Here is a 57671-nt window from a genome sequence, read left to right on the forward strand (position 1 = left end):
CTATTTTAAGCAAAGGCATCGGTAACACTTTACGTATTTCCTTAAGTGCTGATCCAGTTGAGGAAGTAAAAGTCGCTAGAGAACTGTTAAAGTCATTTGGACTTTCCTCTAATGCTGCAACATTAATTTCATGCCCAACATGCGGCCGTATTGAAATTGATCTTATCAGTATTGCAAACGAAGTAGAGGATTATATCTCTACTATAAAGGCACCTATTAAAGTAGCTGTGCTAGGCTGTGCAGTAAATGGACCAGGAGAAGCAAGAGAAGCCGATATCGGCATTGCTGGAGCTCGTGGAGAAGGCCTACTTTTCCGTAAAGGCAAAATAGTCCGCAAGGTTCCAGAAGATACGATGGTCGAAGAATTAAAGAAAGAAATCGATGCAATTGCAGCGGAATACTTTGCAAAAAAAGCTGCAGAAGAAAAAGAGATGGATACTATCAGTGTCCAGCCATAAATTTAAGAAAATCTAACCTCAAATAAGAGGTTAGATTTTTTAATTGCCTTTTCTTGTTAAAAGAATGGAGCAATAAAAATTCCAATGATAATGGAGATAGCACCTAATGCAATAGCCCATGTTCCTAGTGAACTTGCTCCTTTGCTTCTTGCGACGAATCCTAATACTATCCCAACAATCCCTAAAATGATAGGCATTACAAATAAAGAGAGGATAGAAATAACTATCGCCGTAATACCAATCCCTTTACCGCCTACTACTCCCCTGTCTCCCTCCGCATCAGAAGTGACTGGGCGTGTACCAGTAGAAGTCATCGGAGGTGTAGCATTATAAGTCATTGGAGGTGTTATTTCTGCTGATGTTTCTTCCAAATAATCAACAGGTGATTCAGTTCGCTCTCTATCCTGAAAATCGTGACCATATCCTTCATTGCTATTTTGATCTGCCATGATAATCCCTCGCTTTCTTTCATAGGAGCATTTATTATCATCACCAAGTTTTTGATTCGTATGTCTGTTAAAGTTTTACATGATTTCTTCCTTCCTTCTTTCCCTTATCCCTATAATTTGGTAAGCTAGAAAAGAACAACGTGGAAAAGGAGCACAAAATGAAGAAATTGCGTTTTGGAATCGATATTGATGGAACAGTAACCAGCCCAGCTGCATTTATTCCTTTTTTAAATGAGAGCTTTCAATTAAATATTACGCTAGAGGATGTTGTACAGTACGAATTTTACCCTCTTGTAAATGTATCTAATGAGGAATTCGACAAATGGTTTATCGAGAACGAGGCAAGAATTTATACAGCCTCTCCTCTTGCAGAGGGTGCAAATGTTGTTCTCCAAGAATGGGCTGAACAACATGAACTTATCTTTATTAGTGCTAGAGACGAAGGAATGCTTGAATTGACAAAAGAATGGTTTCTTAATCAAGGTATCAGTTTTAACCATATCGAGTTAATTGGTTCCCATCATAAAATAGCGGCCGCCAAAAAAAATAAGGTCGATATTTTCTTTGAAGATAAGCATGATAATGCAGTGATGCTTCATGAAGAATTAGGGATACCGGTTATTCTTTTTGACACACCTTACAATAGAAAACCAATTCCTAACGGCGTTAAACGCGTAACCTCCTGGAGTGAAGCAAAAAAATGGGTAGATGAATGGGCTAATTCTTCTGTGAAATAACCCCTTCATTTCGTTGCAAAGATACTAAAAACCTATAAAAAACGAAGCGATATCTATGATATGCTTCGTTTTTTAGTTTCTACACTCTGGGCATTTCCCGTAAATTTCAAATTTATGACCAGATACATCGTATCCTTTCAAGCTTTCTGATAACTCTTCCATTGGACAAGTAATAATTTCTTTTGTTTTTCCACAATCTAAACAAATAAAATGATGATGGTGGTGTTGGTGCGAACAAGTAAACCGAAAATGCTTCTCTCCGTTTAATTCCGTCATTTCAAAAATTTCCAACTCTTCAAATAACGATAAATTTCGATATATAGTATCAAAACTAAGACCCGGATAATCATCCTTTAGCGATTCCAGAACATCCTTAGCTGTTAAATATTTATTCTCATTAGAAAATAGTGCTAATATATCTTCTCTTTTATCGGTATGTTTATATCCTTTTTCCTTCAGAATATCAAGTGCAGTTTGTACATTCATTTCTCCACCTCATTTCTTACACTTTTTATAAAATACTTACATGGAATAATGAGGAAAGAAAACATAATATTGATAAATATTTAATTCCCCAATATATAAATATAAATCTATAGTAATCATTACGATTTATTCACAATAAATGATTCAAAATCAGTATACAAGAACGATTGATTGTTGTAAAGATATCTCATTCAGATAGGTTTGCCAAAGAAATCAAAAAAGTTAGCACATTTTTGTTATTCCCCTCATATGTTAGAATGGGGAGTGATGACATGAAAATTTTTGAAAACATAATCAATCATAAAATTAACAACATAACCTCTACTGAATTATTGAAATACAGCAAGCAATTCAAAATTAAAATTACAAATGAAGAAGCAGTAAAGCTTGCTAATCACCTTAACGGCCGAAAAGTGAATATTTTTAAGCCTAATGAACGTGCGCAATTAATTAGAGAGGTAGCTAAATTAACAAGTCCTGCGACAGCAAAAGAACTAAATGATTTATTTAATTTATTTGCCGAACAGTAATCTACTTAACGGAAATAAAAAACGCTCAAATGAGCGTTTTTTTAACTTTCTAGGATTTCTTGCAATAAGTTTTCATTAAAGGTTTTCTTTTTAATCATTTCAATTTCATGTTTATATGGCGCTTTTTTGTTTGTTTTATCGATACCAACATACGGTGTTTCCAATATCTTTGGAACATCCGCTAACTCTGAATGATGAACAATTTTCATTAATGCATCAAAGCCAATTTGCCCGTACCCAATATTCTCATGCCTATCTTTTCTTGCACCAACGATATTTTTGCTATCATTAATATGCAATACCTTTAATTTATCTATTCCAACGATTCGATTAAATTCCTCTAATACCCCATCGAAATCCCCGACAATATTATAACCAGCATCATGTGTATGACATGTATCAAAGCATACAGATAATTTATCATTATGTGTAACGCCTTCCATAATCATCGCTAGTTCTTCAAATGTACGGCCGCATTCAGAGCCCTTTCCAGCCATTGTTTCAAGAGCTATCTGTAAGTTTTCATTTCCTGTTAGTACTTCATTCAAGCCTTCAATAATCTTTTTAATCCCTACATCCGCACCAGCACCTACATGTGCACCGGGATGTAACACGATTTGTTTTGCTCCTAACGCTTCTGTTCTCTCAATTTCACTGCGTAAGAAATTTACACCCAATTCAAAGGTTGCCGGGTTTGTAGTATTGGCAATATTAATAATGTACGGTGCATGTACAATAATATCATCAATTCCATTTTGCTCCATATGAAGTTGTCCTGCAGCAATATTTAAATCTTCTATTTTCTTTCTTCTCGTGTTTTGGGGTGCACCTGTATAGACCATGAAAGTATTTGCCCCATAGGAAGCAGCTTCTTCACTCGCCCCTAATAACATTTTTTTTCCGCTCATTGATACATGTGAACCTATTTTCAGCAATTCAATCTCTCCTCTTCACCTATTTTCTTCTACTCTTAATACGCTTTTCTCTCTTTTTAATTGTTTCTACTTGCTGCTGCATTTTCTTCTTGTAGCCCGGTTTCACTTTTTTCGGTTTTTTGACAAGAGATTTAGCCTTTAAATCAATTTTATCTACTTGTTTTTTGCGGTTTTTACGACGATTGCGATCATCTAATTCAATCCACTCACCTTTTTTTAGATCCATATGCTTAAATTCAACGCCTAGTTTTTCTAATTGATTAAGTTTATCCTCATCGGAAGGCTCATAAATCGTTAATGCAATGCCTGAATATCCAGCTCTGGCCGTTCTACCAACACGGTGTACATAAAAATCTAAGTCTGGCGGAAGCTCATAGTTGATAACATGACTGATTCCTTTAATATCTATTCCTCTTGCTGCTAGGTCTGTTGCCACAATATATTGAAACTCTAAATCAAGAATTTGCTTCATTACTTTTTTACGTTCGCGAGGTGTTAAGCCACCATGAATTCTAGCAACTTTAAGACCTTTACTTGATAATCCATTTGCAACTTCATCACACATTTGTTTTGTATTCGTAAATACAATAGCAAGATAAGGATTAAAGCTTACTAATGCCTCATATACCGTTGTAATTTTATCTCGATGTCTCGAAGGAATTAATACGTGTTCAATTTTTGCTGCCGTTAACTGCTTTGGCTCAATATGAATAAAGGTTGGATTTTCTAAATATTTCTTTAAGAAAGGTTTTAATTTCTCAGGTATTGTTGCTGAGAACACAAACATACTTAAATCTTTAGGCATTTTTGCAGCAATTTGATCCACATCTTCAATAAAGCCCATATCTAGCATCAGATCTGCCTCATCTACAATAAGGATTTTTGCTGTATGCACAAATAATGCCTGCTCGTTGACAAGATCATTAATTCTTCCTGGCGTTCCAACAACAATTTGTGGCTGTGTTTTTAATTTTTCAATCGAACGTTGTTTATCCGTTCCCCCAATAAATAATCGCGAAGAAATCGGCTGGGCGGAATGCTTCGTAATTTTCTGTATTTCTTGGTGGATTTGATTAGCCAATTCTCTTGTCGGCGCTGTAATAACTGCTTGTACTGCTTGCTTTTCCGGATTGATTTTTTCAATGATCGGCAATACATAAGAATGCGTTTTGCCTGTTCCTGTTTGCGACTGACCAATAGCGCTTTCCCCTTTTAAGACAAGCGGAATGACTTTCTGCTGAATTTCCGTTGGCTCATAAAAACCTAATTCATCAATTGCATCTATAATAAATGGTTTTAATTCATATTGGTTAAATAGATTATTACTCATATAAAAACTCCTTATTAGCCAGATAAATGAGTGTGCACAGATTTGACATTTACCTATAGCTCTTTTGTCCATCATTTAATTATAATAAAAAATCGCTTAAAAGGCTATAACGTGCGCCCTTTTTATTTTTACCAATGTATTTTACTCTATTTCTAGCTTTTATCTTTCTTTTGCTAGCTATCCAAATTTTCTGTTAAAACCTAAACATATTAGTATCAACTGCATATTCTATAAAGTAGTATAAGTGAAAGGAGGCGTTTTAAATATGATGCCACCAAGACAGCGTGGACCGTTTCAAGGACCGCCAATGGGCGGAAGAATGCCAGGAATGCGAGGTCCTTCAAATTTTCCTGGCGGTCCGATGGGGAGAGGTGCAATGCCAAGCAGAGGAAATGGCGGAGGCGGTGGACTCTTATCAAGGTTACTTGGAGGAGGCAATAATACTGCTGGGGCAGCTACGAATGCTGGAGCAAGAAGTGCCGCTTCTGGAGGCGGTGGATTGCTAAAAACGTTAACTAACCCTTCCTCCATTAATGGATTTTTGGCTAATTCTCAAAAATTCCTTAATACAGCAAGCCAAATCGGTCCCATGATTAACCAATATGGACCAATGGTGAAAAACATCCCTGCGATATGGAAAATGTATAGAGGACTAACAAGTTCAAACAAGGAGACAGAAGAGACAGAAGTTACGGAGCAAAAAACTAGTAAGGAAATAAATGACAAAACCACTAGCAAACCACAAACAAAGAAAAAAGTTAAAAAAACAGAAACAGATCATCATGATTTTGAAACAGAATCATTCTCAGAAAACCCATCTGGTGCCTCAAAACCCAAACTTTATGTATAAATTCAACTGGCCTTAACTAGCAAAACCCTTCAGTATTTTAAATTGGATCGGTTTTTGCTTCTATTGGTCAGTATTTTTTTATCCTTTTTGGCTAACTTATTTTCCAGACACTTATGCTTTGTAAACCTCTCTTATGTTATATATAATAAACATGTTATATTATAAAGGAAATAATAGTATCTATAACTTAATATATTTGTTATATAGTAGGATCATGCAGGAGGAATCGGAGAATGAAAGTTATTAAAATTGCACCACGAGGTTATTGCTACGGTGTTGTTGATGCTATGGTAATTGCTCGAAATGCTGCTTTAGATAAAACATTACCTCGCCCCATCTACATTTTGGGGATGATTGTTCATAATAAACATGTAACAGATGCCTTTGAAGAGGAAGGTATTATCACATTAGACGGACAAAATAGAAAAGAAATATTAGACAAAGTTGATTCGGGAACAATCATTTTCACTGCCCATGGTGTATCACCAGAAGTCCGCAGAATAGCAAAAGAAAAAGGGTTAGTAACATTGGATGCAACCTGTCCAGATGTAACCAAAACTCATGATTTAATTAGCGAAAAGGTTAAAGAAGGTTATTACATCATTTATATTGGAAAAAAAGGCCATCCTGAACCAGAAGGAGCTGTTGGTGTTGCTCCACACGCCGTCTCCCTAGTAGAAACACTTGAGGATCTTAGCGGCTTGGAAATTAACCATGAAAAAATCCTCGTTACAAACCAAACAACGATGAGTCAATGGGATGTAGCTGATTTAATGGAAAGCATTAAAGAAAAATTCCCACAAGCTGAATTTCATAAAGAAATCTGCTTAGCAACTCAAGTTAGACAAGAAGCTGTTGCTAAACAAGCAGGTGAAGCGGATGTATTAATTGTTGTTGGCGATCCTAAGAGTAATAACTCAAATCGATTAGCACAAGTTTCCGAAGAAATTGCCCATACTACTGCTTATCGTATAGCAGACATCTCAGAACTCAAGCTAGAATGGTTGAAAGGAGCAAGCAGTGTTGCAGTGACTGCTGGTGCATCCACTCCAACTCCTATTACGAAAGAGGTAATAAATTTTCTAGACCAATACGATCCAGAAGACGAGAATACATGGCAATTTGAAAAGAAAGTTCCATTAAATAAGATTTTGCCAAAAGTTAAGGCGAAATAATGTATAGAACAAGCACTCTCTTCTTTAAATGGAGTGCTTGTTTTTATTTTGGTACATTCTCTCTTTATGAACGCTTGTTTTCTTCCTTCACTGGTAATTTCGGCGTTCACCCCTTTTATGAACACCACATTGCTCTCTTCCCTCTCCATTTTCGGCGTTCATTCCTTTCATGAACGCCACTTTGCTCTCTTCTCTCTCCAATTTCGGCGTTCATCCCTTTTATGAACACCACTTTGTCCTCTTCCCTCTCCAATTTCGGCGTTCATTCCTTTTATGAACACGCTTTACTCTCTTCTCTTTCCAATTTCAGCTTTCATCCCTTTCAGGAACACCGCTTTACTCTTTTCTCTCTAACTTCGGCGTTCACTCCTTTTTCAGCGTACCACCTTAAAAAACGCCCCTTTTATACTTTCTTTACAAAGAAAAAAGCAGACACTCCCTTGGTCTGCACTCCAAAAGTTTGTCCGCTTTTTACCTTAAATCTAGATTATACAAATGTAAAAGGATCGGTGTGAGTTACAGAAGGGAAAATTTCCACCTCATAGCCTTTCTCCTCACACATTCTCTTTAAAACCTTTGTTACACCATTCTTCATCACTTTTTCAACATTGTGTCCAGGATCAATAATATTTAGTCCCACTGCTTGGGCATCATGGGCAACATGATAATACATATCCCCTGTAATATAGACATCTGCCCCTTTCATTAAGGCATGGGAATAATACTTATTGCCATCGCCTCCTAATACGGCTACTTTTTTAACTGGAGAATCTAAATTCCCCACTACACGCACTCTGTCCACTTCAAGAACCTTTTTGACATGGTCAGCAAACTTTCCCAATGTTGTCTCTTCTACTCTTCCAATACGCCCTAATCCTAACTGCTCACCTTTTATCTTTAAATCATAAATATCATAAGCTACTTCTTCATAAGGATGGGCCTTTACCATTGCTTTTACTATTTTCTTTTCTTTCGAAGCAAGATAAACCGATTCTATCTTGACTTCTTCTACTTGCTCCAGCTTATTAACGCTACCTATGTAGGGAACGGCTCCTTCTAATGGTTGAAATTCTCCAATTCCTTCCGTCGAAAAAACACAGTGACTATAATTCCCTATTGATCCTGCTCCGGCATCGCCAATCGACTTTTTCACTTGTTCAACATGTTCTTTCGGCACATATACTACTAATTTCTTTAATTTATCTTCATAAGTAGGAACTAAAACTTCAGCATCCTGTATACCTAAAGCATCACTTAAAAGGTCATTTACCCCACCTTTTGCAACATCAAGATTCGTATGAGCAGCATATACAGTAATATCATTCTTAATTAATTTATGCATTAATTTTCCTGATGGATTGTCCATTGTTATTTTGGAAAGAGAGCGAAAAATAGGAGGATGATGTGCAATGATTAAATCCACCTTTTTTGATATTGCTTCTTCCACTACCTCATCGAGAACGTCTAGAGCAATCATAACGCGTTTAACTGGTCTACTTAAGTCTCCCACCTGCAGCCCGATTTTATCGCCTTCCATTGCATACACTTTAGGGGAAAATTGTTCAAATAAAGATATTATTTCATAGCCATTAATATTCTTCATCGTTTATCACCTCATCCACTAATTTTATCTTATGCTGCAGTTCTGTCCGTTTCTGCGTATTTTCCACAGAATCTGGTGCAGATTCCAACTGTGTAAGAATTCTTTGCCAGTTCTTTTTCTCAAGCTCCCATTTTTTAACGAATGCTGCATCTTTTTCTTTCATTAAAAATGGTCCAAATAATAGGGCACTTTCTTCGTTTAAAGATGGAGATTCCCCTTTTTCCGCTACTAGAACTTCGTATATTTTCCCATCCTCTTCTAAAATTTCTTCTGCCACTAAAGTCCAGTTATTTTTTAATAGCCACTCGCGAATAGAAAATGCACAAATATTGGGCTGAAGGACCAACCTCTGTACCGAATGCAATTTTTCTTTTCCATTTTCCAAAATAGATGCAATCAATGTCCCGCCCATTCCTGCAATGGTAATACAATCTACTTCATTTCCTTCGATTACTTCTAAACCATTTCCTTTTCGTACAGATATTTTCGAAGTTAATCCTTCTTGTTTTACTTGCTTAACCGCTGATTGATAAGGTCCTTCCACCACCTCACCTGCAATGGCAGACTGAACCTCTTTTCTTTTTATCATATAACATGGCAAGTAAGCATGATCTGAACCAATATCAGCAAATTTCGAATTTCTAGGTATGTATTTAGCAACGGTTTCTAATCGTTTTGATAATCTATCTGTATTCATTATATCCCCCACATTTCAAGTTCTAGTTAAACATATACTTGGATACAACAAGTATGACTAATAAACAAGCTCCAATATAAGCAGAAATCGTAAAATATAGCAGTTTAAACCTTTTACCGCATATATACCAAAATAAACAGTTTAGAAATAAAATAATATATAAAAATATTATTTTATTTACAAAAAAATACAAAACAAATGCTACACTGAATAAAAGAAAAATAATAGCAGCAACGGTGACTGGTATATCTACATTTAACTGTTTTTTATTATACAAAAAAATACCGCCAAAACAAAAAATCAGAAAAATTAGTGAAATAGCCATTTGCAAAATAAAAGACAATTCAGTAAAATATAATAAAAATATAGTTATTGGGATGAAAGAAAAAAATAGTAAAGAAGAAAGTAAGAAACCACTTCTTTTTTTACTAATTGTATTTTCCTCCACCCCATTACCTTCTGTATATAGGGTAAGTAAATAATCACAATAATGTTCTGGAAGCATTTTATTTTCTTTCCAATAAGCGATTTCCTTAACAATAATTGTTTTTCGCTGATCTTGCATTTTTAAGTATCACTTCCTGTAGTTTAATTTAAGTAAACCAAGAAAAAATAAAACCTTAAAAAAAAGAAATAGCCACTTCTTACAGGAAGTAAACTATTTCTTTATAGGATCGTACTTGAAGACCACTTAAACCTTTGGCAACTTATTCTAAGAAATCTTTTAATCGTTTGCTTCTGCTTGGGTGTCTTAACTTTCTTAATGCTTTTGCTTCAATTTGACGAATACGTTCACGTGTAACACCAAATACTTTACCAACTTCTTCTAGTGTACGTGTGCGACCATCGTCTAGTCCAAAACGCAATCTTAATACATTTTCTTCTCTATCTGTAAGTGTATCTAATACATCTTCTAATTGCTCTTTAAGCAATTCATATGCAGCATGCTCTGAAGGAGAAGTAGCATCTTGGTCCTCAATAAAATCACCTAAATGGGAATCGTCTTCTTCACCAATCGGTGTTTCTAAAGAAACTGGCTCTTGTGCAATTTTTAATATCTCTCTTACCTTATCTGGTGATAAATCCATGTCTTCTCCAATTTCTTCTGGAGATGGTTCGCGGCCAAGATCCTGTAGTAATTGTCGTTGAACACGTATCAATTTATTAATGGTTTCCACCATATGAACAGGAATACGGATTGTTCTTGCCTGGTCGGCAATTGCACGCGTAATCGCTTGACGAATCCACCATGTTGCATACGTACTAAATTTAAATCCTTTTTCATAATCAAATTTTTCAACAGCTTTAATTAAACCCATATTACCTTCTTGGATTAAATCAAGGAATTGCATTCCACGGCCAACATAGCGTTTGGCAATACTTACAACTAAACGTAAATTAGCTTCTGCTAAACGACGTTTTGCTTCTTCGTCACCTTGTAAAATACGTTTTGCTAGGTTTATTTCTTCTTCTGCTGAAAGCAAATCAACTCTTCCAATTTCTTTCAAATACATACGAACTGGATCATTTATTTTTACACCTGGGGGAACACTTAAGTCATTTAAATCGAATTCTTCCTCCCCTTTAGCGAGTTCTTGGACATTTGGAGCTTCTTCTTCTCCATCACCAATTAATTCGACTCCCTGATCACCTAAAAATTCGTAAAACTCATCCATTTGGTGTGAATCTAATTCAAAACTAGATAATTTCTCCGCAATATCATCATATGCGAGCACACCGGTTTTCTTACCTACTTCTGTTAATTGTTCCTTTACCTGATCAAGGGTTAGTTCCGTTTCAATCTCTTTTGAACGGGCAGACTTTTCAGCCATTTGTCCCCCTCCTTCCAAAAAATCAAGACAATAATATACCTATTTTAACGTTTTTTCTAATAATAATACTTCCATGCCAATTTGAGCAGCTTTTATATAGTCATTTTGACGTTCTGCTTCTTTAAGCTGTTGTTTTTTTTCCTTTATTTCAAGCAGTTTTTCATAATTAGTAACTTGTTTCATATAATCACTAATCTCTAATTCACTAACCTCTTCATTCACTTCCATCATTTCGATCTCGGCTACAATCCGTTGTAAATCAGGATCATCAATAAAATTCATAAATGAACTTGTATCAGTGCCTAGACCCTTTTCATAAAAAGCTAGGAGATAAGTAAAAATTGCTTGATGTTCATCAATGTTAAATGCTCTTCCCTGTAATGAGCTTTGCACTTTGTAGGCAATATCCTCACTTTTAAACATATGTGCAAGCAGTCTTTTTTCTGCAGTATGATATGCGGGTAGTAAACCAGTTGCTCTTTTTTTTACTGTATATTGTTTTACAGGAACAACTGTTTTTTCATCAACATATTCGTTTGGACTTGATTGTTCCATCTGCATTTCTTGCTGCTTTAATGCCTCTAAAGATAACGAAAATTCATCCGCCAGTTGTCTTAAATAGAGGTCTTTTTCTACCGCCTTATCCAGTTTAGCAATTTCTCCTATTACTTCTTCTATATAGGCGAGTTTATCTCCTTCATTTTGAAGATTTTTCCCTCTTCGATAGTACAGCATTTTAAATCCCATAAAAGGAATACTACCATGAAGAATTTCCTGCTGTAGTTTATCTTCCCCAAATTTGTTCACATAATCATCGGGGTCCATTCCATCTGGTAACATTACTACTTTAACAATACAATTAGCCTTAGTAAGAAGCTGTCCTGCACGAAAGGCCGCTTCTATCCCAGCTGAATCAGAATCATAACAAATCGTTATATTTCGCGCGTTTCTTTTTAGAATTGCGATATGCTCCTCCGTTAAGGAGGTACCCATTGTCGCAACACTATTTTCCACTCCCGCTCTATTAGCAGCTATAACATCTGCAAACCCTTCAAATAAAACAGCTTGTTGTAGCTTCCTTATAATCGGCCTTGCTTTATGAAAATTGTAAAGTGTATTGCTTTTATTAAAAATTGGTGTTTCGGGACTGTTAAGATATTTGGGATTATTATCCCCTAATGCACGTCCAGAAAACGCAATTGTGTTACCATTTCGATCACTGATTGGGAAGATAATTCGATCGCGGAAACGATCAAAATATTTTTCATCCCTTTCACTTTTTACAATTAAACCAGCTTTTTCTAGTAACGAAACATCGAATTTACGTTTCCCTAAAAACTTCACAGCTAAATCCCAAGAGTTTAATGTATAGCCTATTTGGAACTTTTCAATAATAGGTAATGTAAAGCCCCTATTAGTCAAATATTCCAATGCGTGCTGACCATCCTTTGTATTTACGAGCAAATGATGGTAGAATTTAGATAATAATTCATGTGCATCAATCATTTGCTGTAAATCATTGGGGATAGCTGGTTTTTTTTCTAATTCACTGATTTCAATTCCTAAATCAATGCTTGCTCTGTCTGCAAGACTTGTAGCCACTTCTACAAAGGAAGTGCCTTCTAAATCCATTAGAAAGGTAAATACATTTCCGCCTGCATGACAGCCAAAGCAATGGAATATCTGCTTATCTGGCGATACAGTAAAAGAAGGTGTTTTTTCGCCGTGAAAAGGACAAAGACCGATGAAATTGCGCCCTTGTCTTGTAAGGGATACATGTTCTCCAATGACCTCTACAATATCAGTTGCCTGTTTAATTTCATTAAGTTTTTCTTCAGGAATGCGCGCCACCATTTTCTAACACATCTCCCTACTTATTGCCTACTTTAATGAATTATTCGACGTGTCCAATCGATTCTCCTTCATTTTTCGACAAAATCCTTATAAAATTTCTTCTAAATTTTTGTCGATCCTCCTCTGTAAATGGTTTAGGACCTTTTCCATATACCCCTTTTCGCCTTGCTTTAGCAGATAAATAACGCATATCTAATGCAGTATTTATCGTTTCTTCCTCATACATTACCCCTCTTGGTGAAAGAACAGTAACTTGCTTTAGCAATAAGGTGGAGGCCAAGCCAATATCTTGAGTTACGACAATATCCTGTTTTTTGGTAGCATTCATAATAAATAAATCAACAGCTTCTTTATCACTATCCACATACTTCCAGTTTTGTCCGTCATTCTCCCGCTTCATATGGGCATAGGATGCAACGAACTGCAATTCATAATGATAATAAGAAGCTATTTCGACAATATCTTCTTTTACAGGACAGGAATCAGCATCAACATATATCATGTGTTTTCCTAATGTACTATTAATTCTACATCACTCCACATATTCCTTCTTCCTAAATTATTTTTTCACGAAAGAAGTAATGTCGAAAATTTTTTTATCCCTTCCCTTGACTTCTCACAATAAATAGTTTATTCGTAATAAGCCAAGTCTAAACCTAAAACATGATACTTTTTTATCACAATTTTTTATTATAGTATAAATCAGCTTGAAATTCCATCTTTTTTTATCTATAATTATTCCTTTTAGATCATACTAGAACAAAAAAATGCGAAACAAAGCGAATTTTTCTATTGACTGCGGTAAAGCAGCCATAATGAAAAACTTGATTCTACTTTGGAGAACCAAGTCTTTACCAATTGCTGTTTATAGATAAAAACTAATTATCTGCATTATACTTAGAGCGATAATATAAATTGTGGATAATATTTGCTGTTTCTTCCACTGCTTTATTCGTAACATCGATAACCGGACAGCCAATGCGATTTACGATATCATCAAAATAGGTTAATTCTTCTTGTATTCTTTCAATTTGAGCATAGCTTGCTTGATCACTTAGGCCCAGAGAAATAAGGCGTTCTTTTCTAATATTGTTTAATTTCGTCGGGCTTATTTTTAAGCCAAAGCATTTACTTGCTGGTACTTGAAAAAGTTCTTTTGGCGGATCAACCTCTGGCACGATTGGAACATTTGCCACTTTCACTCTTTTATGTGCCAAAAATTGCGATAAAGGCGTTTTGGATGTTCGTGATACACCAATTAAGATAATATCTGCCTTTTCTAACCCTCTTGGATCCCTTCCATCATCATATTTCACAGCAAATTCTATCGCTTCAACTTTTTTAAAGTAATCTTCATCAAGTTTGCGGACAAGCCCTGGTTCATATAAAGGCGTTTTCCCCCATAAAACTTGGAATTGATCGATAATCGGACCAATAATATCACAGGCATATACGCCCTCTTGGCGAGCCAATTCACTCATATAGTTGCGAACCTCTGGTTTAACAAGCGTATAAGCAATCATCCCATGTTCCATTTTAGCTTGCATGACTACTTCATGTATATTCGATTTATCCTCCACAAACGGGAACCTTTTAATTAATACATTTACATTATGTCCAGAAAATTGGCTGATTGCTGCTTTTGTTACTAGTTCAGCTGTTTCACCAACTGAATCAGATACAACATAAATAATTTGTCTTTCAGTCATTATGTTCCTCCACAATTCCTTTACGATTGTTAGACAAGTCTACAAACGCTCTAGTAATATTTGTTTTCGAAACTCTTCCTATTACAAGAAGACCATTTTCATTTTTTTCTACAACTGGAAGTGCATCTATTTCGTGATCCATTAACTTGCAGCCAACATCTACTAAGATTTCTTCTTTAAAGCAATATGTGACATTCGGCATTCTTGTCATAATAATAGCGACAGGCAAAGAGTTTAACTCTTGTTTACCAATGCTTGCTCGTAATAGATCTTTGCGGGAAACAACTCCAGTTAATGTGGAAGCTTCATCAATAACAAAAATAGTTCCAACATCTTCTGTGAACATAATGACAATGGCATCATAGACAGAGGAATTCTCGTGAACAACTACTGGATGTGAATAATAATCTTTCACAAGGATATTACGGATATTATCAATTACTAGCCGCTCTGAGTTCTTGCCCGTATAGAAGTAACCTACACGAGGTCTTGCATCTAAAAAGCCGGCCATTGTTAATATCGCTAAATCTGGTCGAAGAGTAGCTCTTGTTAAGTTTAATTTATCCGCAATATGCTCGCCTGTTATCGGACCATTTTCTTTTACAATTTCAATAATTTTTTCTTGACGTTTATTCAGTTCGATTTCCTATTCACCACCTTCATTTAGGTAACGATATCTACTAACTATTATATACGAAATAGCCAGAATCAAAAGAAAAAGAATCTAAAGATAACTCTTTTGCTACAACCATATTTAACATTCAAGTACATATTCATTATGCCTAATCATAACAAAAGGAAACTAGGTAGGGGAATCCCCTGCCTAGCTTTTTGTTAAACTATCTAGTTACTACTTCACAATTATTTCATTTACACTTGCGAAACCTTTAATATAAGAAGCCATTTCCGCCATTAAATTTAGACGATTTTCTTTAATTTTCTCATTATCAGCCATTACCATAGTATGGTCAAAATATGCGGAGATTGTTTCTTGTAAAGAGAATAATAACTCAAAATACTCTTTTTCTTCCACTTTGGTATTAATTTTTTCTTTAACTGCTGTAAAACGATTATATAGATCACTTTCATATTCATTTTCAAACAAACTAGGATCAACCGCTGAAACGGTTACTGCCTTATTGGAAATATTGATAATTCGACTTAAAGCTTCTATGCCTTCCTTGAAATTAGCATCATCTTTGTGTAGTTCTAGAACTTTTGCCTTTCTTAAAACACTTGCAGCCCCACCGATTTTTTCTGCTAAAACTGCATCAATCATATCATAGCGGATGCCTTGTTCTTGTAAAATATACTTCACTCGTAATTTGAAGAATGACAGCACTGAATCAACTAATTCTTGCCCGGAAACTTTTGACGTATTCTCTATTGCCTGTATCGACAGTTCAACCAATTGCTCAATCGAAATATTCCAGTTTTTATCTATTAGGGTCTGGACAATTCCAGTTGCCTGTCTTCTTAATGCGTAAGGATCTTGTGAACCAGTTGGTACTAATCCAATACTAAAGAATGAAACAATTGTATCCAGTTTTTCTGCTAATGCAAGTACTGCCCCCACATTACTTGGTGCTGTTTCGTCATCTGCATGACGCGGCATATAATGCTCATTAATAGCGTTCGCTACTGATGCTTTTTCTCCCTTTTGAAGGGCATAACGTTCTCCCATTAATCCTTGCAGCTCAGGGAATTCGTAAACCATATTTGTTACAAGATCAAACTTAGCAATTTGCGCAGCTCTATCGACATCCTGTTTTTCTTCAGAAGTTAACTGTAATTCGTCGGCTAACTTAGAAGCAAGTAAACGAACACGAGCTACTTTTTCTGCTAAAGTACCAATTTCTTCATGATATACGATTGCTTCTAGTTTTTTTAGAAGGTCGTCTATCGCTAACTTTTGATCTTCTTTGTAGAAGAACGCAGCATCAGCAAGTCTAGCTCTTAATACTTTCTCATTTCCCCTTGCAACTTTGTCAAGATGTTGATGATCCCCGTTCCGAACAGTTACAAAATAAGGTAACAACTTTCCTTCCTTCGACTTAACTGGGAAATAGCGTTGATGTTCTTTCATGCTCGTAATTAATACTTCTGTCGGTAACTCTAAATAAGACTCATCAAAAGTCCCATATAAGGCAGTTGGATATTCAACTAAATTAGTAACTTCCTCTAACAAATCTTCATCAATTGGAATGATCCAATTGTTTTCTTCTTCTAATTTATTTATTTGTGAAACGATAGCTTCTTTTCTTTCCGCTGCATTAACCATCACATATTGAGCCAACATTTTCTTCTCATAATCTGAAGAGCTTTGAAAGACGATTTCTCCACCTAAAAAGCGATGACCACGTGACTGATTAGACGTTTCTACATTAGTAATAGAGAATGGAATAACCTCTTCTCCAAATAAGGCAATAAGCCATTTAATTGGACGAATATATCGTAATTCATTATTGGCCCAACGCATATTTTTCGGGAATGTTAAACTTAGAATCAACTCTTTTAATTTTGATAATAGTTCACTTGTCTGTTTCCCTTTAATAAATTTTTTAACATGAGCGTATTCCACACCATTTATCTCTTTAAAATAGATGTCTTCTACCGCTAAGCCTTGCCCTCTGGTGAATCCCGCAGCTGCTTTAGACCATTCACCAGCTTCGTTTAATGCAATACGTTTTGCAGGACCTTTTGCCTCTTCTTCCATGTCATGCTGTGATTCATCTAAGCCAGTAACAAGAAGTGCCAATCTACGCGGGGAAGAAAAAGCCTGAACAGAAGCATAACCCAATTGTTTCTCCGCAAGCCAAGCCTCCATTTTCTCTTTTAGTGATTGTATACTAGCAGAGATAAAACGTGCTGGCATTTCTTCTAAACCGATTTCCAATAATAAGTCTCTTTTATTCATGACTTTTTCCCTCCTTACTTTTTAAAATCGGGAATCCTAATTTTTCTCTTTCTTCGTAGAAAGTTTTTGCCACTTTACGTGCTAAATTTCTGCATCTTCCAATATACCCAGTTCTTTCTGTAACAGAAATAGCACCTTTAGCATCCAATAGGTTGAAAACGTGAGAGCATTTTAATACATAATCATAGGCAGGGTGTACTAGCCCTTCGTCCATTTGTCTATGCGCCTCTTTTTCATAGATTGAGAATAGATTAAACAGCATATCAGTGTCAGACGTTTCAAATGTATATTTACTATGTTCAAATTCTGGTTGATAAAAAATATCTTTGATTGTGAACCCATCTGTCCACTCTAAATCAAAAACATTTTCTTTATCTTGAATATAGGAAGCCAATCGCTCAATTCCATATGTTATTTCAACCGATACTGGCTTACATTCAATACCGCCAACTTGTTGAAAATACGTAAATTGAGTAATTTCCATTCCATCAAGCCATACTTCCCATCCAAGACCTGCGCAGCCTAGAGAAGGATTTTCCCAGTTATCCTCTACAAAGCGAATATCATGCTCTAACGGATTAATCCCTAGTGCTCTTAGAGAATCTAGATATAATTCTTGAATATTGTCAGGAGACGGCTTCATAATTACTTGAAATTGATGATGTTGATATAAGCGGTTTGGATTTTCTCCATATCGTCCATCTGCCGGTCTTCTTGATGGCTCTACATATGCAACATTCCACGGTTCAGGACCAATCGCTCTTAAAAAAGTGTATGGACTCATCGTCCCTGCACCTTTTTCTACATCATATGCCTGCATTAGGATACAACCATAGTCAGACCAATGTTTTTGCAATGTTAAAATCATGTTTTGAATATTCATTGCTTTCCTACACCTCCGAATTTATAAAACGTATATTCAGCATAGATTTATGTAGAGTTTGTTCTCGTAAAGAACACAAAAAACTCTCGTCCCTATGCCAAATATCTCTTGACATAGGGACGAGAGTTAACCCGCGGTTCCACCCTATTTGCTGTATAACTACAGCCGCTTTCATACGCAGTTGCTCCAAGAACGCCTTCCTTAACGCTCATGAACTTGGCTTCCACTATCCCAAGCTCGCTTTTCATGAGGTGAATTAAGTACTACTTTCTTTTCAATGCAACACTCTTATTTACATGAATAATAACGAAAAAAATATTAGTTGTCAACCTTGCTTCGATTTCTTCTTGATGAAGATCACTCTTCATTCAATTACTTTTATGTAAAGGAATCCCCTAAATTTTTCATTGATTGAATAAATTTTTTAGATTTCAAATACAATCCAGAATACTCTTCATAATAAGCATCAATAATCATACTCAGCTCTTTCTTAGTGGAATCTTTTACGGAGATACTTCCTAGACGGGAAATATCCATATAATAAAAAACCCGGAGCAGCTTTACTGTAGCCTGTGAGATTTTATAATGATAAGGGTCCTTTTCCAGGCATTGATGACAGATTAATCCACCTTCTCTGATAGAAAAAGAAAAGTGGCCCTCTGTAGCTCCGCAAAAAACACAGCGATCTAATACTGGATATAATCCTAAGCTGTTTAACATTTTTAGTTCATAGATATTTACTAATATTTCCGGATCATATTCTTCATTCATGTAATTCAACGTTTGATATAATAATTCAAAATGATAAGGATTGGGCTTTTTTTCATCTGTACATTTATCTGTAAGCTCTACTATATAGCTAGCATATGCAGTAAGAAAAATGTCTTCTTTTAATGAGCGCATACTCGATATTATGTCCCCTTGCTGTAAAAGCCCTAATCCACTACTTCGCTGGACGAGAAAATATCCATAGACAAAAGGCTGGGTTACAGCAGAAAGCCTGCTGTTAGGCTTTTTTGCACCTCTAGCCATTACCCCAACCTTTCCCCATTCTCTTGTATACAAAGTTACTATTTTATTGGATTCACCGTAATCGATGGATCTAATTACAATCCCTTCACACTTTTCCAGCATCACCATTCACCATCCCTTACTATAAGGACAGTACTATGAAATGGGATAATCGAGTTCCGCTAGTTCCTCTTCTTGCATTCCTGGTATTTCATGATTATGCTTTTCTAATTCTTTAAAGAGTAGATAAGTATCAATGTTACCTGTTTGGGAAAAAACTTTCCAGGTAAAGTCTAACATGTAAAACCCCACCTTTCGATTTTTAACTAGCTGTTTACAACCTTAATCTTATCATAGCCTGTCTTTATAAAATCATGAGACGAAAATATTGCTAATTGATTGCATGTATAATTTTCAAATAACCGAATGCCTTCTTGTTTAATACGTTTTCCTATTGCTGAAATAAAGGAGACAACAGGATTTCCTTCTTTTTCTTATGGCAGCCTTTATAGCTGTTCCGTTCTAATTATTAATATTCGTCTTCTCTAAACCCAAAATCACGCAATTGTGTCATTTTATTGCGCCAATCTTTTTGTACTTTCACCCATAATTCCAAATAGACTTTATTTCCAAGAAGATTTTCAATATCCGTTCTTGCTCTTTTTCCGATTTCTTTCAGCATACTACCTTGTTTACCGATAATTATCCCTTTTTGAGAATCTCGTTCAACGATAATAGTGGCCATTACGTTAATAACATCGTTTGATTTTCTCTCCATCTTCTCAATTACTACTGCGAGGGAGTGAGGAATTTCCTCTCTTGTTAGGTGCAGTGCTTTTTCCCTTATTAACTCAGAAACAATAAAGCGTTCAGGATGGTCTGTCACTTGATCAGCTGGATAAAATTGCGGTCCTTCTGGTAAATACTTTTTGATTTGTGTTAATAATGTTTCGACATTATTTCCTTCTAGAGCAGAGATTGGAACAATTTCTTTAAACGGATACTTCTCTTTATATGATTCAATAATGGCAAATAATTGATCTGGGTGAATCGTATCAATTTTATTAATCACTAAAAATATTGGTGTTTTTACAGACTGAAATTTCTCAAGAATGAATTCTTCCCCTTTACCAAAGCCTTCTTCAGCGTTAACCATAAAAAGGATTAGATCCACTTCTTTCAGTGTGTTCTGCGCTACCTTCATCATAAAATCGCCAAGTCTATGTTTCGGTTTATGAATTCCAGGTGTATCAATGAAAATAAGCTGTGCATCATCTGTTGTAAGTACACCTTGAACTTTATTTCTTGTAGTCTGTGGCTTATCGCTCATAATCGCAATCTTTTGCCCTATTACACGGTTCAAAAATGTTGATTTTCCAACATTAGGTCTTCCTATAATGGAGATAAATCCTGATTTGTGTTCTGTTTGATTATTAATGTTCATTTAAATCCTCCGGTGAAAATGCTCCTGGCAATAACTCTGCCACAGTTAATGTTTGTACGTCGCCTTTTAAATTCGTTAATATTACTTCCATGTCTTTTGGACAAAGTTCAGAAATCACTTGTCTGCAAGCACCACATGGAGAAATTGGTCCCTCTGTATCTGCCACAACAATAAGCTTCTTGAAAGTAGTATCACCTTCTGAGACAGCTTTAAACAATGCCGTTCGTTCTGCACAATTCGTCATACTGTACGCTGCGTTTTCAATGTTACACCCGCGATAAACGACACCCTTTTCCGAAAGCAGAGCTGCTCCTACCTTAAATTTTGAATAAGGTACATACGCTTTCTCACGTGCAAGCTTTGCTTCTTCCATTAGAAGTTCCTTTTTCATACAAATCCCTCTTTTCTTAAAGCAGCTTTTCATGCTATTTCAAGTCCACTTTTGGCTATATCACAAGCCGAAAAGGTTCTTACTTAGCCAAATACTTTCCCCTTTAGCGCTAAGATTTATTTTAAAATAACTTTTCATTTTAGTGAGTATCTCTTTTTAGTAAGCCCTATTCTCGCCTTACCCATTATTTTAAAGAATAAATGGAACGTTTTCAAACTTCAGTAACACTTAATCTTATGTAAAATGTACTGTCTTAAAATTATATACTAATTTGGAAGCACAATAAAGAGAAAGAAGTAGGGAGTGATTAATGAACGTATAAAACCCCCAAAATAAAAAACTACCTTTTAAAAATTAAATCTTAAACAAATAATTATTTGTCTAAAATTTAATTTTTATCAGATAGCTTTTATTCTCTAACCTGTTATAGCGCTCCATATTTTCGGGATAAAGATGATTCCGCCAATCACAATCGAAAGAATTGCTGCGATAAAAACAGCACCAGCAGCTATGTCCTTTGCCTCTTTTGCCAATGGATGATATTCACTAGTAACAAGATCCACCACACGTTCTATTGCCGTATTTATCAGTTCTAGGCTAATTACTAATCCAATACAAAACGCAATAAACATCCATTCCTGTTTGGACAAATCATTTAAAAGGCCCAATATAATAACAAGAATGGTAATAACCAAATGAATCTTTACATTTCTTTCTTGTTTAATAGCAGTTAATATTCCCAATATCGCTAAACGGAAGGAGGATAATTGACTGTTCTTTCGAATTCTATTATCTTTGTAATCCGAACTCATCTAAAATATCCTTTTGAAGAGTAAACATCACTTTTTCATCTTCTTCTGTCATATGGTCATATCCTAGTAAGTGCAAGAAGCCATGAACAGATAAAAACCCAAGTTCTCTCATATAAGAATGACCATAATCATTAGCCTGTTCCTCCGCTTTATCGATAGAAATGACAATATCTCCTAACATTCTAGGAAGTCCCTCTCCAACCAATTCCATTTCGCCTTCTCCTAATTCCTCCAGCGCAAAAGAAATAACATCTGTCGGTTGATCCTTTTCTCTATATTCTTTATTTATTTGTTGAATTTGTTCATTATGAACGAAGGTAATGGAAAGCTCAATTTCTCCTTGGAGATTTAGTTTTTCGGCTGCAAATTGTAAGACTTCCTCGATTTTCGCAATTTCACTTTCCTTCACCTTTTCGGTTTCATCAATAAAATCAATTTCTAAATTCATATTCGACTTCCTTTACTTTTTCATTTCTGGATATTCGATTCGCGAATGAAAAATCCCTTTTAACGTTTCACTTAATGTATTTCGAACAATATCTAATTCCTTTAATGTTAAATCACATTCATCCAATTGTCCATCTTGCAAACGGTCAGAAATAATATTCTTAATTAATGAGTCAATTTGCTCGGTGGTTGGTGCATTTAAACTTCTTACAGCAGCTTCTACACTATCCGCAATTCCTATAATTGCTACCTCACGCGTTTGAGCTTTTGGGCCTGGATAACGGTAATCACTTTCTTTTACCTCTCCCCCTTTTTCCTTTGCCTTAAAATAAAAATATTTTAAGAGAGAGGTTCCATGATGCTGTTCGGCAATATCGACGATTTCCTTCGGTAATTTATATTTTCTTAATAACTCAGCTCCATCTGTTGCATGGGCAATAATGATATTTTTACTAGCCTGTGGGGGAATACGGTCGTGTGGATTTCCCATATTCATTTGATTTTCAATAAAAAAATGTGGCCTTTTTGTTTTCCCGATATCATGATAATAACAACCAACTCTTGCCAATAATCCATTGGCGCCAATCGCTTCACATGCTGATTCCGCTAAATTGGCAACCATTACACTATGATGATACGTACCAGGTGCCTCTGTTAAGATTTTACGTAATAATGGATGGTTAGGATTGGAGAGCTCAATTAACTTAATGGTAGAAAGCACCCCAAACCCGGTTTCAAGGAAAGGTAAGAAACCGATTGTTAAAACAGCTGAACTTATTCCGGAAATAACGGCCAGTAAAAGGAATACACCGTATTCTTTTGCACCATAATGTCCGTTTTGCAAATATAAAATCGCTAATATCGTAACAATATTTATGAAAGAAATAAAGAATCCTGCATAAAGAATATTGGTCCGCTGATTTCTTTTATTTAAAAATAAAATACTGGCTAAACCACTAGTAATAATATATATACCCATTCCTACATTAAAAGTTCCAGCAACACCTTCATTAAACATAATCATTCCACAAACCGCAAGCATAATCGTTACTAATAAAGCAGATTTTTCTTCCATTAATATCTTAATTAACATAACCGCCATAGCAGCTGGAAATATATAGCCAATCTCTGTGTATTCAAACTGTTGGAAGGCGCTTATTGTTTTCATTAATACAATCGTTACACTAATTATAAGAAAGAACATTAAATAGAACTGGATATTATTCTCCTTCTCCTTCGATGTTCTTTTAAGTGTATAAAAATAAAGTGCCGCTAGCATCGCCAGGATGATTAAACCTAAACCGATAAATGGCTGAATGGAATTATCGCTGTCTAATAATCCAACAAGTTCAAGCTGTCTATGTATCTCTCTACTTATCAGTTGGCCTTCTTCCACAAGAACTTGGCCTTGAAGTACTCTTATCGGTTCCACACCATCAACAGCTTGCTGACGCATCTCTTCTGTTGCAGTAGGATCGTAAAATTCATTTTGAATGATTGCAAATCTACCTAAATCGATACTTGCACTCTTTAAATCAGATGTTAAACCATCGTTTACCTTTAAGATATCCTCCACTCTTTTTTTAGCATTTTCCACCTCATCTGAAGGAATCTTACCATTCATTACTGTATGTATAGCTGTAACCGTAATATCTTTTGCGATTTCTAACTGATCTTCCGAATAAGGAATAAGAGATTTTAAAGAGCGGTCCATAATTTCATTCGTTACTTCATTTGTCAGCTTACCTTTTAGTAATTCAAGCTTCTCATCAACGGACGGCTCTTTTATTGATTCTTTATTCTTCTCTTCCTCTTCTGCTTTCTTTCTTTTTTCTTCCAGTTGTTTCTCAACGTCATTATTTACCTCTGTTACAGAATCAAATATAGAAGATATTAAATCCACACGATTCTGGGCAATTTCTTTATTAACCACATAGACATCCTGTACTTGATTTTTTGCTTCTTCCTTCTTTTTCTCTGTACTTTCTTTATCTTCCACCGTTATGGGCGACCTAATAGTTTGATCCGCTACAGAAAATAACTGTACATTTAATTTTTCCGGCTTTACGTTTCCATAGAGTGTAAAGAATAAAATGACACCAAGTAAAACAAAGAGAATTATTTTAAAAAAGGTAATATTCATTAGTTTTATTAAGTTATTACGCATTCTCTGCCAAACGTTCATATTTACCTCCTATTTCAAAAAATAGGTTCACTTGCTTATTCTATCATCTTAAACCTATTTTTTAATCCTTAACCTATCTAGATGTAAATTCTCCTTCTAAAAGCTGATTCAAACACTTATTACTTTCCTCAATAGATAAGTAAAACCACTATTAATTAAAAAGAAAAAAATCTGATGATATGTAAAATGATAACAGTTTTTTCGATCGTTTTCATCCTTTTTCGAATATTTCATGTATCTTGAATGTATCCAATATAGAAAGAAGGACAATATCGTAAGTTTGAATAAACTTACGATATTGTCCTTCTTTTCTTTTACATAACTTGCTTTCCATATGCATGAATAATTTTTCCGACTAATGGATGTCTCACTACATCGCTTTCTTCTAAATGAACAAAACCAATCCCATTTACATTTTGCAGAATTTGTTCTGCAACTACTAAACCTGATTTAACGCCCTTTGGCAGATCTATTTGTGTTTTATCACCTGTAATTACCATTTTGGATCCAAAACCAAGTCTTGTTAAAAACATTTTCATTTGTGCATGGGTTGTATTCTGTGCTTCATCTAATATAACAAAAGCATCATCCAATGTTCTCCCGCGCATATAGGCAAGTGGAGCTACTTCAATTGTATTCCTTTCAATCAAACGAGCAGTATGCTCCATACCAAGCACATCATGCAATGCATCATATAACGGTCGTAAATAAGGATCTACTTTTTCTTTTAAATCTCCTGGCAAAAAACCTAAACTTTCCCCCGCTTCCACTGCAGGTCTTGTTAAAATAATTCTATTTACTTTCCCGCTCTTTAAAGCATTTACCGCCATCACAACGGCTAAATACGTCTTACCTGTTCCTGCGGGACCAATCCCAAAAACTAGATCATTTCTTCTAATCGTGCGTATATACTCGCTTTGGCCGATCGTTTTTACTCTAATTGATTTTCCTTTAATCGTTTTCGCTATTTCTTCATCGTATAGTGACCCAAAATATTCAAGCGTTCCTTTCTTTGCCAAAGAGATCGCATACACCACATCTCGTTGACTGATGGAAACACCCTTTCGGATTACTTGTAAAAGTTTATCAACAATATCCCCAACGAGCTCTATTGAATCAGGATTCTCAGAAGAAACAAGCAGCGTTTCTCCTCTCGTTACGATGTTACAATCTAATTCTTTTTCAAGCACTTGCAGATTGCTATCTCCATTACCAAGTAAAGCAATTGCTTCGTTTGGATCTTTCAACTTTACATTCATCGTTTTTAAATCTTCTGTCATTCTGTATCTCCTTGAGTTAGAGGTTGTGCTTTCGCAATGTTTTCTATTGTTGTAAAAGCTATATTTAATTTAACTTTACCATTCTTTATATCTTGTTGTAAAATTTTTTCCTCCTTAATTTTCCCATCTTCACCAATTCGTTTCATAATATCCTTTCTAGCATCCTCCTTCCCTTTCTCGATAGCTTCCTTCTCACTATATCCTCTTGTTACAATCTCTTTTTCCCGATATGTTTTATTTACAATCTTAATTGGTAATTCCCATTTAAAAAACTTAACGTTTGACTCATTCTCCTCTTCCTCATATTCCTTATACTCTATTTTGCCAAACCCCCATACAGGAATACTCCACTTACCAAGCTTCATATAAATTTTTTGCTTTTCCGCTCCATTAAATACTTGGAAAGTAGTTTTCAAAGGAACAGTCACTTCTGTCGTATACCACACTTCTCCCCATACTTTCCCTTTAGCAGATACGCTTTTCGCATGATCTTCATTCCCTATTTTGCCTGCAACTAACAATTGTCCTTTTCTCACAACCTCATTGATGGCATATCGTTTTGTACCAGATTCCACAAAATCTGTTACAATTGTCGCTTTCTTCGTCGCTATTAAATTTTGCGGACCAGCTTCTTTCTTTTTCTTCGGCTCGTTTTTTTCAACCACCTGAAAATGATAAGTTGTCCCTTTTAACTCCACACCAATCCATGTAATTGCATCAATATTATTCGTTAATTCCGCTTGGATTTCATCTAATTCCTTTGCAAAAAACTGTGATTTACCAATTTTTATGTCCATCTTATCCAGCTGCTTACGAATTTGATATTCAGTCGCCGGATTCGCTCCCTTGATTTCTATTCCCCAGACCATATTGGATAAAGTAAGAACTAGTCCTAAAAAAAGGAATAACCCGAGCACAAAACCGCTGTTTTTCCACATTCTTTTATATAGAAACGGAGCTCCAGCTCGGCGCTGAAACTCTATTTTTATACCGCTCCCTCTAACTAAATGACGAAGAGAATGGATATTCTTTAGACTAATCTGAAAGGTTACAGCTTGCGGTCCGTGCTTCTTTACGTTCCAAACAGACATACCATTTTTTAATAACTTATTTAAAAACCTTTCTAAACCTTTTCCTGTTGCTTTCACTGTAATAATCCCTGTTAAATATTCTATCCAATGATTTTTCATAATTTCCTCCCAAATCATTCATTTATGTATAAAACTTGATCTATTTTCCCTTCTAATAATATTTCTTCTGGTAAAATTGTCTTTATAACAAACCCTTTTCCTTTAATCAACAGCTGCCCTTGTTTTAAAAGCAATCGCAATTCTTTATCTGAAAAGGTTATTAACCCTCGGTGGTTCTCTACATAAATATGTATTTGTCCGATCATTGTGATTCTAGGTAAGTCCATCATGACATCTTGAGGAAGTTCTAAATTTTTTATCATCCAGTTCCGCAAGTTGTGTCCCCATTTTTTAGCCATAAAAAAAGAACCCCCTTTCCTCTCTTTTATGAGATTCTCTGGATAGACAGTACGCTTTCTTACACTTACTATCATCATATTCACGGAGTCCTACATTATGCTAAGAAAAACTTTTACATCGCGCATTCGCGGACATTTTCTTCAAATTATCCTTTTATACAAAAAAAGAGCTATTATCTAGCAAGTCAATTCTCCAAAGAGAAATAACGCTCGATAATAACTCTCTATTGTTTTTATTTTCTATTTGTTACTCTGTGTTGCATTGAAGCTCGATGTGGATTTCTTGAACGAGGCGATGCTAATACTTCCGAAAATACTACTGCCTGAACAATATTATCCTTTGTAAATAAGCCTTCAGACTCTTTAGGAAATTGGTTCTTATTTAAAGTTGGTCCTGAAACGACTCTATTTCGTTGTTTTTCCATCATTTTAATCTTCTTTTGTAAACTTGCATTTTCCCTTTGCAGCCTTTCCAGCTCAGAAAGCGGCTTTTCCTCCTGAACCACTTTTTTGGGCCTTACAGGGGCAGTCATGACTTGTCGTTCTCTCTCCACTTCTGCATTTACTTGTTTTGGCACCTGTGGTCTCTTTGGTTTGGGCACCTGCTTTTTTTTACTATTATCAAAAACAGAAGAGAAGAGAAAAACTACAACCGCAATTATAATTGGAAGGATTTCCAAATCTTTTCCCTCCCTTTCTTAAAGTTTACTCATCATCTTTATTTTTCTGGTCATCTGTTAATTTACCGATAGAGCCTCTCATTTCTGTATCAGCCGTGATATTTTGTAAATTCATATAGTCCATTACTCCCATATTCCCTGAACGCAACGCATCAGACATAGCCATAGGAACTTCCGCTTCTGCTTCGACAACTTTCGCACGCATTTCTTGAACTTTTGCTTTCATCTCTTGTTCTTGGGCAACAGCCATCGCTCTACGCTCTTCTGCTTTTGCTTGAGCAATTTTCTTATCTGCTTCTGCTTGCTCTGTTTGTAATTCAGCGCCAATGTTTTTACCGATATCTACATCTGCAATATCAATCGATAGAATTTCAAAAGCTGTACCAGCATCCAACCCTTTAGATAAAACGGTTTGAGAAATCATATCTGGATTTTCTAATACTTTTTTATGATTATCAGAAGAACCAATTGTCGAAACAATACCTTCCCCAACTCTGGCTACAATCGTTTCTTCACCAGCTCCACCTACTAGTCTTTCAATATTAGCACGAACAGTAATTCTTGCTTTCGCTTTTACTTCAATACCGTCCATTGCAACACCAGCGATAAAAGGTGTTTCAATTACCTTTGGATTAACACTCATTTGTACGGCTTCTAATACATCACGCCCTGCTAAATCAATTGCAGCACATCTTTCAAATGTTAGCTCAATATTAGCACGATGGGCAGCAATCAAAGCATTTACGACCCTATCAACATTACCACCGGCAAGATAATGACTTTCTAATTGGTTGATTGTTACATTTAATCCCGCTTTATGGGCTTTAATCAACGGATTTACAACGCGACTTGGTATAACCCTTCTTAAACGCATCCCTACTAATGTAAAAATGCTAATTCTCACTCCGGCAGCTAAAGCAGAAATCCAGAGCATTACTGGCACAAACGTTAATAGCACCCCTAATAAAATAATTGCCAATACTACAACAATAATCCAAAATATTTCAAATCCGCCTACTAGCATTACTCATCCTCCTTTTGTATATCTATCGTTAGTATTTCCCTTACAACAATTCTTGAACCTTCTGCTTTTACTACTTTTACTTTCTTACCTTTATCAATAAAACTACCATCACTCACGACATCGATTCTTTCATCCTCAATAAGTATGACTCCGGCAGGACGTAAGGCAGTTAAGGTAACGCCTGTTTTCTCCACCAAATCATTGCGGTTCTGATTAGAAACATACCCACTTTCTGTATTGGTTGAGTCTGTTAATATGATTTTTTTAAAGAATTTCATTTTTCTACCAAACACCTTTACTAATAAGATAGATGCTATAATCGAAACTCCTATTGCGATTGCAAGGCTTATCCCTATGACCGCAATATCTCCACTTGCAAGAAACATGCTTGCAATGACAGCAACAATCCCTATTGCTCCAGCTATTCCACCGACGACAAAGAATTCCAGTATAATTAAAAGGATTCCAATCACAAAGAGAATGAGACTTTCGTATCCTGCAAGTCCTGCAACTAAATGACCATAGAAAAAGAGCAATAAAGCAGATATTCCCGCTATTCCCGGCAGTCCAAATCCAGGTGAATATAATTCGATGATTAACCCGAGACTCCCAATTGATAATAAAATAGGAATGATAATAGGATTTGTTACAAACCTTGCCATTTTCTCTGCAAAGCTTTCATCAACTTTTTCTATCTTTGCATTCTGTAACCCTAAATGATTTAGCACATCATCTAAACTATTTACTGTACCATTGGAATAATTTATCTCTTTTGCTTCAAATGAAGTTAAAGTTAAAAACTTGCCAGCTTCCTTCATACCTGGAATAGAAATAGATTTATCTGCCATCGCCATTGCATAAAGTGGATCTCTCCCTGTTTTTTCTGCTGCCCCTTTCATGGCAGAGATCCAGTAAGATTGAGCTTTTTCCTCTGCTGCATTCCCTTGTCCGTCTATCACGCCAGAGGATCCTATTCTTCCTCCCTCCACCATGTAGATCTCATCGGTATTTAATGCAATATAGGAACCAGCGGAAATGGCATCTTGGTTAATAAAAGTAACCGTTTTTATGTCGGTTTCTGCAATTCTCTTTCCTATTTCAATAGCAGCCGACACATCTCCGCCAGGTGTATGCATATCAAAGACTATCGCACTAGCCTGATTTTCTTCTGCTTCGGTAATTGCCCGATCTATAAACTGACTTAACCCTTTTTCAACCGTATCCTTTATTGGCACTACATATACTTTTTCTTCATTATTAGCGTAAATGATACTAGGAATGAAGGATAGAAAAAAAATAAAAAGAAGAGGAATCATCCATATTTTCTTTTGTCTTCTCAAATTCTCCCTCCTTTCCTAAATGGTAATAGAAAAATGTTATGGCTATGTATACGTTTAACTAAATAAAAAGTTTCATTTTTTAAAAATTTTATTTAGTTAATGATTTTTATCGTTAAATCGAGAAAAACAAAGGATAAGATATGGCCCTACCGAAGGAAAGCAACAGAGTTACTTTTTTAATAAAATCATCTATTTTTATTATATGTTATATTAGAAATAGATAAAACAAAAAATCTATTAACTATGTAAAAAGGCTGCAGATATAATCCGCAGCCTTTAAAACATAAACTTATTTATGAAAGGTGTTGTTGTACAAGTTTATTTACTAGTGAACCGTCTGCTTTTCCTTTAACTTTAGGCATTAAAGCAGCCATCACTTTTCCCATTTCTTTCTTTGAAGAAGCTCCAGTATCAACGATTGCTTGTTTCACAATCTCTGCTAACTCCTCTTCTGAAAGTTGTTCTGGCATATATATTTCAACATGTTTTAACTCCGCACGTATTTTGTCAACAAGATCTTCACGACCTGCTTTCTCAAACTCATGGAGGGAGTCTTTGCGTTGTTTTACTTCGCGAGAAAGGACAGATAACTCGTCTTCTTCAGAAAGATCTCTACCAAGCTTAATACTTTCATTCTGAATGGCAGCCTTAATCATTCGAATTACAACTAGTTTATCTTTTTCTTTGTTTTTCATCGCTTGCTTCATATCATTATTTAAGCGTTCGAGAAGACTCAATTTTGCTACACCCTCTCTTAGAACTTACGTTTTCTTGCTGCTTCTGATTTTTTCTTACGTTTCACACTTGGTTTCTCGTAGAATTCGCGCTTTCTAGCTTCCTGCAAAGTACCAGTTTTTGATACTGAACGTTTGAAGCGACGAAGAGCATCTTCAAGCGATTCGTTTTTACGAACGACGGTTTTAGACATTCTCTTTCCCTCCCTCCGAACACAACACACTAACATCAACATGGTTTCCATGTACCTTGACATTATAATATATCAAAGTTACAAGGTCAACTGTATTTGACCTAGTTAGACAAATTGTTTTAAAAAAACGTAAAAAAAAGGTGTTTTATATAAGGAATTAGCCTTTTTCTCCCTCCAATCCCTTCTCTTTTTGTATTTTTCCCTCTATCCATTTTTTTAAACACTCTGTCCTCTAGTATAAGTGCCAGGTTTGTCCTTATTAATTAGTTAAAAATGACATGTCCGCCTTCTTTATTTCATATAGTTCTGATAAGGAGGAAGTCTAGAATGATTTATCTTATACTTTTTATTATACTTATTCTTTTATTTATTTATGGGATGACCCTTTTACGGACAGGTTTATTTAATTTATCTTCTCAATCACTAAAAAACTCGCTCGAAAAATTGACAGATAAGCCATGGAAGGGGTTACTTGTTTCTATTATTATTACAGCACTTCTTCAAAGCAGCGCTGCCGTTATGGTTTTAACGATTGGACTAATTTCAGCACGAGTCTTAACCTTTCCTCAATCTATCGGGATTATTTTAGGAACAAATATCGGCACCACATTCACAACTGAATTTATTACTTTTAACATGAATAATTATCTGCTGCCACTTGCCATCCTAGGTGTGCTCTTGATTATCATTAACAAATATCAATTAAGAAGTATCGGCTTCATTTTATTCGGTATTTCCATTGTCTTTACAACCATGCGAGGCTTTAAATATTTCGCTGGAATGATGGAACATCATCCTGCATTAAATTCCTTTTTCCTTTCATTAGCAGACCGTCCTTTCATCGCCCTTATAGTTGGCATTATTATAACTGCCCTAATCCAATCAAGTACAGCGACAATTGGGATTATAATGGGCTTTTTATCAGCAGGATTGCTTCCAATTGAAATTGCTATAGCCATTATGTTGGGGTCTAATATTGGTTCCTGTATAACTTCTTTTTTAGCCTCAATAGGCACAGAAAAAAGTGCAAAACTCTGTGCTTATGCCCATATTTGGTTAAATATTGGAGGGGTCATTTTGTTTTATCCATTTATCAATGATTTAGCTGCTATTGTCAAAAATATGACAGCAGAAATGGATGTTCAATTAGCTCATGCAAGCCTATTATTTAATGTTCTGTCCTCGCTCCTAGTTCTACCCTTTGCCGAGCGCTTTGGCAAATTGATTATGCGATTACACAGCTGATGGATTATAGTGAAATGCTAAAAAGAGAGTGGGACATAAGTATTTCAACTAAATCTAACCCCGAACAATTATACGTACACATTAAAAAAAATTCGTATAATTGTTTGTCTTTTTTATTATTTTAAGAAAGAAGGTATGTGGTAATCACCCGCAGCCTGAATACACTTCGCTTTCCATGGGGCGAGCGCCAAACCTCCTCGTTGCCGAGGAGGCTTAGGTTGCTCCCCGCGGAAAGGGAGTGTCTGTAACGCAATGGAACGAATTGGATTCACCACTAAATTAGAGATTGTTCGTCTTTATCCATTATTTATTTTGCTTTGTCCCTCCCTCCTTTTTTACATAACCTTCAATAAATCATATTGTGATTGATATAAATGATAATATAATCCTTTTTGTGCCATTAACTCATCATGGGTGCCTTTTTCTGCAACTCTCCCACCATCCACATAAAATATTTGACTACTATTTTTAATTGTTGATAGACGGTGGGCAATAATGAAGGATGTCCTTCCTTTTAACAATTCAGTAATTCCTTCCTGGAGAAGTTCTTCCGTCTTTGTATCAATGCTGCTGGTTGCTTCATCTAATATCAATATTTTGGGATTTGCTAAGAGAGCTCTTGCGAAAGATATTAACTGTCTTTGCCCCGCTGATAAAGTACTACCTCTTTCTTCTACCACAGTATGGTATCCATCCTTTAAATCTTTTATAAAGTCATGTGCTCTAACAATTTTAGCTGCGGTAATCACTTCTTCTTCTGTTGCATCTAGCTTTCCATAGCGAATATTATCTAGAACAGTTCCAGAAAATACAAAGGTATCTTGAAGCATCACACCCATTTGCGACCGTAAAGATTTTAATGTTACATCTCTTACATCAACCCCATCAATTTTGACACTGCCTTCATTTACATCATAAAACCTACTTAACAAATTTATAATAGTAGATTTACCTGCACCTGTGGGGCCGACTAATGCGATACTCTGACCTGCATTTATATGAAAACTGACATCACTAAGTATGTTTTTCCCTTCTTCATAACGGAAGGTAACTCGTTCAAAGGTGACATTCCCTTTAATCGCTGGCATTGGGATTGCTTTTGGCTGATCCTTAATATCTGGTTCAACATCCAGAGTTTCAAAAATACGTTCCAAATAAGCAGAAGCAGTGATAAGCGCATTATAGAAGTTCCCCATATTAATAACTGGGTTCCAGAAATTATTGACATAGCCAATAAACGCTACAAGTGTACCTGTACTAACATCTACCCCAATTTGCCGTATTCCTACGAAGTAAATTAAGCTTGTTGTTAAAACAGAGATATTTTGAACACCTGGCCATAGAAGAAACTGGATTGAAACTGCCTTAAGCCAGGATGTTCGCGTTTCATTGCTTACTTCATCAAAAATTTCAAAATTCTCTTCTTCCCTTGCAAAGGATTGCGTAATTTTTATGCCGGCAATACTTTCATGAATATAGGCATTCATATTGGACTGTTTATTGCTTAACACTTGATACGCTTTTCTCTGCATATTTTTGATTACCCATACTAAGACTCCTAAAATCGGCAGCAGTGCTAAACTATATAGTGTTAGTTTTGCGTCAATGGCAAACATAAACATTAACGTTATAATGACACTGATGATATCAGAGATCAGGTTTATCAGCCCATTACTTAATAGATCACTTAATGTATTAATATAATTAACGACTCTGATTAAGATTTTCCCATGAGGGCGATTATCAAAATAGGAAAAGGGCAGCTTCTGTAAGTGCTGAAAAATATCTAAACGCATATCCTTTAGAATATTTTGACCAATCTGCGTAATCCATTGAATGCGATACCGCATACATATACCAATTACAAATAGAGAAAGAACAAATAAAATACTAATCCCGATTAATAATGGAATATTTTTATCTGGGATAATTTCATCAATTGCTATTTTTGTAAAAAACGGACCGAGCATTCCTGCCACGTTGGCTGTTAAGATGATTAGCAATGTAATAAACAATGCCTTCTTATAAGGTTTAATATAAGCACCAATTCGTTTATAGTGACTCCAGTTAAATTCGGTCTCTAATTCTTCGTCGACATTAAACTTATTACGGGCCAATGGCTGCTCCTCCTTCTTCCTGCTCTACTAATCCTAATTGTCTTCTATACACATCGTAATACATCCCTTTTTTCGCCACAAGCTCTGTATGTGTCCCTTGTTCTTTCACTTCCCCTTTGTCAAGAACTAAAATAAAGTCCGCATCCCTTACAGATGAAATACGGTGTGCAATAATGAAGGTTGTTTTATCTTGTGTCAATTGATTTAATTCCTTTTGGATTTTACTTTCTGTTTCCATATCTACAGCAGATGTTGTATCATCTAATATCAAGATAGATGGATCCTTCGCTAACGCTCTTGCTAAGGAGATTCTTTGCTTTTGACCACCAGATAATCCCACCCCGCGCTCGCCTACGATTGTATCGTACCCTTCCGGCATTTTAACGATAAAGTTATGGGCATCGGCAATCGCAGCCACACGCTGTATTTGCTCCATGTTTAAATATGGTTTTCCAAAGGAAATATTTTCTTCAATTGTATTTGAAAATAAAAAAATGTCTTGCATAACCATCGAAATTTGATCACGAAGCTTCCTCACTGGCCATTCTTTTGCATTTATTTGATCAATTAATACTTCTCCTTCTGTTGGATCATAGAATCTTGCAATTAAATTAACAAGCGTTGATTTACCAGATCCGGTTTCCCCTAAAATCCCAACAGTTTGCCCCGGTCGGACGGTAAAGGAAACATTTTTTAAGATAGGGGTTTCAGGGTCGTCGGAAAACGCAAAAGAGACATCTTTAAATGTTACATATCCAGCAATTTGCTTGCCTTTCTTTTTGTCTTCTACCATAATTTGTGGTTCCGTTATTAATAAATTTCTAATTTTTACACAAGATGCATTAAATCGCTGTACATCATTTATCAACCATCCACTCATGCGCATTGGCATATTTAAAAGCCACATAAATCCGTTAAATGCAACCAAGTCACCTATGGACATATTCCCCTGTATAACAAATAAGCCACCTAATAATAAAGTAATGACAGCTAATACTCCGGCAAATCCGTCCAGCCATGGCAAATACTTTTTAGAAACATTAGCAGAATCAAGATTACGTTTTCGATAGTCATCATTAAAATGATTAAATTTTTCGATTTCATACTCTTCCCGAGAAAATGCCTTAACTACTCGGTTGCCGCTAATATTTTCTTCCACCATGGAATTTAGTCTGGAAAAACTTTCACGGATTTCTAGAAACACTGGATGAGCTGCTTTGGACATTTTTTGTGTAAAAATAAAGATAAACGGTGTAACAGCAAGTAATGCTAACGTTAATTTCCAGTCGATGTTCATCATTACGATAATGGCAACGACAAACCAGATAACACATTCAGCAATATTATAGCAGACCCATGAAACAAAATGGCGTATAGCGTCCATATCACCAGTCATTCTCGCCATAATATCACCTACTCTATTATGATTAAAAAAGTCAAAATCAAGCTCTTGAAGCTTTTTATACATATCTTGCCTAATATCAAACTGTGCGTCTTGACCAACATATTCATATAACATTTGATAGATGTAACGAGTAACAGTTCTGATCAGTGTCGCTCCTATCATTGCTAGTAAAATAGGTACTAAGAGTTGGACTTGATTATTCTCAATGACTTCATCAATTAATCTTCCGCTTAAAATAGGAATAATCACTACAAAGAAAGAATTTGCTAATAAAATCAAGGATGCAACAATTACTTTTTTCTTATTCTTCTTTACGTAACTCCAAATCCATTGGTAATTATTCAATAGGAATCTACACGCTTTCTTTTTTTAATTTGTTTACTTCCAAAATAATATTTCAAAAGATAGCTAAATATACTTATAAATAAATTTTCCGAAGAGGAGATTTTTCCTTCTCCTTAACTATGGGTAATCGCCTTTAATAGGCTTGGTAAAATTTTTTCACTATGTAAAATCAATAATATCTCTTAAAACATGTAAAGGTGTGTATACAAAATTTATAATCATTTTTACTTTCTCTCCCATCCTCGGCGCTGTTCTCCAATTATTACAAACAGGCAGCAAATGACTTAATCATAATCCTCCTTTTTAGCCATGAATAAACGCAATAAATGGGAACGTTACCATTTTATAATGTTATGCGATAAGAAATGAGAAAACCTTTTCTTATCACAGATTAATTTTAGTCACGAAGGTTTGACGTAACTAGTACTTAAATTGTATAATTATGGACAAAATTTGACTTGAAAGGAGTACATTGAATGTTATACTATCAATCAAATTATTTTGGACAAAATGGAGATTTTGATCGTATATCAGCATTCAATCCTACCAACCTGCCTCATTTTCACCGCAGCTTGGAGCTGGTGATGGTTGATAAAGGCACACTGGAGCTTACCATACAAGATAAATCTTATACTCTCCACGAAGGAGAAAACGCTCTCATTCTTTCGAATCAAATACATAGTTTACAAAGCAATCAGAAAAACCACGCCTGGATTTATGTTTTTTCTCCAGAATTGGTTAATCAATTTTATCAGCTTAGTAAAAACAAAGATTTAATTCATCCAATATTTCAGTTACAGGCTGCCACAAGAGAGATGATAAAGGAGATATTCTCCAACAATAATAGTTCGATGTTTGCCAAAAAAGGGGTTCTGTACTTAATTTGTGCGGAATTGCTAAATCAAACATCTTTCAAAGAGGAAACAAGGAGAGATGATTATTTATTACATGATTTACTGAACTATATCCAAAATCATTTTACCGAGGAGCTTTCCTTAAAGGATTTATCACAAAAATTTGGATACGATTATTCCTACCTATCAAGATTTTTCACTAAAATACTGCATATACCATTTGTTGATTTTGTGAATGGGCATCGTGTAACCTTGGCCTCTCAATTATTAAAAACAACGGATAGTAAAATTACCGAAATTGCCGATATGGTTGGCTATCGAAACATTCGCAGCTTTAATCGAAACTTCGAAAAAATCATGAACACTACCCCAACTAATTATCGAAAAATTTATATGGAAAGTTATTAATGACACAGCAGCGATAGATTGACAAAAAAATCCTTAGAAAACAAATAATTGTTTTCTAAGGATTTTTTAAAAGGATATATTAATAATCACTATTGCTTGTCAAACCATTCACAATTGCAACTCCAGAGCTTGCTCCGATTCTAGTAGCCCCAGCAGCAATCATTTTCTCCGTGTCTTCACTGCTGCGTACACCTCCAGAAGCTTTCACACCTATATCTGGTCCAACTGTTTTTCTCATTAATGTTATGTCCTCAACTGTTGCTCCGCCTGTTGAAAATCCTGTTGATGTTTTTACAAAGTCAGCTCCTGCTTCTACTGCTAATTTACAAGCAATTTCTTTTTCCTCATTTGTTAGGAGACTAGTTTCAATAATCACTTTCGATAAGGCTTTACCTTTTGCCGCATCCACAACCGCTTTAATATCTTCTTTGACTAAATCAAAATTTTTATCCTTTAAAGCGCCAATATTAATAACCATATCTACTTCTGTTGCCCCATTTTTAATGGCATCTTCTGTTTCAAATGCTTTTGTTGCTGAAGTAGATGCTCCTAAAGGGAAACCGATCACTGTACATACCTTTACTTCTGTACCATTAAGCAATTCACTTGCAGCTTTAACCCATGTTGGATTTACGCAGACAGAAGCAAATTTGTATTGCTTAGCTTCTTCACAAAGAGTCACAATTTGTTCTTTCGTTGCATCAGCTTTTAATAAAGTGTGATCAATCATTTTTGCAATGTTCATTAAGATTCTCCTTTGGTATATGTACTAATTAAAGATATATGCCAAGCTCTTTGAACAAACAAAGAGCTTCCACATTTAATGTTATTAAAATTAATTTTATAAAACAAAAAGGAACAGTTGTAGCTAGCTTAACTTAAGAAACAATCGCAGCTTGATCTTCTACTTCCTCTAAAACCCGGACAAATTGTCCTTCATTTACAGGGTAGCCAGCTTTCGTTATTTTGACTTTCACAATTTTCCCAACCATTTCTTCTGTTGCTGGGAAAACTACTTTTAAATAGTTGTCTGTATATCCAACATAAAGCTTTCCATTGCCATCTTCTTTGTAGACTTCCTCTGGAATAACTTCCACTACCTCGCCTTCATAGTTAGACGCATATTCCTTTGCTAATTGATCAGAAAGCGAAATTAAACGATGGACTCGTTCGTTCTTTACATCTTCCTCAATTTGGTTATCCATTCGCGCAGCAGGAGTTCCTGTTCGTTTTGAATATGGAAACACATGCAATTCAGAGAATTTATGCTCTTTAATAAAATTATAAGTTTCCATAAACTCTTCTTCTGTCTCTCCTGGGAAACCAACGATTACATCAGAGGTAATGGCCAACCCTGGCAAGGCTTCTTTTAATCTTGTAATTCTTTCAGCAAAGAATTCCATCGTATATTTTCTTCTCATTCTTTTTAAAACAGTATCTGATCCAGATTGAATCGGGATGTGAAGATGATTTACTATTATTTTTGATTTATCTAAGACTTCAATCACTTCATCTGTTATTTGGCTTGCTTCGATAGAAGAAATACGAAGGCGTTTTAGTCCCTTCACCTGGGATTCTAAATCACGCAGTAAATTAGCTAAGTTATAATCCTTCATATCTGAGCCATATCCACCTGTATGAATTCCTGTTAATACAATTTCTTTATAGCCAGCATTCACTAATTGCTGCGCTTGCTTAATAACCTCTTGCGGGTCTCTTGAGCGCATCAATCCCCGTGCCCATGGAATAATACAGAATGTACAAAAATTATTGCATCCTTCTTGGATTTTTAAGGAAGCTCTTGTTCTATCCGTAAAAGCAGGTACATCCATTTCTTCGTACACACGATTTTTCATGATGTTTCCAACAGCATTTATTGGTTGTCTTTCTTCTTTATACTGCGTAATATACTCTAGCATTTTCACGCGATCCTGTGTACCAACTACAATATCAACTCCAGGAATAGCCATTATTTCTGCTGGAGAAGTTTGGGCATAACACCCTGTAACACAAATAACTGCATCAGGATTTTTACGAACTGCACGACGAATTACTTGGCGGCTCTTTTTATCCCCTGTATTTGTAACGGTACATGTATTAATAACATATACATCAGATATATTTTCATATTCTACACGTTCATAGCCTTGTTGTTTAAACAACTGCCAGATCGCTTCTGTTTCATAATGGTTTACTTTACATCCTAAAGTGTGAAAAGCAACTGTTGGCATTTTTATCACTCCATCAATTCAAAATGATAAGATACAGTAGACAATAGGTATAATGGGGCAGTCTCTGTTCTTAATATTCTTGGACCAAGTCCGCATGTCATAAAACCATGCTCTTTTAATAATGCTACTTCAGATTCAGTCAGGCCACCTTCTGGGCCGAATACAGCAAGGATAGATTGTCCTTTTGTCATCGATTGCAAGCTTTTCGTTAACACGGACGATTCGCCTTCTCTTGCCTCTTCTTCATAGGCTATTAATTTTACATTATAACCTTCTGAAAGTTTTATCAACTCTTTTATACTAATTGGAGAACTTACTTCTGGTATCATGGTTCGATGGGATTGTTCTGCTGCTTCTTTTGCAATTTTATTCCAGCGAACTAATTTTTTTTCACCCTTTTTCTCATCCCATTTAACGACAGAGCGAGCTGCGATAAAAGGGATAAACTTAAAAGCACCTAATTCTGTTCCTTTTTGGATAATCCATTCCAGCTTATCCCCTTTTGGCAGTCCGCTCACAATAGAAACAGAAACAGGTAATTCTATTTCTCCTTCTAACCATTGTACCACTTTTGCAATGACTTCGTTTTCGGAAATTTTTTCTATTCTGCACCGTGCTGCCTGCTGAAGACTGTTGACACAATATATTTCATCGTCAATATCCATTCGCATCACACGTACAATATGATGATAATCATCCTCTTGAATAAAAAATGTATCCTCTTCGTTTTTAGCAAAATAACGCTGCAATCGAATACCTACTTTCCTTTAAGCAATAGAGAAGGAAGAATCGTAAGACGAAACTTCCTTTTTCCTTTAGAATATACGCTTACTCTTATAGCTTGTTGCTATGAAAGATTTTCTTCCATTAACTCTTTTTCTGAGCCGTAATGCTTACCCAATCTTCCATTTGTACTGTTTCTATTATTTCTAGGCCTGATGCGATAATAGCATCCTTTACTTCTTCTTTTTTCTGAAGAATGATGCCAGAAGCAATAAAGTATCCATCTTTTTGAAGTAAACGATAAACATCATCTGTAAAACGAACAATTACCTCTGCCAAAATATTTGCGACAATTACCTCTGCCTGCTCCTCTATACCATTTAAAAGATTATTTTGACGGACAGATGTTTTCTCATGAACCTTGTTCAATTTAATATTTAATTTAGCAGAACGGACAGCCACTTCATCCAAGTCTAAAGCAAGCACAGATTTAGCTCCCAGCATGGCTGCTGCAATACTTAGTACACCAGAACCTGTACCAACATCGATAACCATATCGCCTTTTTTTACTATTCTTTCCAAAGCTTGGATACATAATACAGTTGTCGGATGCGTTCCTGTTCCGAAAGCCATCCCTGGATCCAATTCGATGATTAATTCATCCGTATGGACCGGTGTATAATCCTCCCAAGTAGGCACAATCGTAAATTTCTCGGATATTTTAACAGGATGATAGTATTTCTTCCAAGCTGTTGCCCATTCTTCTTCATTTACTTCCATAATGGAAACTTTATTTAATCCAATATCAATATTAAACAGTACTAAATTATTGATATTTTCTTTAATTGCCTCTACTGTTTCACCAAGAAAACTATTGATTGGTAAATACGCTTTAACTAGAACGCCTTCTTCTGGATAATCATCAGGATTTAGTTGGTAGATTTCGCCGAATTGGTCTTCTCTTTCTTTAATTAATTCAAAGGGATCTTCAATAACTACCCCACTAGCACCTGCTTCATGCAAAATATTTGAAATAGGTTCAATCGCTTCATTTGTCGTATGAATTGTGATTTCTGACCATTTCATTTCTACCAACTCCTTTTTGATTATTCACCTTTAAATGCTTTTTTTACCTTAGAGAAAAAACTGTCCTCTTCTTCTCCACGAGGAGTATCTCCAGATACTTCAGCAAATTCCTGTAATAGTTGTTTTTGTTTATCAGATAATTTTGTAGGTGTAATTAAGCGAATGATTACATGCTGGTCACCTTGGCCATATCCACGTACATTTGGAATCCCTTTGCCTTTAAGGCGGAATTTTGTTCCAGTCTGTGTTCCCGCAGGTACTTTCAATTTCACTTTGCCATGAATGGTAGGTACTTCCACTTCATCACCTAGAGCAGCCTGAACAAAAGTAATCGGCATTTCACAATATACATCTTCTCCATCACGCTCGAAGAAGTCATGTCTTCTTATGTGGAACACAACATATAAATCTCCTGCTGGCCCGCCGTTTATGCCAGGCTCTCCTTGCCCAGAGACTCTTAATTGTTGACCATCATCGATACCTGCTGGAATTTTAACACTAATTTTGCGACGTTTTTTCACTTTTCCAGTTCCGCCACAAGTTGAACATTTATGCTTAATCTCTTTACCAGTTCCATTACAGTAATTACATGTTCTTCTATTCACAATACGTCCGAATGGTGTATTTTGCTCCACATTCAATTGTCCAGTACCACTACAATGCTTACATGTAACTGGCTTAGTCCCTGGTTTTGCTCCCGTGCCATTACATGTTTCACAATTTTCTTCTCTTGGTATTTCAATTTCCGTTTCTTTCCCAAATGCTGCTTCTTCAAATGATAGTGTCATCGTATATTGTAAATCAGCCCCTTGACGCGGAGCATTCGGATCTCTTCTTCTTGATCCTCCACCACCAAAGAAAGTGCTGAAGATATCTTCAAAACCACCGAAACCACCGAAGTCTCCGCCGCCGCCGAAGCCTTGATTAGGATCTGTATGTCCAAACTGATCATAGTGCGCTCTTTTTTGATCGTCACTCAGTACTTCATAGGCCTCTTTCACTTCTTTAAACTTTTCATTTGCATCTGCTTCTTTATTAATATCTGGATGATACTTTTTTGAAAGCTTACGATACGCTTTTTTTATTTCATCCTTAGAAGCCCCTTTACTGACTCCAAGGACTTCATAGTAATCCCGTTTATCCATAATTGATTACCACTCCCCGATTCTTTTCACATAGATGCTATTGTATCATTTTGCTTTTCTAAAGTACAATAGTTTATTGCTATCTTTCCTAATTATCGCTTAAAAAACTTCCAATTGAAAAGAAAAGTCAAAGTCAAGATAACCTGACTTTGACTTTTCGCTAGACGTATATGGTTTTATTTCTTTTATTTATCGTCTTTTACTTCTTCAAACTCTGCATCAACTACGTTGTCATCTTTATCAGATGCACCGCCGTCTGCACCTTGTGCAGCTTGGGCCGCTTGTGCTGCTTCTTCATATAATTTCATAGAAAGAGCTTGAACGATTTCTTGAAGAGCGTCTTTTTTCGCACGAATTTCTTCTAATTCGTTTTTCTCGATAGCAGCTTTTAAAGCATCTTTTGCTTCATTTGCTTTGGCAACTTCACTTTCGTCCACTTTACCTTCTAAGTCTTTTAACGTTTTTTCAGTAGTGAAAACTAATTGATCTGCTTCATTTCTTAGTTCCACTTCTTCTTTACGCTTTTTATCAGCTTCAGCATTTTCTTCTGCTTCTCTTACCATTTTATCGATTTCTTCGTCTGATAAGCCTGTAGAAGATTTAATCGTAATTGTTTGTTCTTTATTTGTACCAAGATCCTTCGCACGAACATTTACAATACCATTTTTATCGATATCAAATGAAACTTCGATTTGCGGAATTCCACGTGGTGCAGGTGGAATATCAGCTAATTGGAAGCGGCCTAATGTTTTGTTATCCGCAGCCATTGGGCGTTCCCCTTGAAGTACATGAATATCTACAGCTGTTTGGTTATCAGCAGCAGTTGAGAATACTTGTGATTTAGAGGTAGGGATTGTTGTATTACGTTCGATTAACTTTGTAAATACCCCACCCATTGTTTCAATTCCTAATGATAGTGGTGTTACGTCTAAAAGAACAACGTCTTTTACATCACCAGTAATTACACCACCTTGGATAGCTGCACCCATTGCAACTACTTCATCAGGGTTTACTCCTCTATGCGGCTCTTTACCGATTTCTTTTTTGATTGCTTCTTGAACCGCAGGGATACGAGTTGATCCACCTACAAGGATTACTTTGTCAATTTCAGATGCATTTAGACCAGCATCTTTAAGCGCTTGACGAGTTGGTCCCATTGTACGTTCAACTAATGAAGCAGAAATTTCTTCGAATTTAGCACGAGATAAAGTTACTTCTAAGTGAAGTGGTCCAGCTTCTCCAGCTGTGATAAATGGTAAAGAAATTTGTGTAGAAGCTACACCAGAAAGATCTTTTTTCGCTTTCTCGGCAGCATCTTTTAAACGTTGTAGAGCCATTTTATCTTTGCTTAGATCGATGCCATTTTCTTTTTTAAATTGCTCTACTAAATAATCGATGATTACTTGGTCAAAATCATCTCCACCAAGACGGTTATCACCAGCAGTAGATTTTACTTCAAATACGCCGTCTCCTAGTTCAAGGATAGATACGTCAAAAGTACCTCCACCTAGGTCATATACTAAGATAGTTTGATCTTCGTCTGTTTTATCTAAACCATATGCTAATGCTGCAGCTGTTGGTTCGTTAATAATACGTTCTACTTCTAAACCAGCAATTTTACCAGCATCTTTCGTAGCTTGGCGTTCTGCATCATTAAAGTATGCAGGCACTGTAATAACTGCTTTCGTTACTTTTTCTCCTAAGTATTCTTCTGCATAGCCTTTTAGGTATTGAAGAATAATCGCAGAAACTTCTTGTGGAGAGTAGTTTTTGCCTTCTACTTCTACTTTATAGTCCGTACCCATATGACGTTTAATAGACATAATAGTGTTTGGGTTTGTAATAGATTGACGTTTAGCAACTTCCCCTACTTGGCGTTCTCCGTTTTTGAATGCTACTACAGATGGAGATGTTCTATTGCCTTCTGGATTTGGGATAACTTTTGGTTCTCCACCTTCAAGTACAGCAACACAAGAGTTTGTTGTACCTAAATCAATTCCAATAATTTTACTCATGGAAATTTCCCTCCTATTTTTTAATATGTAACGCTTATTGACTTACTTTAACCATTGCAGGTCTAATGACTCTGTCTTTAAGCTTATACCCTTTTTGGAACTCATCTACCACAATATTTGAATCCGTTCCTTCGACTTCTTCTTGCATTACTGCTTGATGAAGATGTGGATCAAATTCTTTTCCAACTGCTTCGATAGCCTCTACACCTTCTTTTTTAAGAGCATCAAGGATTCCGCGATAAACCATTTCAACACCTGTGTATAAACTTTGTGTTTGTTCATCTACTGCCTCAATTTTTAATGCTCTTTCCAAATTATCGATGCTTGGTAATAAGTCCATGACAAGACTTTGCGCTCTGTATGTTTGAGCCGCTTCCATATCGAGCCTTGATCTGCGGCGTGAATTATCAAAATCAGCCTGCAAGCGAAGATAACGATTAGATTCTTCTTCTAATTTAGCTTCTAGCTCTGCAATTTTATCATTAGCAGCTTTTAATTCTTCAGCTACATTTCCCTCATTGGAAGGAGACGCTTCTGCCTCTTCGAAAACTTCTTCAACTGTTTCTTCGACTTTAACGTCTTCTTGTGCTGCTTGTTGTTCCATCTCTGCATTGTTCGTTGCTTTTTCTTCTGCCAACTTGTTCACCTCCCTTAAAGGATTATTTACATAAAGACGGGACAGATTGGCAAATAGAAATTCACCAACCTTCTCTTTACTTACTTTAGACCTTCAATCCACACTTTTAAATATTCCACAGAAGTTACTTTTGATACAAATTAGTGAGTACTTTTGTCAGGTCATTCGATAATATATTTAATAAGCTCACAACTCTTGAATATTCCATTCTTGTTGGGCCAAGAATCGCAATCGATCCAATTTGCTCATTCCCAATCCGATAAGAAGCAGAGATAATACTGCAATTTTCCATTGCCGTATTATTATTTTCTCTCCCGATTTTAATACTAATATCGGATGAGTTATTACGAATGAGCTCTGGTATTCCATCCTCTTTTTCAATCATATTTAACAAATTTCTTATTTTTGTAATATCATGAAATTCAGGCTGTCTCAAAATATTTGTCTTGCCACCAAAAAATAACTTTTCATGGGTATCGATTTTCACGGTTTCAGAAAGAGAGTTGATAAAATACTCATAATTGCTAATATGCTGTTTCAATAAGGTAGCGACTTCCTTATAGATTTTATTATGAAGCTTATCAATCGGCACACCCGTTAACCGGTCATTTAAAATATTTACTAGTTTCTCTATTTCCCCTGCGTGAACAGAATCTGGCAAGTGAAACATTCTGTTTTCCACATGTCCTGAGTCTGTCACAATAATAGCAATGGCCGTATGGTTGTTTAAAGGAACAATTTGAATCTTCTTCAATTTATTTTCTTTAACGGCAGGCCCAAGGACAATAGTAGTATAATTTGTTAAATCAGACAATATTTTAGCAGATTTTTGTACAATATTTTCTAATTCGTATATTTTTTCTGCAAACAGTGAGTTAATTCTCAATATTTCTGAACGCTTTAATTTCTGTGGTGATAAAAGATGATCAACATAAAAACGATAACCCTTCTCTGAAGGAACACGCCCAGAAGAAGAGTGGGTTTTTTCGATAAAACCAGATTCCTCTAAATCTGCCATCTCATTGCGAATAGTGGCGGAGCTAAATGTAATGTTTTCTTTCTTTGATAAGCTCCTTGAGCCTACTGGTTGTGCTGTTGAAATAAAATCATCAATAATCACCTGTAATATTAATAATTGACGATCAGTTAACACATTAATCACCTCTGTTAGCACTCTTTATTAACGAGTGCTAAATCTATATATAAAGTAGCAAAAACAAAGGGGTTGTGTCAATAATTTGCACCTTATTTCTATAAGAAATTTTTCCCTTCTCGTTTACTACTTCATGACAAACCTAGATTATGATTATTCAAGAACTCCGATAAAGGATTGAAACACTTCATTCCCTAAAAATCTGCCTTTATGTGTTAATTTTAAATAATCACTTTCTATTTCAATAAGCTCTCTGCTTATTAACTCGTTTATTTCCTTATTAAATAGCTCTAATACATTTTCATTATATTTTTGTTCAAATGAAGATAAACTTACTCCTTTATTTTCCCTTAACCCAAGGAATAATTCCTCTTCCATTTGTTCTATAACGGTTACCTTATGTTCATGCATAATCGGAAACTCACCTTGCTCTAAAGGCTGCATGTATTTCTTTAAAGGTCCATAATTAGAATAGCGATTCCCATGTACATAACCATGGGATCCAGCTCCAAACCCAAAGTACTCTTCATTATTCCAGTATGTGAGATTATGCCGACTTTCGAATCCATGCTTCGCAAAATTACTAATTTCGTATTGCTGAAAACCATGTCTTGCCATCTCGTCCATTAAGACGCTGTACATACCTGCTTCCACATCTTCTCCAGGTGTAGGTAGTTTTCCTTTTCTCATTAAGTTATAAAAGACAGTTTTAGGCTCTATAATTAAAGAATATCCTGAATAATGCTGAATATCTAATGTAAATGCTGTCTTTAATGTTTCTTGAAAGTCTTCTAACGTTTGACCTGGTAAACTATAAATTAAGTCTACACTGATATTATTAAAACCGATTTTTTTAGCTGCTTCAATGGATGAAAACACATCTTCCGCCTTATGCGTTCTCCCAATTCTCTTTAGTAGCTCATTATTAAAAGATTGTACTCCAAAGCTAAGACGATTCACGCCTCCTTCATACAAAGCTTTTAATTTATCTTCTGTTAAATCACCAGGATTGGCTTCAAACGTATATTCTTGCTCTGGACGAAGCTTAAGTTCTTTATTCACCATTCCACAAAGTCGTTCTAATTGGGAAGCAGATAAGCTTGTTGGTGTACCTCCTCCGACAAAAATCGTTGACAGCTCTTGTTGTCCATATTTTTCAATGGTCAGCTTCATCTCTTTCTCTAAAGAGTCTAAGTATTCATCAACTGGCTGTCCTTTTAAAAATACTTTATTAAAATCACAATAGTGACAAATATGTTCACAAAATGGAATATGGATATATGCTGCTTGTATCAATTTTTCACAACCTTTAAATTAATTAAACTATATTAACCAATAAGTTTCTCCTACTTGTTTCAATAAAAATAAGAAAAGAGGTTGATACCTACCTGGCATCTACCCCTTTACTTATAGCAGTCCATGTTGCGATTAGCAAGTTTCTTGCATAATGACCATGCAATGCTTTTATTGTCATTTTTACTTTTTCGTATTATTGTCGTCCATACGTAATACAGCCATAAACGCTTCTTGCGGTACTTCAACCGAACCAACTTGTTTCATTCGTTTTTTCCCTTCTTTTTGCTTCTCTAGCAATTTACGTTTACGAGAAATATCTCCACCATAACATTTAGCCAATACATTCTTGCGCATCGCCTTAATGGTAGAACGAGCAACAATCTTTTGCCCAATTGCAGCTTGGATCGGCACTTCAAATTGCTGACGCGGAATAAGCTCTTTTAATTTCTCTACAATAACTTTTCCTCTTTCATAAGCAAAATCCTTATGAACGATGAAGCTAAGTGCATCTACTTGTTCTGCATTTAACAGAATATCCATTTTAACCAACGTCGATGTTTTATAGCCAATTAGTTCATAATCAAAAGACGCATATCCTCTTGTATTTGATTTCAATTGGTCAAAGAAATCATAAACAATTTCCGATAAAGGAATTTCATACGTTATTTTAACGCGAGTCTCATCCATATATTGCATATCGAGGAAGACACCTCTCTTTTGCTGGCATAATTCCATAATCGCACCAACATATTCATTTGGGGCCATCATCGTTGCTTTTACATATGGTTCTTCGATTCTGTCAATTTTTTGAGGATCAGGCATTGCTGATGGATTATCTACTTTTATTTCTGTTCCATCTGTCAAAATAACATCATAAATAACACTTGGTGCAGTAGTAATTAGGTCAATTTTAAATTCGCGCTCGATGCGCTCTTGAATAATTTCCATATGAAGCAAACCTAGGAAACCACAACGGAAACCAAATCCTAATGCTTGCGATGTCTCTGGTTCAAATTGTAACGCAGAATCATTAAGCTCTAATTTTTCCAATGCTTCACGTAAATCATTAAACTTTGCACTATCTATTGGATATAAACCACAATAAACCATTGGATTTAGCTTACGGTAGCCAGGCAGTGCTTCTGTTGCACCGTTCTTCGCATTAGTGATAGTATCACCTACTCGAGTATCGCCAACATTTTTAATTGCTGCTGTTAAGAATCCTACGTCCCCAACAGATAAATGATCGGTATTAACTGCTTTTGGTGTAAACACACCTACTTCAATAACTTCAAATTCTTTTCCTGTTGCCATCATTTTGATTTTGTCACCAGGTTTAACTGTTCCATCGACTACTCGAATATAAGTAACAACACCACGATAAGCATCATATAAACTATCAAAAATAAGTGCCTTTAATGGTGCTTCTGGATCTCCTTGTGGTGCAGGAACCTTTTCTACGACTTGTTCGAGGATATCTTCTATCCCAATACCAGCCTTCGCAGAAGCCAGCACTGCTTCAGAAGCATCTAACCCTATAACATCTTCAATTTCATTTCTAACCCTTTCAGGATCAGCACTTGGTAGGTCAATTTTATTAATAACTGGAACAATTTCCAAATCATTATCAATCGCTAAATAAACGTTAGCCAATGTTTGAGCTTCAATTCCTTGAGCGGCATCAACTACTAATACAGCCCCTTCACAAGCAGCCAAGCTTCGAGATACTTCATATGTAAAATCCACGTGTCCCGGTGTGTCAATGAGATGTAATGTATAAATTTCTCCATCTTTTGCTTGATATTTTAATTGGACGGAATTTAGTTTAATCGTGATTCCGCGTTCTCTTTCTAAATCCATTGAATCTAAAAGCTGATCTTTCATCTCACGTGCTGTGAGTGCATTTGTTTTTTCTAATATTCTATCAGCGAGGGTTGATTTCCCATGATCTATATGTGCAATAATAGAAAAATTTCTAATTTTTGATTGTCTCTTTAACATCTCTTCTCTGTTCATTTAGTTCACTCCTACAATAATCGCGCATGTACACTATTTTTGATTATAGCAGTGTGAAGAATAAGATTCAACGAAAAGTAAAATGATTTACTAAACAGTCTTCTATTTTTCTTTTTCTTCCATTATATCTCCAACGAGATTGACTCCTTTTTCTGCTACAGAAGATATCGTATCTGCTACTCCTTTTCCGATGCTAGACAATAAATTAAAAGCTTTCATTTCCTCTAATTGCTGTTTCTTTTCATCCAGATCATGACTAGTAATATTTTCTCCAAGGACAGATGCTTCTAAATTTCCATTCTCCTTATTTATGGCTACAGCACTTTGGAATCCCTCATCTTCATACCCTTTCATTTTATGAATTCCACTATTTGCTTGCTGCATGCCAAATAATACACAAATAAACATCAACAAAACAATTCCGACAGCACCTAATGTATATAGTTTCAACTTGATCAATCTCCTTTATTTTCAGTACCAAGTTTGTATTTTCCAAAACTACCATCCCTAGTAACTCTATTGAAATATATGAAGTAACTAGAAATGGTAGAACCCTTTTAATAAATTTAGTGGGTATTGTACCCTACATTCTCTTGATTGATCGCTGAATGAAGCGCCGCATTTAAGCCATTTGCAAGTAAATTCGCCATGTCTTCTATAAAGACATCGACCTCTTTAGGTGTTACCATTAAGTTATGACCAATTGGTGATAATACTTCATAGATTAGCTTTCTCTTTTCTTCCTCAGGCAATGTTCCAACAATACCTAGAAATGTCTTACGATGCTGCTCTTCTGGTAAATCTTCATCCGTTAATTTTCTTTGTTCACCAAAGGTCAAGCCAGCTGGCGCCAAAGCTCTCGATGGTTTATTTCCTTCTCTTAGCTCCTTGCCAAAATGCTTTAATATATAATCAATTGTGTCACTTGTAATAGACACAGCATCTACGACAGTTGGTACACCGATAGCAATTACTGGTCTGCCTAGCGTTTCTTTACTTAGTTCCTTCCGTTTATTACCTACACCAGAGCCAGGATGGATACCTGTATCGGAAACTTGAATCGTAGAATTCACACGATCAATAGAGCGGGATGCAAGAGCATCAATAACAATCACAAAATCAGGATTTGTTTTCTCGACAACCCCTTTTATAATGTCACTTGTTTCGATTCCTGTTAACCCCATCACACCAGGGGCTAAGCTTGATACCGGTCGATAGCCCTCTTCCACACTTTCTGGCTGCAATTCATATAAATGTCTCGTTACTAGTATATTCTCACAAACCTGGGGTCCTAATGCGTCAGGAGTGACATTCCAGTTCCCAAGACCAACTAATAAACAAGAAGCATCCTCTTTTATATCGCTCTGCTTTAAAAATTGAGAAAACTCTTTTGCAAATACTTGCTCTACCTTTTCTTGCAATTTAGTATCTTGCTGTCGAATACCTAACACTTCTATCGTTAAATATTTCCCTTGTTTTTTCCCGATTAGTTCTTCGCCCTTTTTGGTGACCTCCACATAGGACATCTTAATACCATTTTCTTCTTTCTCCTTGATAATTACCCCATCGAGACGTGACTGATCTTGTTCATTTTGAACAAGCCCTTGATTATGTAAAGCTAAATCTTTTGCTTCAATTGCCAAATCTGTTCGTACTGAATACATACTTAAATCTAGTTTTTCCTCCATTGTTATCCCCTTCCTATTCAATTAATCATTTTATTATTACTAGCATTGCCTTTCTCTCAAAAAAAATTCATATTGTGCAATTTGACTGGAGGTATTGCATTATTAGTCCTCGTTTGATAAAATATCACTTGTTCTTTAAGTTTTTTAGGAATGTATATATCGAGTTTAAATAATGAACTTGATGCTTCGTTTTAGGAGGTGAACGTAAATGCCAAATATTAAATCTGCTATTAAACGTGTGAAAACTAGTGAAGCTCGTAACGCTCAAAACACTACAGTTAAATCTGCAATGCGTACTGCTGTTAAAAAGACTGAAGCTGCTATTGCTCTTAATGATACAACTGCTGCAAATGAAAGTTTTGTAGAAGCTGCTAGTAAGTTAGACAAAGCTGCTGCTAAAGGTCTTATTCATAAAAATGCTGCTGCTCGTAAAAAATCTCGTTTAGCTAAAAGAAAAAATGCTTTAAACGCATAATGAGTAAAAAAGACTATCTTCCTGATAGTCTTTTTTTATTTATAAAGCTTGTGCAGACGGATTCCACTAAACATGAATTAAACAGAGAAAAACCTGAACAATTTCATACAGTTGTTCAGGTTAAAAAGTTTTATCGTCACCACACTCAAGACACCTATAGGAACGAGAGGCAGTCCTACCTCATTTAGATTAGATCGCCTTTATACTCCACGTCCTATTTGAAACAGAATCATTTCTATGACCATGTTTTTAGGCATTGTCCCTGTTTTTAATTGATAGTCACCTTCCGCAAATAGACGGATACACTTTGTTAGTTCCTCTTCTGTAAATCGATTAGCTTGTCCAGCTGCCAATTTTACTCGGAATGGATGAACTTTTAAAACACTAGCAATTTGCTGTTGTCCATATCCTTTTTGTGCAAGTCCTTTCACTTGATAAATTAAGCGAAATTGATTCGTAATGATAGATAGAATCTTCAACGGTTCCTCATTTTTTTTTAATAAGTCATAATATATCCGCAAAGCTTCATCTATTTTTTTAGAGATTACTTTATCGACAAGAGAAAAAATATTTTGCTCAAGCGATTTAGCAACTAATTCTTCCACAATCTCTTTCGTAATTAACTTTGAATCTTGGACGTATAAAGCCATCTTATCAATTTCAGTTGTCAAAAGAGACAAATTAGTTCCAGCGAGACTTAAAATAGTATCAAGTCCATCTTCATTTATCTCCACATGATTATATGCAGCACGTTGTTTTAACCATTTCTTTAGTTCTTGTTCATTTAATTTTTTTGCTTCTAAAATAGATGCTGTTGTTTTTAGTTGTTTGGTTATCTTCTTTCTTTCATCTAATTTTTCGTAACTTCCTATAAAAATCATAATTGTAAACGGAGATGGCTCTTTCAAATATTCCTCTAGTTTTTTTACATTATGTTCCACTTTAGACTTAGACTTTTCAGCTGTTAAGAAAAAGGGATTATTTAATACAACAACCTTTCTTTCTCCAAAAAATGGGATTGTCTCTGCATCCTCTATCGCTACTTCTATTGGTGTTTCCTCTAAATCATATGTAGATAAATTAAAATCCTCATCTTCTTCGTTTAATAATGATTGCAATAATAAATATTTTGTTTCATTTATTAGAAAAGACTCAAGCCCATATAATAGATAGACAAAAGAAAAATCTCTATTCTTTATTTTTTTCCATAATTCTTCGATCATTTCTTCTCCCCATTCCCTAAAAAAACCATTGTTCCTTATTTACATAGAAAACTATCCCTAATCAATTATTATATACGAAATTCCTAACAGTTGTCCTTCTTTTCGAAAATTTACATACAGAAAGAAGGTCCTTTCGACATCATCTCTTGTTAACGAAACTCTTTCCTAAAGCTTTGGTTTAAGCTCTAGGAAGATTTATTAGCAGCAAAGAAATGACTATCTCAAGGACCTTCCTTCAATCTATAATGAACGTTACACATTAAGGCCTAGGATACTTAATGTGTAACGGTGCAATTATATTAATAGTGTGCTCCAATGGCTAAATTCTATTTGTGTCAACTCTTGACAACAAAGGAAATCAGTACGATTCATGTCCATATAGGTAAGTATTTTTTATTCCAATCGGATAGGTATTTAGATGACATTTTTCCATTATTATAGCCATTCACTATTGCTATATTCTATGGAATTTGCAATTGAAACGTGCCACCTTTTTCCGAAAAATAAAAAGAAATTCCCCCATTTTCATCTGTTCTGAATACTTTCACTTTATAGTCCTCTAAAATGGTGAGCACATCCATACTGGGATGATGATACCTATTATTTATCCCAACTGATATAACGGCAATTTTCGGTCTAAGCTGCTCTATAAATACACTCGTTGAAGAAGTTTTACTACCATGATGTCCTACCTTTAAAACGTTTATTTCTCTTAAATCCGGATATTTGTTCATAAGTGCTAATTCTCCTTCTTTTTCTAAATCTCCGGTAAATAACCATGTAATACCAGCGATCTTTGCAAAAATGACAATCGAGCTATTATTTTTTGTTAAATTCTCCTTCTCTATTGGTGCTAAAACCATAAAAGACTCCTTCCCCGTACTCCACTTCTGACCTGCTTGCATAAAACGAATGGGGATTCGTTTCTTTTCCACTAATTTTAGTAAGTGCTCTTCTTCCACAGACCAATCTCCTTTCACATTTGGATACATTATCTCTTTTACACGTAATTGTTCAATAATAGCAGTACTTCCTCCTATATGGTCTAAATCACCATGGGTTAAGATTAATTTATCAATTGTACGAATCCCTTTACTTTTTAAAAAGGGGACAACGGTCTTGGCTCCCACTTCATAAGGGTCTTTCCTCTTTTGCCAGTCTTCTTTCGGGAAATTGACAGTACCACCGGTGTCTATTAAATAAGTTCCTTTATTATATGGCAGTTGAATAAGAATGCTGTCCCCTTGCCCAACATCAATAAAAGTAATTTCTCCTTTTGGTGGATAGATATTGTTTAGAAATTGAACACTCAAAAGCAAGAGTGGAAGACAATATAACCACTTTCTTACATTCTTCGCCAAATTCTCGTATAAATAAAAGAAGATGGGCAGGCTGAGACTATAAGCGCACATAAAAAAGAAGGATGGCCTTCCCAATATAATGGTGCTAAATGGAAAATTCGATAATTTCAACACCAGCTTATCAGATAATAGGATGACAGCATCTAACGGGAAAGAAAAAAAAGAAATAAATGGTGGGAATACAAAGGAAAGGACATAGAGAACAAGTAAGTACGGCAAAACAATTACCGTATAAAAAGGAATAAAAATAAGATTTGCTAGTAAAGATAAGGTGGGAATTTCAAAAAAGTAGTATAGGATAACGGGGATAACAGCATACTCAGAAATAAATGTCAGGAAGAAGTACATTTTAATGGTTGAGGAATGGTATTCTTTAATTAGTGAGGATGAAACAATGAGAAAAAAACAGACGATAAAAGATAATAAAAATCCAACACTAAATAACATTCTTGGTTGAATAAATAAACATACGGTAAAAACTATACTGATTATATCGATCATCGGCAAAGAAGAGGAAGTATAAAATTTATTTATAGCTAAGAGGATAAAAGCAGAAAATACAGCTCTAATTACGGATGGGCTTAGCCCGGTTAAAACTGCATATATTGGTAAAAGCAATAGCAGAATAGTACTAGCTCTTTCTCTCGTTAAACCAACTCGTATTAGTAAAAAATAAACGATACCTATTAAAACGACAACATGGGAACCAGAAATAGCTAGTAGATGAATAATGCCTATACGTTGAAATGCTTTTTGCAGATCTTCCTCCATCATACTACGATCACCAAAAATTAAAGCTTCTGCAATTGGAATTGTTGTTTCTGAAAAATGATTTTCAATCCAAATAGTCCCTTTTTCTCTTAGCTGCTTTAATGATAGAATAATATTTCTTTCTGTCACACAACTGCTTAAATCCAAATTCCCCACTGATACTAGCCAATAAATCGAATTATTTTCCAGGTATTGCTGATAATTAAAACCATTTTCATTTCGCTGAGAAGATGGAAGTGACAAAGATCCCTTAATAGAGCATGTCTTCCCTATCACCCTCTTCGCTTTTAAAAAGGCTTTTTCTTCTTTCGTTTCTATTTTGTAAGAAAGCAGTAGCTTTTCTTTTGTTTGTTTTTCCCTACCTACTACCCGCCACCTATCTCCATCTATCTCAGCTGGTTCTATAAAAGTAACGAAGAAAGAGGAAGTATCTTCCCTTATTTTCGAGCTGTTCCCATGATCATCATAACCTCCTCGAACAAGGAATAAAAGAAATGTACACAGCAGAAAAGCAGCTAATTTCCATCTCCCTTTCTTCATAAAAAGTAACCAGCCTATAAATAAAAAATAGAATATATAGACCAATACCTGTTGTGTATAGGCACACAACAAGCCGAATAAGGCTGATACTGCGAAGTACAATAGCTTTGTTTGAATCATAAATCGCTCCTCACAAGACCGCTGTAGACAGGCAGTAGAGAGGTTTAATTAAATAGACGTTTTTGCGGTAGGTATAATGGAGAATAATTCTGCCGCTCTTTTTTCCAAAGCCTTTGCCTCTACAGAATCTGCATTATTTTCTTTTAATTGTTTTACAAGAGCTTCTACTAATGCCTTTTTCTCCTCTTTTTTCTCCAGCTCTTTTCTTTCCACTTGCACTGTTTCAATATTAGCCTGTTCAAACAACTCTAGCGCATATGGATGATTTTTATAATCCAATTCGTAATAAACTGTTTTAATACCTGCTTGGACAATCGCCTTACAGCATTGAAGACAAGGAAAATGCGTAACATATATATCTGCCCCAGCAGTTGGAACGCCGAATTTAGCACATTGTAAGATAGCATTCATCTCCGCATGGATAGTTCTGACACAATGATTGTCAATTACATAGCAGCCTTCATCAATACAATGAACACCACCAGCGATGCTACCATTGTACCCTCCAGCAATTATCCGTTTATCTCGAACTATTGTTGCCCCCACTGCCAATCTTGTACATGTGCTTCTTAAAGCCAGCAATTCGCTCTGTGCCATAAAATACTCATCCCATGAAATTCTTTCCACTTTCACTTTCACTCCCATACATAAACCGAATTGAGAAAAACTCTAATACTTTTCATTCCTCATTAAGTTTATCGAGAACTATGTCACCAGTCAATTGCGAAAAGGATTTCCATGCGGCACATAAAGCAATCTCTTGCTTTAAATACATATCCCTAGATTTATTTTATCGAAATAAAGGATTCTAATTTTTCATATGTTTTTTCTCCAATTCCACTTATGTTTTTTAAATCCTCTTTTGTAGAAAAACCTCCATTCTGTTCACGATACTCCACAATGGCCGCTGCTTTAGACGGACCCACTCCTGGTAATTCAAGCAATTCCGTTTCACTAGCTTTATTAATATTTACTGTACCTTCATTTGAAGGAACGGAAGTCTCGTTACCAACTGCATTTCCATTAGCTGCTTCCCCCTCTTCTCCTATATAAGGAACATTAATAATCATTTCGTCTGTCACTCTCATTGCAAAATTCACTGCATTTTTTTCTCCATCTTTCAAAATTCCGCCTGCCTTTTCAATCACATCATTCACCCGTTCTCCTTCATTCGCTTCATAAACACCTGGATTCTTAACCGCCCCTTTCACATCTACCAGCATTACGGTAACAGGCGGTTCTTCCTCTAGTGCTTCTTCTGGCTTCTCCTCTAAGTTTCTTTCAGCAAACAAGTTTTCATGGGGAATTTGTTCTTCTTCACTACTCGAGATAAGAATAGGG

55 protein-coding genes (2 of these 55 running past the window's edge) are annotated in these 57671 nt (G+C 35.6%); 8 read left to right on the top strand and 47 right to left on the bottom strand.

What is annotated here, in order from left to right; genetic code table 11:
* On the top strand, positions 1 to 458 hold the final stretch of the coding sequence (gene ispG / locus NST77_RS12005; RefSeq protein WP_171510336.1) for a flavodoxin-dependent (E)-4-hydroxy-3-methylbut-2-enyl-diphosphate synthase. It extends 661 nt beyond the left edge of the window; only the last 458 of its 1119 coding nucleotides appear in the window; the start codon falls outside the window, past its left edge; the stop codon is at positions 456 to 458.
* Positions 459 to 514: 56 nt separating this feature from the next.
* Here ispG and NST77_RS12010 read toward each other — a convergent pair whose 3' ends face one another.
* The gene (locus NST77_RS12010) at positions 515 to 907 is read right to left on the bottom strand and encodes a DUF4190 domain-containing protein (protein ID WP_095333860.1); all 393 of its coding nucleotides are present in this window, start codon (positions 905 to 907) and stop codon (positions 515 to 517) included.
* Between the two features lie 158 nt (positions 908 to 1065).
* On the opposite strand from NST77_RS12010, the gene NST77_RS12015 reads away from it, so the two are divergent.
* Positions 1066 to 1644 carry a hypothetical protein gene (locus NST77_RS12015; RefSeq protein WP_341123009.1) on the top strand — a complete coding sequence of 193 codons (579 nt, stop codon included), beginning with the start codon at positions 1066 to 1068 and terminating at the stop codon, positions 1642 to 1644.
* A gap of 72 nt (positions 1645 to 1716) precedes the next feature.
* Here the strand turns inward: NST77_RS12015 and NST77_RS12020 are convergent, their stop codons facing one another.
* Entirely contained in the window at positions 1717 to 2130 is a 414-nt protein-coding gene (locus NST77_RS12020; protein ID WP_095333856.1) for a Fur family transcriptional regulator, read from the bottom strand.
* 257 nt (positions 2131 to 2387) lie between these two features.
* On the opposite strand from NST77_RS12020, the gene NST77_RS12025 reads away from it, so the two are divergent.
* The gene (locus NST77_RS12025; protein ID WP_254415417.1) at positions 2388 to 2660 is read left to right on the top strand and encodes a DUF2624 family protein; all 273 of its coding nucleotides are present in this window, start codon (positions 2388 to 2390) and stop codon (positions 2658 to 2660) included.
* 41 nt (positions 2661 to 2701) lie between these two features.
* Here NST77_RS12025 and NST77_RS12030 read toward each other — a convergent pair whose 3' ends face one another.
* Positions 2702 to 3595, bottom strand: coding sequence for a deoxyribonuclease IV (locus NST77_RS12030; protein ID WP_123260848.1), 894 nt, complete (start codon positions 3593 to 3595; stop codon positions 2702 to 2704).
* Positions 3596 to 3614: 19 nt separating this feature from the next.
* Positions 3615 to 4925, bottom strand: a complete 1311-nt coding sequence (locus NST77_RS12035) for a DEAD/DEAH box helicase (RefSeq protein ID WP_341123010.1) — start codon at positions 4923 to 4925, stop codon at positions 3615 to 3617.
* Positions 4926 to 5190: 265 nt separating this feature from the next.
* Here NST77_RS12035 and NST77_RS12040 point away from each other — a divergent pair, with 265 nt between their 5' ends.
* Both NST77_RS12040 and NST77_RS12045 read left to right on the top strand, forming a co-directional pair.
* Positions 5191 to 5775: a YqfQ family protein gene (locus tag NST77_RS12040; RefSeq protein ID WP_235850356.1), complete on the top strand. Its 585-nt coding sequence runs from the start codon at positions 5191 to 5193 to the stop codon at positions 5773 to 5775.
* Positions 5776 to 6008: 233 nt separating this feature from the next.
* Positions 6009 to 6950 carry a 4-hydroxy-3-methylbut-2-enyl diphosphate reductase gene (locus NST77_RS12045; RefSeq protein ID WP_095333850.1) on the top strand — a complete coding sequence of 314 codons (942 nt, stop codon included), beginning with the start codon at positions 6009 to 6011 and terminating at the stop codon, positions 6948 to 6950.
* A gap of 487 nt (positions 6951 to 7437) precedes the next feature.
* On the opposite strand, the gene NST77_RS12050 is transcribed toward NST77_RS12045, so the two are convergent.
* From NST77_RS12050 to rpsU, 25 genes are all read right to left on the bottom strand, one after another.
* A complete protein-coding gene (locus NST77_RS12050) occupies positions 7438 to 8553 on the bottom strand; it encodes a Nif3-like dinuclear metal center hexameric protein (RefSeq protein ID WP_095333848.1) in 1116 nt (371 codons plus the stop codon).
* On the bottom strand, positions 8540 to 9250 hold the full coding sequence (locus NST77_RS12055; RefSeq protein WP_341123011.1) for a tRNA (adenine(22)-N(1))-methyltransferase: 711 nt from the start codon (positions 9248 to 9250) through the stop codon (positions 8540 to 8542). The genes NST77_RS12050 and NST77_RS12055 overlap by 14 nt, the downstream gene beginning before the upstream one ends.
* A gap of 22 nt (positions 9251 to 9272) precedes the next feature.
* Positions 9273 to 9815, bottom strand: coding sequence for a hypothetical protein (locus NST77_RS12060; RefSeq protein WP_341123012.1), 543 nt, complete (start codon positions 9813 to 9815; stop codon positions 9273 to 9275).
* Positions 9816 to 9957: 142 nt separating this feature from the next.
* On the bottom strand, positions 9958 to 11082 hold the full coding sequence (gene rpoD, locus NST77_RS12065) for an RNA polymerase sigma factor RpoD (protein WP_047941284.1): 1125 nt from the start codon (positions 11080 to 11082) through the stop codon (positions 9958 to 9960).
* A 39-nt stretch (positions 11083 to 11121) separates the two neighbouring features.
* Positions 11122 to 12936 carry a DNA primase gene (gene dnaG / locus NST77_RS12070; RefSeq protein ID WP_095333842.1) on the bottom strand — a complete coding sequence of 605 codons (1815 nt, stop codon included), beginning with the start codon at positions 12934 to 12936 and terminating at the stop codon, positions 11122 to 11124.
* A 40-nt stretch (positions 12937 to 12976) separates the two neighbouring features.
* On the bottom strand, positions 12977 to 13438 hold the full coding sequence (locus NST77_RS12075; protein ID WP_095333840.1) for a YaiI/YqxD family protein: 462 nt from the start codon (positions 13436 to 13438) through the stop codon (positions 12977 to 12979).
* 376 nt (positions 13439 to 13814) lie between these two features.
* Entirely contained in the window at positions 13815 to 14645 is an 831-nt protein-coding gene (locus NST77_RS12080) for a pyruvate, water dikinase regulatory protein (protein WP_095322362.1), read from the bottom strand.
* Positions 14638 to 15288 carry a helix-turn-helix transcriptional regulator gene (locus NST77_RS12085; RefSeq protein ID WP_047941287.1) on the bottom strand — a complete coding sequence of 217 codons (651 nt, stop codon included), beginning with the start codon at positions 15286 to 15288 and terminating at the stop codon, positions 14638 to 14640. The genes NST77_RS12080 and NST77_RS12085 overlap by 8 nt, the downstream gene beginning before the upstream one ends.
* Before the next feature lie 207 nt (positions 15289 to 15495).
* Positions 15496 to 17562: a glycine--tRNA ligase subunit beta gene (gene glyS / locus NST77_RS12090; RefSeq protein WP_341123013.1), complete on the bottom strand. Its 2067-nt coding sequence runs from the start codon at positions 17560 to 17562 to the stop codon at positions 15496 to 15498.
* Complete coding sequence (gene glyQ, locus NST77_RS12095) at positions 17555 to 18445, bottom strand: glycine--tRNA ligase subunit alpha (protein ID WP_047941289.1); 891 nt, start codon at positions 18443 to 18445, stop codon at positions 17555 to 17557. Before glyQ ends, glyS begins: the two co-directional genes overlap by 8 nt.
* A 378-nt stretch (positions 18446 to 18823) precedes the next feature.
* Positions 18824 to 19579, bottom strand: coding sequence for a DNA repair protein RecO (gene recO / locus NST77_RS12100; protein WP_095322373.1), 756 nt, complete (start codon positions 19577 to 19579; stop codon positions 18824 to 18826).
* 33 nt (positions 19580 to 19612) lie between these two features.
* Positions 19613 to 19756, bottom strand: a complete 144-nt coding sequence (locus NST77_RS12105; RefSeq protein ID WP_082138270.1) for a YqzL family protein — start codon at positions 19754 to 19756, stop codon at positions 19613 to 19615.
* A 229-nt stretch (positions 19757 to 19985) separates the two neighbouring features.
* Positions 19986 to 20900 (bottom strand): GTPase Era, encoded by a 915-nt coding sequence (era, locus tag NST77_RS12110; RefSeq protein ID WP_217279781.1) that lies wholly within the window; start codon positions 20898 to 20900, stop codon positions 19986 to 19988.
* The gene (locus tag NST77_RS12115; RefSeq protein WP_163188413.1) at positions 20890 to 21291 is read right to left on the bottom strand and encodes a cytidine deaminase; all 402 of its coding nucleotides are present in this window, start codon (positions 21289 to 21291) and stop codon (positions 20890 to 20892) included. Before NST77_RS12115 ends, era begins: the two co-directional genes overlap by 11 nt.
* Positions 21292 to 21707: 416 nt before the next feature.
* Positions 21708 to 22103, bottom strand: coding sequence for a diacylglycerol kinase family protein (locus NST77_RS12120; protein ID WP_123257990.1), 396 nt, complete (start codon positions 22101 to 22103; stop codon positions 21708 to 21710).
* Positions 22081 to 22551: an rRNA maturation RNase YbeY gene (gene ybeY, locus NST77_RS12125; protein WP_095333835.1), complete on the bottom strand. Its 471-nt coding sequence runs from the start codon at positions 22549 to 22551 to the stop codon at positions 22081 to 22083. The genes NST77_RS12120 and ybeY overlap by 23 nt, the downstream gene beginning before the upstream one ends.
* Positions 22552 to 22563: 12 nt before the next feature.
* Complete coding sequence (locus NST77_RS12130; protein ID WP_095333834.1) at positions 22564 to 24735, bottom strand: HD family phosphohydrolase; 2172 nt, start codon at positions 24733 to 24735, stop codon at positions 22564 to 22566.
* A gap of 314 nt (positions 24736 to 25049) precedes the next feature.
* Positions 25050 to 26015, bottom strand: a complete 966-nt coding sequence (locus NST77_RS12135) for a PhoH family protein (RefSeq protein ID WP_095333832.1) — start codon at positions 26013 to 26015, stop codon at positions 25050 to 25052.
* Positions 26012 to 27205: a sporulation protein YqfD gene (gene yqfD, locus NST77_RS12140; RefSeq protein ID WP_095333830.1), complete on the bottom strand. Its 1194-nt coding sequence runs from the start codon at positions 27203 to 27205 to the stop codon at positions 26012 to 26014. Before yqfD ends, NST77_RS12135 begins: the two co-directional genes overlap by 4 nt.
* A gap of 14 nt (positions 27206 to 27219) precedes the next feature.
* Complete coding sequence (yqfC, locus tag NST77_RS12145; RefSeq protein WP_016202973.1) at positions 27220 to 27504, bottom strand: sporulation protein YqfC; 285 nt, start codon at positions 27502 to 27504, stop codon at positions 27220 to 27222.
* Between the two features lie 233 nt (positions 27505 to 27737).
* Positions 27738 to 28184: a hypothetical protein gene (locus tag NST77_RS12150; RefSeq protein WP_095333828.1), complete on the bottom strand. Its 447-nt coding sequence runs from the start codon at positions 28182 to 28184 to the stop codon at positions 27738 to 27740.
* Between the two features lie 25 nt (positions 28185 to 28209).
* Entirely contained in the window at positions 28210 to 29208 is a 999-nt protein-coding gene (gene floA, locus NST77_RS12155) for a flotillin-like protein FloA (RefSeq protein ID WP_095333826.1), read from the bottom strand.
* A complete protein-coding gene (locus NST77_RS12160) occupies positions 29208 to 30548 on the bottom strand; it encodes an NfeD family protein (RefSeq protein WP_341123014.1) in 1341 nt (446 codons plus the stop codon). The genes floA and NST77_RS12160 overlap by 1 nt, the downstream gene beginning before the upstream one ends.
* A 293-nt stretch (positions 30549 to 30841) precedes the next feature.
* On the bottom strand, positions 30842 to 31285 hold the full coding sequence (locus NST77_RS12165) for a GatB/YqeY domain-containing protein (RefSeq protein ID WP_095333823.1): 444 nt from the start codon (positions 31283 to 31285) through the stop codon (positions 30842 to 30844).
* A gap of 17 nt (positions 31286 to 31302) precedes the next feature.
* Positions 31303 to 31476, bottom strand: coding sequence for a 30S ribosomal protein S21 (gene rpsU, locus NST77_RS12170; RefSeq protein WP_003152957.1), 174 nt, complete (start codon positions 31474 to 31476; stop codon positions 31303 to 31305).
* Between the two features lie 327 nt (positions 31477 to 31803).
* Between rpsU and NST77_RS12175 the strand changes: the two genes are divergently transcribed.
* Positions 31804 to 32721, top strand: coding sequence for a Na/Pi symporter (locus NST77_RS12175; protein WP_095333822.1), 918 nt, complete (start codon positions 31804 to 31806; stop codon positions 32719 to 32721).
* A 335-nt stretch (positions 32722 to 33056) separates the two neighbouring features.
* Here the strand turns inward: NST77_RS12175 and NST77_RS12180 are convergent, their stop codons facing one another.
* The gene (locus NST77_RS12180; protein ID WP_095334235.1) at positions 33057 to 34838 is read right to left on the bottom strand and encodes an ABC transporter ATP-binding protein; all 1782 of its coding nucleotides are present in this window, start codon (positions 34836 to 34838) and stop codon (positions 33057 to 33059) included.
* Complete coding sequence (locus NST77_RS12185; protein WP_095334237.1) at positions 34828 to 36588, bottom strand: ABC transporter ATP-binding protein; 1761 nt, start codon at positions 36586 to 36588, stop codon at positions 34828 to 34830. Before NST77_RS12185 ends, NST77_RS12180 begins: the two co-directional genes overlap by 11 nt.
* A gap of 476 nt (positions 36589 to 37064) precedes the next feature.
* On the opposite strand from NST77_RS12185, the gene NST77_RS12190 reads away from it, so the two are divergent.
* The gene (locus NST77_RS12190; RefSeq protein WP_095334239.1) at positions 37065 to 37850 is read left to right on the top strand and encodes an AraC family transcriptional regulator; all 786 of its coding nucleotides are present in this window, start codon (positions 37065 to 37067) and stop codon (positions 37848 to 37850) included.
* Positions 37851 to 37929: 79 nt separating this feature from the next.
* Here the strand turns inward: NST77_RS12190 and deoC are convergent, their stop codons facing one another.
* From deoC to gpr, 12 genes are all read right to left on the bottom strand, one after another.
* Positions 37930 to 38595 carry a deoxyribose-phosphate aldolase gene (gene deoC / locus NST77_RS12195; protein ID WP_217279777.1) on the bottom strand — a complete coding sequence of 222 codons (666 nt, stop codon included), beginning with the start codon at positions 38593 to 38595 and terminating at the stop codon, positions 37930 to 37932.
* A gap of 133 nt (positions 38596 to 38728) precedes the next feature.
* On the bottom strand, positions 38729 to 40081 hold the full coding sequence (gene mtaB / locus NST77_RS12200; RefSeq protein WP_095334243.1) for a tRNA (N(6)-L-threonylcarbamoyladenosine(37)-C(2))-methylthiotransferase MtaB: 1353 nt from the start codon (positions 40079 to 40081) through the stop codon (positions 38729 to 38731).
* Positions 40082 to 40086: 5 nt separating this feature from the next.
* Positions 40087 to 40830 (bottom strand): 16S rRNA (uracil(1498)-N(3))-methyltransferase, encoded by a 744-nt coding sequence (locus tag NST77_RS12205; RefSeq protein ID WP_172859671.1) that lies wholly within the window; start codon positions 40828 to 40830, stop codon positions 40087 to 40089.
* A 118-nt stretch (positions 40831 to 40948) separates the two neighbouring features.
* On the bottom strand, positions 40949 to 41890 hold the full coding sequence (prmA, locus tag NST77_RS12210) for a 50S ribosomal protein L11 methyltransferase (RefSeq protein ID WP_095334247.1): 942 nt from the start codon (positions 41888 to 41890) through the stop codon (positions 40949 to 40951).
* Between the two features lie 20 nt (positions 41891 to 41910).
* Positions 41911 to 43035: a molecular chaperone DnaJ gene (dnaJ, locus tag NST77_RS12215; protein ID WP_047941309.1), complete on the bottom strand. Its 1125-nt coding sequence runs from the start codon at positions 43033 to 43035 to the stop codon at positions 41911 to 41913.
* 185 nt (positions 43036 to 43220) lie between these two features.
* Entirely contained in the window at positions 43221 to 45050 is a 1830-nt protein-coding gene (gene dnaK / locus NST77_RS12220; RefSeq protein ID WP_095334249.1) for a molecular chaperone DnaK, read from the bottom strand.
* Positions 45051 to 45084: 34 nt separating this feature from the next.
* A complete protein-coding gene (gene grpE / locus NST77_RS12225; RefSeq protein ID WP_275068604.1) occupies positions 45085 to 45687 on the bottom strand; it encodes a nucleotide exchange factor GrpE in 603 nt (200 codons plus the stop codon).
* A gap of 124 nt (positions 45688 to 45811) precedes the next feature.
* Positions 45812 to 46840 (bottom strand): heat-inducible transcriptional repressor HrcA, encoded by a 1029-nt coding sequence (hrcA, locus tag NST77_RS12230; RefSeq protein WP_095334251.1) that lies wholly within the window; start codon positions 46838 to 46840, stop codon positions 45812 to 45814.
* Between the two features lie 153 nt (positions 46841 to 46993).
* Positions 46994 to 48136 carry a radical SAM family heme chaperone HemW gene (gene hemW, locus NST77_RS12235; protein WP_172859670.1) on the bottom strand — a complete coding sequence of 381 codons (1143 nt, stop codon included), beginning with the start codon at positions 48134 to 48136 and terminating at the stop codon, positions 46994 to 46996.
* Between the two features lie 180 nt (positions 48137 to 48316).
* Entirely contained in the window at positions 48317 to 50152 is a 1836-nt protein-coding gene (gene lepA, locus NST77_RS12240; RefSeq protein ID WP_095334255.1) for a translation elongation factor 4, read from the bottom strand.
* A gap of 102 nt (positions 50153 to 50254) precedes the next feature.
* Positions 50255 to 50602 (bottom strand): DUF3679 domain-containing protein, encoded by a 348-nt coding sequence (locus tag NST77_RS12245; protein ID WP_095334257.1) that lies wholly within the window; start codon positions 50600 to 50602, stop codon positions 50255 to 50257.
* Positions 50603 to 50718: 116 nt separating this feature from the next.
* A complete protein-coding gene (gene gpr, locus NST77_RS12250; protein WP_095334259.1) occupies positions 50719 to 51840 on the bottom strand; it encodes a GPR endopeptidase in 1122 nt (373 codons plus the stop codon).
* Positions 51841 to 52048: 208 nt separating this feature from the next.
* Here gpr and rpsT point away from each other — a divergent pair, with 208 nt between their 5' ends.
* The gene (gene rpsT / locus NST77_RS12255) at positions 52049 to 52315 is read left to right on the top strand and encodes a 30S ribosomal protein S20 (protein ID WP_016202952.1); all 267 of its coding nucleotides are present in this window, start codon (positions 52049 to 52051) and stop codon (positions 52313 to 52315) included.
* Positions 52316 to 52515: 200 nt separating this feature from the next.
* Here the strand turns inward: rpsT and holA are convergent, their stop codons facing one another.
* From holA to NST77_RS12275, 4 genes are all read right to left on the bottom strand, one after another.
* Positions 52516 to 53538, bottom strand: a complete 1023-nt coding sequence (holA, locus tag NST77_RS12260) for a DNA polymerase III subunit delta (protein WP_341123015.1) — start codon at positions 53536 to 53538, stop codon at positions 52516 to 52518.
* Between the two features lie 461 nt (positions 53539 to 53999).
* The gene (locus NST77_RS12265) at positions 54000 to 56330 is read right to left on the bottom strand and encodes a DNA internalization-related competence protein ComEC/Rec2 (protein ID WP_341123016.1); all 2331 of its coding nucleotides are present in this window, start codon (positions 56328 to 56330) and stop codon (positions 54000 to 54002) included.
* A gap of 48 nt (positions 56331 to 56378) precedes the next feature.
* On the bottom strand, positions 56379 to 56957 hold the full coding sequence (locus NST77_RS12270; protein ID WP_095334265.1) for a ComE operon protein 2: 579 nt from the start codon (positions 56955 to 56957) through the stop codon (positions 56379 to 56381).
* 158 nt (positions 56958 to 57115) lie between these two features.
* A protein-coding gene (locus NST77_RS12275) for a helix-hairpin-helix domain-containing protein (protein ID WP_123257995.1) crosses the window boundary here: on the bottom strand, positions 57116 to 57671 show its 3' portion. 80 nt of this gene lie beyond the right edge of the window; only the last 556 of its 636 coding nucleotides appear in the window; the start codon falls outside the window, past its right edge — the gene reads right to left on this strand; it ends in the stop codon at positions 57116 to 57118.

It is taken from the genome of Niallia sp. FSL W8-0177 (assembly GCF_038006285.1).
In the GTDB taxonomy this organism is placed as follows: Bacteria; Bacillota; Bacilli; order Bacillales; family Cytobacillaceae; genus Niallia; species Niallia circulans_A.

Bases quoted from the DNA above. Each gene is read 5' to 3' on its own strand.
- NST77_RS12010 (WP_095333860.1), bottom strand. From the start codon at position 907: ATGGCAGATCAAAATAGCAATGAAGGATATGGTCACGATTTTCAGGAT.
- NST77_RS12015 (WP_341123009.1), top strand. From the start codon at position 1,066: ATGAAGAAATTGCGTTTTGGAATCGATATTGATGGAACAGTAACCAGC.
- NST77_RS12020 (WP_095333856.1), bottom strand. From the start codon at position 2,130: ATGAATGTACAAACTGCACTTGATATTCTGAAGGAAAAAGGATATAAA.
- NST77_RS12025 (WP_254415417.1), top strand. From the start codon at position 2,388: ATGGGGAGTGATGACATGAAAATTTTTGAAAACATAATCAATCATAAA.
- NST77_RS12035 (WP_341123010.1), bottom strand. From the start codon at position 4,925: ATGAGTAATAATCTATTTAACCAATATGAATTAAAACCATTTATTATA.
- NST77_RS12040 (WP_235850356.1), top strand. From the start codon at position 5,191: ATGATGCCACCAAGACAGCGTGGACCGTTTCAAGGACCGCCAATGGGC.
- NST77_RS12045 (WP_095333850.1), top strand. From the start codon at position 6,009: ATGAAAGTTATTAAAATTGCACCACGAGGTTATTGCTACGGTGTTGTT.
- NST77_RS12050 (WP_095333848.1), bottom strand. From the start codon at position 8,553: ATGAAGAATATTAATGGCTATGAAATAATATCTTTATTTGAACAATTT.
- NST77_RS12055 (WP_341123011.1), bottom strand. From the start codon at position 9,250: ATGAATACAGATAGATTATCAAAACGATTAGAAACCGTTGCTAAATAC.
- NST77_RS12060 (WP_341123012.1), bottom strand. From the start codon at position 9,815: ATGCAAGATCAGCGAAAAACAATTATTGTTAAGGAAATCGCTTATTGG.
- rpoD (WP_047941284.1), bottom strand. From the start codon at position 11,082: ATGGCTGAAAAGTCTGCCCGTTCAAAAGAGATTGAAACGGAACTAACC.
- dnaG (WP_095333842.1), bottom strand. From the start codon at position 12,936: ATGGTGGCGCGCATTCCTGAAGAAAAACTTAATGAAATTAAACAGGCA.
- NST77_RS12075 (WP_095333840.1), bottom strand. From the start codon at position 13,438: ATGATATATGTTGATGCTGATTCCTGTCCTGTAAAAGAAGATATTGTC.
- NST77_RS12080 (WP_095322362.1), bottom strand. From the start codon at position 14,645: ATGACTGAAAGACAAATTATTTATGTTGTATCTGATTCAGTTGGTGAA.
- glyS (WP_341123013.1), bottom strand. From the start codon at position 17,562: ATGAATAAAAGAGACTTATTATTGGAAATCGGTTTAGAAGAAATGCCA.
- glyQ (WP_047941289.1), bottom strand. From the start codon at position 18,445: ATGAATATTCAAAACATGATTTTAACATTGCAAAAACATTGGTCTGAC.
- recO (WP_095322373.1), bottom strand. From the start codon at position 19,579: ATGCTGGAAAAGTGTGAAGGGATTGTAATTAGATCCATCGATTACGGT.
- NST77_RS12105 (WP_082138270.1), bottom strand. From the start codon at position 19,756: ATGTTAGACTTTACCTGGAAAGTTTTTTCCCAAACAGGTAACATTGAT.
- era (WP_217279781.1), bottom strand. From the start codon at position 20,900: ATGAACATTAATAATCAAACAGAACACAAATCAGGATTTATCTCCATT.
- NST77_RS12115 (WP_163188413.1), bottom strand. From the start codon at position 21,291: ATGAAAAAGGAACTTCTAATGGAAGAAGCAAAGCTTGCACGTGAGAAA.
- NST77_RS12120 (WP_123257990.1), bottom strand. From the start codon at position 22,103: ATGAGTTCGGATTACAAAGATAATAGAATTCGAAAGAACAGTCAATTA.
- ybeY (WP_095333835.1), bottom strand. From the start codon at position 22,551: ATGAATTTAGAAATTGATTTTATTGATGAAACCGAAAAGGTGAAGGAA.
- NST77_RS12130 (WP_095333834.1), bottom strand. From the start codon at position 24,735: ATGAACGTTTGGCAGAGAATGCGTAATAACTTAATAAAACTAATGAAT.
- NST77_RS12135 (WP_095333832.1), bottom strand. From the start codon at position 26,015: ATGACAGAAGATTTAAAAACGATGAATGTAAAGTTGAAAGATCCAAAC.
- yqfD (WP_095333830.1), bottom strand. From the start codon at position 27,205: ATGAAAAATCATTGGATAGAATATTTAACAGGGATTATTACAGTGAAA.
- yqfC (WP_016202973.1), bottom strand. From the start codon at position 27,504: ATGGCTAAAAAATGGGGACACAACTTGCGGAACTGGATGATAAAAAAT.
- floA (WP_095333826.1), bottom strand. From the start codon at position 29,208: ATGCTAGTAGGCGGATTTGAAATATTTTGGATTATTGTTGTAGTATTG.
- rpsU (WP_003152957.1), bottom strand. From the start codon at position 31,476: ATGTCTAAAACCGTCGTTCGTAAAAACGAATCGCTTGAAGATGCTCTT.
- NST77_RS12175 (WP_095333822.1), top strand. From the start codon at position 31,804: ATGATTTATCTTATACTTTTTATTATACTTATTCTTTTATTTATTTAT.
- NST77_RS12190 (WP_095334239.1), top strand. From the start codon at position 37,065: ATGTTATACTATCAATCAAATTATTTTGGACAAAATGGAGATTTTGAT.
- deoC (WP_217279777.1), bottom strand. From the start codon at position 38,595: ATGAACATTGCAAAAATGATTGATCACACTTTATTAAAAGCTGATGCA.
- mtaB (WP_095334243.1), bottom strand. From the start codon at position 40,081: ATGCCAACAGTTGCTTTTCACACTTTAGGATGTAAAGTAAACCATTAT.
- prmA (WP_095334247.1), bottom strand. From the start codon at position 41,890: ATGAAATGGTCAGAAATCACAATTCATACGACAAATGAAGCGATTGAA.
- dnaJ (WP_047941309.1), bottom strand. From the start codon at position 43,035: ATGGATAAACGGGATTACTATGAAGTCCTTGGAGTCAGTAAAGGGGCT.
- dnaK (WP_095334249.1), bottom strand. From the start codon at position 45,050: ATGAGTAAAATTATTGGAATTGATTTAGGTACAACAAACTCTTGTGTT.
- lepA (WP_095334255.1), bottom strand. From the start codon at position 50,152: ATGAACAGAGAAGAGATGTTAAAGAGACAATCAAAAATTAGAAATTTT.
- gpr (WP_095334259.1), bottom strand. From the start codon at position 51,840: ATGGAGGAAAAACTAGATTTAAGTATGTATTCAGTACGAACAGATTTG.
- rpsT (WP_016202952.1), top strand. From the start codon at position 52,049: ATGCCAAATATTAAATCTGCTATTAAACGTGTGAAAACTAGTGAAGCT.
- holA (WP_341123015.1), bottom strand. From the start codon at position 53,538: ATGATCGAAGAATTATGGAAAAAAATAAAGAATAGAGATTTTTCTTTT.
- NST77_RS12265 (WP_341123016.1), bottom strand. From the start codon at position 56,330: ATGATTCAAACAAAGCTATTGTACTTCGCAGTATCAGCCTTATTCGGC.